This is a genomic window from Paenibacillus glycanilyticus (assembly GCF_030161375.1).
Taxonomy (GTDB): Bacteria; Bacillota; Bacilli; order Paenibacillales; family Paenibacillaceae; genus Pristimantibacillus; species Pristimantibacillus glycanilyticus_B.
This window is the reverse complement of sequence record NZ_BSSQ01000015.1, coordinates 1-57,671: the sequence shown is the minus strand read 5'-3', so window position 1 is coordinate 57,671 and position 57,671 is coordinate 1. Positions and strand designations below refer to the sequence as shown.

Below are 57,671 nucleotides of genomic sequence, written 5' to 3'. Positions count from 1 at the left end.
GCCTACAAGCTTGCGCGCCATATGCGGGGCAATAAGACCGATAAAAGCGATCGCGCCGCCTATCGCCACCGCGGCTCCGGCTAGCGATACGCTGAGTAGCAACAGGACAAGCCGGTGCTTTTGCACATTGGCCCCCGCGCTGCCGGCTACCTCGTCGCCTAATGCTTGAACATTAATGTGACGGGCCATCAGCCAGGTTGCCGGGAGCAATACGATCAGCCACGGAAGCAACGTATAAACATCCTTGTCCCAGGAAGAACCGTAAATGCTGCCAGTCATAAAGGTCATTGCGCGATTCGCCAGGAAATAAGGACTAGCGATAATAAACATATAGGAGATGGACTTAAACGCAGCCGATAAACCGGTGCCGATCAGGACCATGCGGAGCGGCGACGCTCCGTTTTTCCAGGATAAAGCATACAGGATAAACGTAACGGCAAAAGCGCCAAGGATGGCCGCAACGGGCATCCAGTGAATGGAGACATGGCCGTTTAAGAAAAAGAGAAACAAGACGGTGCCAAGCGATGCGCCTTCCGTTATTCCCGTTACGTCGGGAGAAGCCAGCGGATTTCGGATCAATCCTTGCAGCACGGCTCCGGCAGAAGCTAACGCCGCTCCAACGAGCAGGGCGATGACAATTCGCGGCAGGCGGAGCTTTAATACTATGACGTCATGCATGGCGCTGCCTTTGCCGATGATCGATTGGATAACATCCAGCGGCGCGATGAATTGACTGCCGATCCCGGTGCTTATAACGGCACCTGCCGCGCACAGCAGAAGCAAAGCAAATACGGTGACAATCGTTTTGGATTCCAAGAGATACGATAGTTTCAACTTTGGTTTGTTCAGTCTTATAGTCTTGTATTTGCTCATGAGGTTTGTCTTCCTTTTCTGGCAATATATACGAAGAAAGGCACGCCGATCACGGCCGTCATGACGCCAACCGGCACTTCCCTAGGCATGGCAATGTAGCGGGAGCCGATATCGGCGGTCACAAGCAAGACGCCGCCAAGCACGGCGCAATAAGGAATGATCCAACGGTAATCCGCGCCAACGAAATAACGGACGATATGCGGGATAATGATGCCGACAAACGCTATCGGACCAGCGACGGCTACGGAAGCCCCGGCCAGAAGAATTATGGCTGCCGATGCTAGCCACTTCACATAAGCAGTCCGTTGGCCCAAGGTCTGAGCGATATCGTCGCCCATGCCAAGGACGTTCAAATGGCGGGATAGCGCCATGGCCAGAACAAGACCTACCGCCATGTAGGGAATGACACTGCCTAGCATGTGCATATCTCGGCCGGCTACTGAACCGACAAGCCAGACCAGCACTTGGTCGAACATTTTGCCGCTGGAAAGCATAAATCCTTGAGTGAGCGACGCGAAAAAAGCGGCAATCGAAGCGCCGGCCAAGGTGATTTTTACGGGAGTCATGCCATCACGGCCCATGCTGCCAAGGGCAAACACGATGGCACCGCTAATGGCCGCGCCAAGCAAGGCAAGGAGGGTTAGCGGCTGCATGCCGCTAATGCCAAGCCAGCCGGATGCGACAACCACCATAAAGGAAGCGCCGGAGTTAACGCCAAACACGCTTGGCGAAGCAATGGGATTGCGGGTAATAACCTGCATAAGGGCGCCGGCAACCGCGAGGCTGGCACCGGCTGCCGCTGCGATTAACGCGCGCGGAACTCTTGCGGTTTGAATAATCAGATGCTCCTGGTTGGAAGGCTGATAATGGAAAATAGCATCCATAACGGCTGAAAACGGAATATTTGTAACGCCAAACGCAATGCTGCATAGGATGGCTGTTCCAAGGAGCAGAAGGGATAATATGAATCCTGTTAGTCTCATAGCTGTTAGTGACTCCTTTATCATGGATGACAACTTACAAACATTTAACTTATGTACTTAGTGAAGTTTAATAGAGGAGTACAAGCCTGTCAATGAATATGAGAATCGTTCTCAAATTTTTGTTGACTCTGTCGTCATTTTCTTTTATATTTGTTCGGGTGAGAAACATTATCATCGGGAGGCACTAATAGACATGATTAATCGTTTTAACGGAAAGAAATGGATTGGGCTTGTACTTTGTACGATCGTTATCGCGGTACTGGCAGCAGGCTGCGGATCGAACTCCAATAATAATGCTGGATCGGATAATAAAGCTGCAAATTCGGAGCAACCGGCATCGAATGAAACTCGGGTAGTGAAGCATGCCATGGGCGAGACCGAGATCAAGGGTACGCCGAAGCGGGTTGTTGTACTTACCAACGAAGGAACGGAAGCCGTATTGGCGCTTGGCGTGAAGCCGGTAGGCGCGGTGAAATCTTTTACGGGTAATCCTTGGTATGATCATATCGCGGCGGATATGGAAGGCGTAGAAGTGGTAGGCGAGGAAGGTCAGCCGAACCTGGAACTGATCGCTGGCTTGCAGCCGGACCTTATTCTTGCGAACAAAATGAGACATGAAGAAATCTATGAGCAACTGTCGGCGATTGCCCCAACCGTCGAGGCGGAAACGCTTCGCGGCGCTTGGAAAGATAACTTCAAGCTGTATGCGGAAGCGCTTGGCCAAACCGAAGAAGGCAACGCGTTAATCGCGGATTTCGATGCGCGCATTGAAGATTTCAAAGCGCAAGCGGGAGATAAATTGAAAGAAACCGTCTCGTTTGTTCGTTTCATGGGCGGCAAGACGCGGGTTTATCATACGGACACCTTCTCAGGCGTTATAGCTGGCCAGCTTGGCCTGGCACGAAATGAAATGACGCTGAATGCCAAAGAACAATTCGCTGACGAAATTACGAAGGAACGTCTGCCGGAAGCGGATGCCGACCGGATCTTCTACTTCACTTACGATACGGGTGACGGCAAAGGCTCCGCTCAAGAGCAGGAATGGACAAATGATCCAATCTGGAAAGGCCTGAGCGCAGTCAAAGCCGGCCATGCTTACCGCGTAGACGATGCAATCTGGAATACGGCAGGCGGCATTAAAGCAGCTAACCTGATGCTGGACCAATTGGCAGAGAATTATGGAATCAAGTTGACTAAATAATACACGCAAAAAGGCGCCGCTTGCTTAAAGCGGCGCCTTTTCTTTACGATCCAACTCCAAACATAAGAGCGAAGTAACCAAAGACCGTTGTCATAAGGCCCATAATGAAGGCCGGGAGCATCTTGTTGTCCCGGTACATCTGAATAAATCCGTATATCATGACGAGAGCCGCTGCAAGCATTAGGATACTATCCAGTCCGATGGATAACTTCAGCGTCAAATCCGGGCTGAAATGCCCGTTGTAGACCGTCGTGAACAACTCGGAAGGGGATACCGTCTGCAGCGTTTCCTTTACGTTGTGAGGAGGAGTCTGCTGGCCTAAAGCCCCCGTGACGATAAACAGCAGCAGTGCGATTACACTTTCACCCTTCAGCCAAGGCTTTGGATTAAAGCTGTTGCTCTGCTTCAGCATTTTCCGGTAACCAAACCCGTTCGTATATGCAAATAAGAGCAGCGGTGCGATAAGCAAATGCTTCAGAAGAAGCATTTGTCCGTACGGCAGCATCCACGAATTGACGTATTGCGGCGTCGTAAATGTCATGAGCAGGATGCCGGCGGTGAAGGTAATGAGCATGCAGCCAATCGCGAGCGGCGAGAACCAAGCCAGGAAGGCTTCCCAGTTGCGGCTGTCCGAAGCAAACCAGCTCACGACCATCAGTACGCCAATCCACACGGTTATCGCGAGGAAGTGGGCAGTATGGACAAGCCATCCTTTTGTCCCGTATAGCGAAGTTGCATGGCTGGCATATCCAAGCCAGAGAATCAAGAGCAACAGAATAAACAAGCTGACCTTCGGCATATGTTTGTCGTTCCGGAAGGAGGGCAAGCCAAGCAGAAAAGCGAGGCCAATGGATGCTACGGCTGACCAGACCCAAGCTTTGCCGTTGTTAAGGTCGAGCAGAATGCTTTTTACCATCTCGCCGTATGTAATATCCGTATCCTTCGCGAACAATACGGCAGAATCATGAATAGGCACATATTCTAAGAGCGGAATAGCTAGCGCGCAAACGAGCAGGAGCCAGGTCGGAACGCGGATCTCCGGACGCCGATGCTCCGGTACAATACGGAGAATAAACGTCCCGGTAAGAATAGCAAAGCAGAGATAGAGAAGGGCTTCGCTGACGTAACTCATTTGCGGCGCCTCCGGACAACTAGAACGATGCCGGCAATTACGATTACTCCGATGAGAACCCCAATTGCTGTTGTTACGCCATTGTTATTGCTTTTGCCGTCTTTAGCGTCGGTGTCGGTGTCCTCCGCCGAGGCTGCGGGAGCCGGCTCCTCGGTTTTCTCTTGATCCGCGGATGCCGCTGCATCAGGTGCCTCGGTTACTTCGGCGCTTGGCGACTCGGTTGCTTCAGGCGATGGGGAAGGCGTTACTTCCGCGACATTGACCGTAAAAGCATATTCACCGTCAACCGCATGGCCGTCGGCGCCGATGATCGTCCATTTAACCGTGTAAGCACCGTTGTTCAGAGGTTCGGTGACGGCACCGCTCATCGTCGAATCATGGACTTCAATATCTCCTGTAGCCATTTGCTTACCAGCCTCATCAAGCACCTTGAACTGGCTAAGCTTTTCGATATCCGTATTAAACGTCAAGGAAATTTCGGAAGGCGAGGTTGTAACGGTCTCATCCTTCGCAGGAGTAGAAACGGTAACCTTGGAATGGGCCATGGCCATGCCCGGTACAAGGAATAGTGCAACTAAACAAATGAATAGGATACGTTTCATAGGTCATTCACCCTCGTTATTGGATTAATTGATGTCATTATAACAGATCGGCCGAACAATTCGGCTTCGCCTTTATGAACAATATTCGAAGGCAATAAATCGGCATAATGCGAGGTTTAGTCGGAATAAACTGGAAATACCCAATCTTTACACAATGGAAAATTCCCTTCTCGAAGGAGGTGCACCTGCTGCTGTGCAGGGCGCACGGCTGCAGGGGACTGTATTGAGTGATCCGCTTCCGCATGTTTTTCAGCTGCTTGTTATTGTGTTGCTCGTATTTATGAACGGCTTGTTTGTTGCGGCGGAATTCGCGATGGTGAAGGTTCGGGGAACCCGGATCGAATCATTGGCCGCAGAAGGCCATCTGCGCGCAAAGCTTGCCTCTCACTTGACGAACAACCTGGATGCTTATTTATCTGCGTGCCAACTGGGGATTACGCTGGCTTCTCTTGGTCTTGGCTGGATCGGGGAGCCCGCAATCAAAGATTTGATCGAGCCTTGGTTTCTGGCGCTTGGATGGGGCAATCCGGTTATGATCCATTCCATTTCATTCATTATTGCGTTTCTCTTCATAACGATACTCCATATCGTCCTCGGTGAACTTGCCCCCAAAACGATAGCGATCCGCAAGGCAGAGACGGTTACGCTATTGACAGCCACGCCTCTAATTATGTTCCATAAACTGATGTATCCGTTTATTTGGGTGTTGAACGGCCTTGCGAACCAGCTTCTGAAGCGGTTTGGCATTGAGCCGGCTTCCGAGCAGCATTTAGCCCATACCGAGCAGGAGATCCGCATTCTCATGCAGGAAAGCCATAAGAGCGGGCTCATTAATAATACGGAGCTGACGCTGGTCGATAATATATTCGAGTTCGCCGAGACGAATGCCCGTGAAATTATGATTCCGCGGACGGAGATGGTGTGTCTCTATGTTCATCTGTCTCTCGAAGAGAACAAAGCGATTGCCTTAAATGAAATGCATACGAGATATCCCGTCTGCGATCATGACAAGGACAATATTATCGGCTTTGTTCATATCAAAGACCTGTTGAAGGATACTACGCATAGTTTGACGGATATTCGGCAGATTACGCGAGCTATCACGACGGTTCCGGATTCCATGCAAATCAGCAACCTGCTTATTCTCATGCAGAAGAAAAAAGCGCAGATCGCCATTCTAATCGATGAATACGGGGGGACCTCCGGTCTGGTTACGCTCGAGGATATTATGGAAGAGATCGTAGGCGAAATTCAAGACGAGTTTGACGAGGAACGGGCAGAGATCGAGAAGCGGGACGACAACAGTTATTCCATTAGCGGAATGATGCTGATTGAAGAAGTAAATAGTTATTTCGGCGTTGATATCGATTGCGATAATTATGATACGATAGGCGGTTGGATTTACTCGCAGATCGAGATTCCGCCAACAAAAGAGCAGCGAATCGAATATGGCGGGGAATATGCCTTTATCATAGAGGAGACGGATCACTTGCGCATTTCGCGCATTCGGGTACAGAAGCTGCATCAGCAGCCGGGGCCCAACAAAGCAAAAGATAGTTCCGGCCCGGAGAAGATGATTTCTGCGGAAGGACAGTCCTTCTGAAACGAAAAAGGGGTATCCCATTGTCAGGTACATGACAATGGGATACCCCTTTGCGTTTATTTGACCGCTATAGCTTCAAATGCGGCTTCATCGATTTTGTGGACGATATCAATGGTACCTCCGGCAAGGCAGACGTCACCGTCATACAAAACGACTGCCTGACCCGGCGTAATCGCCTTTTGCGGTTTATCGAATACGATTTCCGCAGAGCCGTCAGCCTGAAGCGTTACGCTTACGCCTTGATCCGGCTGGCGGTAGCGGAATTTCGCCGTGCAGCGGAAAGTGCCTTCCGGCTTCTCAGGCGCGATCCAGTTCATGCCGCTTGCGGTAAGACCCGTAGAGTACAAGCTAGGATGGGATTCTCCCTGCACAACGTACAATATGTTGCGTTCCAAATCTTTGTCGGCGACGAACCAAGGTTCGCCATTGCCGGAGCCGCCAATGCCAAGGCCTTGGCGCTGACCTAACGTATAGTACATGAGACCGTCATGGCGGCCCTTTACTTCGCCGGTCCGGATATCAACCATTTCGCCCGGGCGGGCAGGCAGATAGCCGCTCAAAAACTCCTTGAAGTTGCGCTCGCCGATAAAACATACGCCGGTGCTGTCTTTTTTCTTCGCGGTATATAGGCCGGCTTCTTCGGCTATGCGGCGAACTTCCGGTTTTGGCAAATGCCCGATCGGGAACATTGCTTTCTCGAGCTGCTTCTGGTTAAGCGCGCTTAAGAAGTAAGTCTGGTCCTTGTTGCCGTCAACGCCGCGAAGCAGCTTTGTTTCACCGTCTTCGGTACGTTCGACTCTCGCATAATGGCCGGTAGCCAGATAGTCGGCGCCAAGCTCATTCGCTTTCTTGAGGAAATCGCCAAACTTAATCTCGCGGTTGCACATCACATCCGGATTAGGCGTACGGCCGCGTTTGTACTCGTCAAGGAAATAAGTAAATACTTTATCGAAATACTGCTTCTCGAAGTTAACCGTATAATAAGGGATACCGATTTGATCGCAAACCCGGCGTACGTCTTCAGCGTCTTCTTCCGCCGTGCAATGACCGAACTCATCGGTGTCATCCCAGTTCTTCATGAATATGCCAACCACATCGTAGCCTTCCTGCTTCAGCAGCAGAGCCGTTACGGAGGAATCTACTCCGCCGGACATGCCGACAACGACGCGTGTTTCTTGTTTTGATTTAACCACCTGCATGCACCACCTTGTTTTTCGCGCATCTATTATAAAGGCTTAAGCCTGATGAACGGAGTTCATACTATTGTACCATAGACGAAAAACTTTTTCATGATTTGTCAATCCTTTTCTCGCATGTCTCTATAGGTTGTGTTAACATAGATATGATATGGGAATACCCGTAATTAATTCAACAATACGCTAACATACGTGCAATCGAATAGAAGAACTACTACTTAAGAGAGGTGCCCGAATATGAAAATTTCGACGAAAGGCCGTTACGGTCTCACTATTATGATGGAGCTTGCGGGTAAATTCGGCGAAGGTCCGATTTCACTAAAAAGCATTGCCGAGCGCAATCAGCTCTCCGAGCATTACTTGGAGCAATTGGTCGCACCGCTGCGCAATGCCGGACTGGTTAAAAGTATTCGCGGCGCATATGGCGGTTATATTTTGTCCAAGGAGCCGGAGACCATTACAGCCGGTGACGTGATTCGTATATTGGAAGGCCCGATTTCCCCGGTAGACTTCACGGAAGAGGATGATCCGGCCAAACGGGATTTGTGGCTTCGCATCCGCGACAGTATTGCTAGCGTGCTTGATTCAACAACTTTGGCTGACTTGGTGAACTACCAGGATGCCGGTGTTGCTGACAGCTATATGTTCTATATTTAATGAGGGATTCGTATGCAAAAGTATTATTTTGACCATGCAGCTACAACGCCCATGCATCCGGATGTAGCCGCAGCGATGCTAGAGGTTATGTCCGGTCCGGCGAGCAATCCGTCCAGCATGCATGCCTTCGGGCGCGCAGCCAAACAGAAGGTGAACCAAGCGCGCGATCTGATCGCCGCGGCGCTTGGATGCAAGCCATCCGAGCTCATCTTCACCTCCGGCGGCACCGAAAGCGATAATGCGGCTATTATCGGCGCGGCAGCGGCGATGAAGAAAAAGGGCAAAACCCATATCATTACGGCGAGCAGCGAGCATCACGCCGTCCTGCATACTTGCGAAGCTTTGGCTGAAGCGGGTTACGAGGTGACTTACCTTCCGGTTGACGAGACCGGCCGGGTATCCATCGTTGACGTAGCCGCGGCGATCAAGCCCGAGACGGGGCTTATCACGATTATGCACGGCAACAATGAAGTCGGTACGTTGCAACCGATTGAAGAGATTGGCGAGCTCGCCCATGCCCATGGCGCGTTGTTCCACGTTGACGCCGTTCAATCCTTTGGCACGGCACTGTACCGGTTGTCGGAACTGCCGGTTGATCTGATGAGCTTTTCCGCGCACAAGATAAACGGCCCGCAAGGCGTAGGCGCTTTGTATTTGGCAAACGGTACGCCATTTGAGCCGATAGCACACGGTGGTTCGCAGGAGCGAAAGCGGAGAGCAGGGACAGAAAATGTCGCCGGCATTGCCGGTTTCGCTAAAGCTGTTGACATTTGTGTGAACAACCGCGAGCACAAGCAACTTTTCCTGGACAAGCTTCGTACGGAATGGGTAGACAAGCTGAAGGCGGCATTATCCGGAACGGTTGAGATTGCCATTAACGGGAATGCGGAGCATCGTCTTCCGAACATCGTAAATATCAGCTTTATCGGGATTGATACGGAGACGATGCTAATGAACCTCGACATGGAAGGCATTGCCGCGGCTAGCGGTTCTGCCTGCACGTCGGGATCGCTCGAAAGATCGCATGTGCTGAAGGCGATGAACTTGCCTGAGGAACGTTTGAATTCAGCTGTACGATTCAGCTTTGGTTTGGGGAATACTGTGGAGGAACTGGAAGACGCTGCACGCGCAATAGCGACAATCGTGGAGCGGATCCGTACCAATCAGTAGGAGGCGCAAACCACGCCATGATCAAACTCCAGCAATTAATCGGTCTTCCCGTACTTGTTATTCATTCCGGCAAGCATGTCGGCAACGTTAAAGACGCTTGGTTTGATGAACATTGGCGGTTGATCGGTCTAATTGTAGAAGGCGCAAAGTGGTTTGCGTCATCGGTCAAAACCGTTGAGTGGGCAGAAGTGTTAACCTGTGGCGAAGATGCCGTATTTATATCGAAGGAATCCGCGGTCAAATCGGTCAAACCGGCACAGATCGGAAGATCCTTTGATACCGGCGTCGTCAAATTGAGGGAGCTGCCCGTCATTACGGTACAAGGATTACAGCTCGGACGTGTATCCGATGTTTATTTTTACCCGTTTCAGGGTACACAAATAGTAGGCTATGAGCTTACGGATGGTTTTATATCGGATCTGATGGAAGGGCGCAAATGGCTGAAAGCCCCGGAAGATCCGGATGCCGTGCTGCTCGGGGAAGACGCGATTATCGTTCCTGCTGTCAGTGAAGCGGAATTGGAGCCTGTCGCAGCTTCCAATTCGATAAATAGGGAGAAATGAAAGATGATGAGATGTCCCAATTGCAATTCAAAGGATATTGGTAAAATCGGTTCCCATCAGTTCTACTGCTGGGGCTGCTTCATAGAGCTGACAGTCAACGGCGAGAAGATGTCGGTCTATCAAGTAGAAGAGGACGGAACGCTTAGTTCGCTCGACGATTTATTCTTTGAAGAGGAAATGCCGCAAATTCAAATCAATTAGCGGCTTCATAGATCAGGTGACGACTTCAGGACGGCTAATAGCCGTCCTTTTTGCATTTCTAAGCATTTCTAAGTTTCACCAAATAAATAAGGCTTAGAAATCACCGGAATGAAACGCGCCTCGCCGCCAAGGACGGCAAAACCGTTTCACCTTGATTTCTCAAAAACAAGAGAAACAAATCAAATGCAAATCAAAATATACATTTTACGTTGCGATAATACCTAAGAAACAGATGGGGTATAGGCTGTTAAGAGTGGTGAGTTTCCAAACTAGCAACCAAATACAAGTAAAATCAAATAAAAACAATTTATTAATATGGATTTAATACTGATTTTACATTTGAGAGCTATGCTATAGAAGTCTTAAGCGAATCAATTATAAAAAAGGTGGAGGAGAAAGAAATCATGAAAAAGTGGATGGGGACAGCTTTTACAACCGTACTTATCATCTCGGCGTTAACAGCATGCGGCGGCAACGGAAACAATGCAAATGTTGAGCAAGGGGCTAACGGCAATAAAACAGCTGCCAAAGGAAATTCGGAGATTACCGTTTACACCGCGCTTGAAGATGACCAGATCCAAACCTACTTAGAATCCTACAAAGCTGCATATCCAAATGTAAAAGTAAACATTGTCCGCGATTCAACCGGCGTTATTACAGCCAAGCTGCTAGCGGAAAAAGATAATCCGGTTGCCGATGTGGTATGGGGCACGGCTGCAACCAGCCTGTTGGTCCTCGACCAGAACAATATGCTGGAAGGTTATTCGCCAAAGGGCATCGAGAACATCCAACCAGAATTCAAGGACACGCAACAACCTGCGCATTGGGTTGGCATTGATGCATGGGAGACGGCAATCGCGGTAAATACGGCAGAGCTCGAGAAAAAAGGGCTGGAAGTGCCTAAATCCTACGCCGATCTGATCAAGCCGGAATACAAAGGCATGATCGTCATGCCAAATCCAGCATCTTCCGGTACGGGATTTCTGACCGTTAATGGTCTTCAGCAGTTGATGGGCGACAGCGAAGCGTGGAGCTATTTAGACAAGCTGGACCAAAACATTGCGGTGTATACGGAATCCGGATCCAAACCGGCGAAGATGGCAGGAACAGGCGAATACCCGATCGGCATTTCCTTCGGTTACCGCGCGATTCAAGAGAAAAAAGGCGGAGCTCCAGTAGAAGTCGTTTTCCCTTCGGAAGGTTCCGGCTGGGATGTTGAAGCTAACGCCCTGATGAAGAAAGACAATATTAAGCCCGAAGCAAAAGAATTCCTCGATTGGGCGATTTCCGATGAACCAATGAAAAAATACAACGAAAACTATGCGATTCTTGCGATGAAGACCGATTCCGCTGTAGTTCCTGAAGGTTATACGAAGGATCCGATCAGTCAGCTCATCAAGTTGGATTTGAATAAAGCTGCGGAAACCCGCGACGCAACGCTGTCCGAGTGGACGAAACGCTACGAGGCAAAAAGCGAGAAGCAATAAAGAATAATCCGAAGGGGGAATCGGTTCTATGCCACAGAGCTATTTATCAATAGAAGGCATCCGCAAGACATTCGGGTCGTTCACAGCACTTGAGCCTATACACATCGAGATTCCAAAGAATGAATTCGTATGCCTGCTTGGCCCAAGCGGCTGCGGCAAGACGACCTTGCTTCGGATGATTGCAGGACTCGAATCGCCGGATGGCGGACGTTTGTTGGTGGAAGGCAAGGACATTACTTCCTTGCCTCCCGCTAAACGCAATATTGGATTTATGTTTCAATCGTATGCTTTGTTCCCGAATTTAACGGTTGCTCAGAATGTTGCCTACGGACTGAAGGAGAAAAAACTGTCCAGGCAGCAAGTACAAAGCAAGGTAGAGGAAGTACTGAGTATGGTTGATCTGCTCTCCTACGCAACGAAATACCCTGCACAGCTGTCGGGCGGACAGCAGCAGCGGGTAGCCTTATCGCGCGCCATCGCTTTATCGCCTGATTTTTTGCTGCTGGATGAACCATTGTCTGCGCTGGATGCCAAGGTGAGAGAAAAGCTTCGCCTCGAAATTCGCAGATTGCATGAGCAGCTTGGCATGACAACGATCATGGTCACTCATGATCAAGAAGAAGCTCTGACGATGGCAGATACCGTCGTTGTTATGAATAATGCCAAGGTTATTCAATCCGGCGCGCCGGAGGATATCTACGAAAGGCCAAACAGCCGGTTTGTAGCGGATTTCATTGGCGCGGTCAATTTCCTTGAAGGCATGAACGGCGGGGAAGCTTTGGCGATTAGACCAGAGCATGTAAGACTAGGACTCGGCCAAGAGACGGGGAGCTATGAAGCCGTCATTGAAAGTCTTGAATTCCGAGGTTCCTTTTATCGGGTAACGATGCAGGTCCAAGGGCCGCTAAGCCAATATTTCCAGAGCGGAATAATGGCGGACCTAAACCGTGCCGTCGTGAAGCAATATCAACTTGAAAAAAACCGCCGAGTTTTTATCCAATTGCCGGAAGAGCATTTGATTCGCTTCGGCCCCAATCGCCGGGAGCGACTTGAGGTGGTTGGATGAGAATCGCGAAATGGAATACAGCATTTACTCTCAAACGGAGAACGGGCAGCTGGTTCGAGCGTATAGCGATGCTGCTGATGCTTGCGGGATTATGCGTGATGATTCTGCTTCCTTTGTTCTCTCTGTTCAGCAAGGCGGTTACGGATAAGTACGGGCAGTACAACGGATTAAGCAATTTTATCGATTATTTCTCCACGCCGGCTTTGCTTCATTCCTTGCAGCATACGGTGTACGTATCGCTTCTGACCGCAATCTTGTCTGTCGTATTGGGCTTTTTGTTCGCTTACGCCCTGACCCGTACGAACGTTCCGGGCAAAATGTTTTTTAAAACGGTATCGCTCCTGATGCTATTCGCGCCAACGATGATGCTCGGGATCGGGTTAACCTACTTGTTCGGAAACCAAGGATTAATTACAACGGGATTTTTTGAAGCTTTGCCTTTCCATTGGGACATCGATCTCTACGGTCCAACCGGCATCGTAATGGCTGAAGTGATGTACACCTTTCCGCAAGCATGTCTCATTCTGGTTGTTTCCTTAAGTTTTGCGGATTTCAACTTGTACGAGGCCGCAAAAACGATGGGAGCCGGCAAGGGACGAATATTTTTCACGATCACGTTGCCGAATATGAAATATGGCTTGATATCCTCCTTCTTCGTCAGCTTTACGCTCGCCTTCACGGATTTTGGCGCACCCCAGGTTGTAGGCGGCAGCTACAACGTCCTGGCAACGGAAATCTATAAGCAGGTGATTGGCCAGCAAAATATGGGGATGGGAGCGACGGTGGGAATTATCCTGACTCTCCCCGCGATCCTGGCTTTTATCGTGGACAGATTCGTAACTCGCAAGCAGCATGCGATAAGTTCAAGAGCGGTTCCGTACCGGATTACGCCGAGCCGAAAGAGAGACGGATTGTTTCTAACCTTCTGCATTCTGGCTTCCGGTATGATCCTGCTGTTAATCGGGACGGTATTTGCGGCATCGGTCATTAAGATATGGCCGTACAATCTCTCATTCTCATTGAAGCATTATGATTTCAGCAAAGTGGCGGGAGGCAGCTTGCAGCCGTTCTGGACCAGCTTGCGAATGTCCGCTTGGACGGCTCTAATCGGAACCGCAGCAACCTTTGTTGGCGCGTATTTAATTGAAAAAACAAAGTCGTTTCCCGTCCTTCGGCAAGCAGGTTACTTCTTATCTATTTTACCGTTGGCTCTTCCGGGCATCGTTCTCGGATTGTCATATATCTTCTTCTTTAACAAAGCAAGCAATCCGATGCATGGCATTTACGGCACCATCTGGATTCTGGTAATGGCGAATATTGCGCACTTCTACTCCGTCTCCTTCGTTACGGCAACAAGCGCCTTGAAGAAGCTGGACAAGGAAATCGAAACCGCCTCCGACTCTTTGGGCGTACCAAGGTACAAAACGCTGCTGCGGGTAACGATTCCGTTATGTTTGCCTGCTGTGCTCGAGATGGCGATGTACTTGTTCATCAACTCGATGGTCACCGTCTCGGCCGTCATGTTCCTGTACGCGGCGGATCTTAAACTAGCCTCCGTCTCGATCGTGAATATGGAGGACGCGGGAGACGTAGCGCCAGCAGCGGCTATGTCAACTCTAATAGTCATAACGAATATCGGGGTACGGCTTCTCTATGAAGCGGTCACTCATCAAATCAAGAAAAAAACACAAGCTTGGCAAACAAGACAACAATAAGGAGAGATGAATCATGATTAAAGCAGTCATGCTGGATTGGGCAGGCACCATGGTCGATTTCGGCTGCTTCGCACCGCTTAACGTATTTGTAGAGGTATTTGCCCGCAAAGGGGTACAGGTTACGGTTGAGGAAGCAAGGCAGCCTATGGGCATGCTGAAGCGGGATCATATCGCGGCTATGTGCCAAATGGAGCGAATTGCCGGTCTGTGGCAAGGTCTTTATGGGAACAAGCCAAGCGAGGACGATATCGATGCGTTGTACGCGGATTTTGAGCCTCTTCTGTTCAGCACGTTGAAGGATTATGCGACACCGGTACCAGGCGCGGTTGAGCTTGCGGGCAGATTGCGCAGCCAGGGAATCGCCATTGGTTCAACGACCGGTTATACGAGAGCCATGATGGACGTGGTATGCAAAGGCGCGAAGGAGCAAGGATATGAACCGGACAGTCTCGTAACGCCTGATGAAGCTGCCGCCGGCAGACCATACCCTTGGATGATTTACCGGAATGCCGAGATGCTTGGCGTGTATCCGATGCACCAGATTGTCAAAGCCGGCGACACCGTTAGCGACATGCTCGAAGGCGTAAACGCAGGCTGCTGGACGGTTGGCGTAATCTTAGGGAGCAGCGAGCTGGGAATGACGGAAGAGGAAGTGGCCGCATGCGAGGAAACGGAGCTTACTGCCCGCAAAGAAGCCGTTGCGGCAAGGCTTCAAGCTGCAGGTGCTCATTACGTGATTGACCGAATTGGAGATTTGGATCAAGTCATCGCGCTACTTAACGATCGATTGGAGAAAGGGGAACGTCCATGACTAGACCATACTTGCTGTTGACTCCAGGACCACTCACGACTTCTACAACGGTAAAAGAAGCGATGCTTCGCGACTGGTGCACTTGGGATAAGGATTATAACGGGCTGGTACAAAGCATCCGTACCCGTCTTGTCCATTTGGCAACCTCTTCGCCTGAACCCTATACGGCTGTTCTGATGCAGGGTAGCGGTACGTTTAGCGTTGAGTCGGTCATAGGCACGGTTGTTCCTAGGGACGGCAAGCTGCTTGTACTGACCAATGGCGCATACGGCAACCGGATTGCTCAAATGGCTGCTGTATACGGCATTACGACCTCGGTCCTAGACTTCGGCGAGACGGATTGCGTTACCGCTGGCGCTGTCGAAGAACGGCTGCAGGAAGAACCGGATATCACGCATGTCGCCATGGTGCATTGCGAGACGACTACAGGCATGTTGAACCCGTTAGCGGATGTATCAAAAGTGGTGAAACGCTACAACAAAATTTGTATTGTTGATGCGATGAGCAGCTTCGGCGGCATTCCTATTGACGTATCGGAGCTTGGCATCGATTTTCTCATCAGCAGCGCGAACAAATGCATTCAAGGCGTGCCCGGCTTTGGATTTGTCATCGCAAGAACAGAAGCGCTCCTTGCTTGCGAGGGGCAGGCACGCTCCTTATCGCTTGATTTGTACGATCAATGGCAGGTGATGGAAAAGGGTGGCGGCAAATGGCGCTTTACTTCTCCGACACATGTAGTCCGGGCTTTCGACCAGGCGCTAGTTGAACTGGAGGTTGAAGGCGGCATTCAGGCTCGTTATGAACGTTACAAAGCCAATCAGCATCTTCTCGCCGAAGGGATGGAGCAGCTTGGATTTTGCGCCTTATTGCCGAAGGAACTGCATTCGCCCATCATTACGTCCTTCTATTATCCTTTGAGCGAGTCCTTCACTTTCGAAGCATTATACGAGAAATTGAAAGCAGCCGGCTTCGTGATTTATCCCGGCAAGATCAGCACGGCCGACACGTTCAGAATCGGGAACATCGGCGAAATCTACAAAGCCGATATCGTGAAGTTATTGCAAGTTATTAATGACGAGCTGTTTTGGTAAGGTGCTTTTTTTTACCTTATACATCCAACCAATTCCACAAACTAACAACATGATAAGCCTATGCTTTCGATGTAAGTTTTGTGGAGCCGTGTTTTGTTTCGCAAACTTACTCGCCACAAAACTTTTTAAGCCTATGCTTTCGATGTAAGTTTTGTGGAGCTGTGTTTTGTTTCACAAACTTACTCGCCACAAAACTTTTAGGAGGCCATATCTATGAAAATTTTCTGTTTGGGCGGTGCCGGCAATATTTGCAGAGAGGCTGTTCTTGATCTTGTGCATTACTCCGATTTCGAGAAAATTACGATTGGCGACTTCAATGTGGAGGAAGGCCACAAGGTTGTCGCTTGGCTGAACGATCCACGCGTGGACTTCGTGCAAGTAAATGTGAAGGATCATGAGGATACGGTAGCTAAGATGCGCGGTTACGACATCGTTATGGACGGCACCACGATTACTTTGAACGGACTTTCCACAGCCGCGATTGCGGAAGCGGGCTGCCATGGCGTGAATTTGAACGGCTTTGGCGAAGAAGACCGCTCCCATGAGGTATTTCTGCGAAACAACCGTACCTGCTTGCCGGGCTTTGGCATGACGCCGGGCTTGACCCAGATGATGGCGATGCATGCGGCGAACCAGCTTGACGAAGTGGATGAGGTTCGCGTGAGCCATGGCTCTTACCGTCCTATTGCGTTCTCCAAATCGATAACGGAAACGACGACCTACGAATACGATCCGGAGCTTCCTGGACGCGTCGTCTATGAGAATGGCGAATTTATCCAAGTACCGCCATTTGCCCGGCCTCGGGACATTGCCTTGCCGGAACCTTACGGAACGGCCGTGCAATACATTATTCCGCATGCGGAGACTAAAACGCTGGCCAAAGCTTTAGCTTCCAAAAACGTAAAGCTGATTGAAGTACGCGGAACTTGGCCGCAGACTAATATGGCACTGGTCAAGTCGCTGTATGACTATGGTTTCTTCCGCAATGACCCAATCACCGTGAATGGTGCCGAAGTAGGTATTATGGACTGTATTTCTCAATATCTGTATAATTCCAAAGAAGGCAAGGAGACGGAATTATACGGCTATGCCCTGCATGTTGAAGTAACCGGAATGAAAGACGGCAAACACAAGAAGTTTACGTTAACGCATACCCACCCGGCCTCGGACGGATCGGTGGACGGTTGGGAGAAGCTACGCGCCTATACCCGCAATGTTGGCATTCCGCTAGCAGTTGCAGCTGAGCTTATTGCCAAGGGTCATGTGAAACAAGCGGGAATCGTGACGCCGGAAGAAGCTTTCACGAATCCCGGTCTTGTTTTTGAAGAGCTCGCCAGAAGGAATTTGTTCGTACACGAGGAACAAGTAGAGTTAGCTATCATTTAGAGATGGGATGAAGGGGGACACCCGCTATGTCGCTGGTAGGAGAAGAGCGGAAGAGAGAGATCTTAGACATTATTAATGATGCGGGAAAAGTCCAAACGAATGATCTTGTGAAACGATTTGGCGTTTCATCGGAGACGATTCGGCGTTACCTGGAAGAGCTGGAGTCGGAAAACCGGCTGAAACGCGTATATGGCGGAGCGGTCAAAATGACGCTGGTCTTCGAGGAGCTTTCCCATCTGAAACGCGAAGTATTAAGGGTAGACGAGAAAAAAAGGATCGGCAGGGCGGCAGCTGCCTTAGTCGAGGACTTTGATGTCATCGTCATAGACGACGGTTCGACAACCCTGCAAATGATTCCTTATCTTCTCTACAAGAAAAATTTAACGATTATTACCAATTCTATTTCCGGCCTCAACATGATTCTGGATTATCAGAACAAAGAGATGTTCTCGGGCGACGTGTTTTTTATCGGAGGGAAAATCGACTCCAGACATTATCGGATTTCCGGTTCATTGGCGGAAAAGTTCATGGATAATTTCTACGTCAATAAAGCGTTCTTGTCCATTGACGGCATTTCGCTGGAGCAGGGGATAACCAACTTCGATGCGAATCGCGCCTTGCTCGTGCAAAAGATGATGCAAAAAAGCGAACAAAGCATCGTTCTGACCGACAGTACGAAATTTGGCGTAAACCGTATGTATAAAATTGCGGATCTGGGAACTGTCCATACGGTCGTTAGCGAAGAAGCGTCCCCTGAACACTGGGCAGAGATTCTAGAGAAACATCAGGTGAACTGGATCGTAGCCGAATAGACGCAAAACTAGGCATTCATGGATGAAATGGACCGCTTGTACATATACTGAAGCAGATTGCTTTGCGGTGATGATACAAGCGGGGGTGAAGACGGTGGAACGGTTGATGAAGAGCCGTCTGTTCGTATGGCTGGTTTATTTGATTTTGGGGCTGCTTGCTCTTTATCTTCTGCTGCTCGTCAAGCCGATTTTTGTCCATCTGTATGTCTTTCTGCGATCTATTCTAGCACCGTTTATTATCGCCATGATTGTATCTTATGTGCTTAATCCGGTCGTTACGCTGCTGCATGAGCGGAAGGTGCCGAGGACCGTTGCGGTTCTGCTCATCTATGCGGTGTTTTGCGCGACGCTTGCCGTCATTCTGGTCAACGTGATTCCGATGTTCAAAGAACAGATGGACCAGCTGAACCGCCATGTTCCCGATCTGACGTATCGCGCGGAAAGTTTGGTAACCGATCTGAACAATACTTCATTCCTGCCGGACAGCATACGGGAAGGAATGAACAAGTCGATTTATCAAATGGAGAAAAAACTGTCGGACACCGTAACCCATTTCATTAATAATATCGGTTCGGTAGTTAATGCGGTATTTATTGCGTTTATCATCCCGTTCCTGGCGTTTTATATCTTGAAGGATTTCGATCTGTTCGAGCGGACCGTAATCACGTACGTACCGAAGTCGCATCGCAAAAATACCGTGCGGCTACTGAAGGACATTGACGCTGCGCTTGGCAGCTATATAAGGGGACAATTTATCGTCTGCATTATCGTTGGCATTCTCGCTTATATCGGCTATCTGATCATCGGGCTTCCGTATCCGCTGCTGCTTGCGAGCATTGTTTCGATTACGAATATAATACCGTACCTGGGGCCTTTCTTCGGCGCAGCTCCGGCGATATTGGTAGCTTCCACCGTCTCGTTCAAAATGATGTTGTTTGTCGCGATCGTCAATATGGCCTGCCAGGTGCTGGAGGGCAATGTCGTATCGCCGCAAGTCGTTGGGCGCACGCTTCATATACATCCCTTGGCTATTATCTTCGCTCTTCTTGTCGGCGGAGAAATCGCGGGCATAGTCGGGATGATTCTAGCCGTACCGATCTTTGCCGCGCTGAAAGTGATCGTGCAGCATATCTTTTCGTATTACGTCAGGCGAAAGACCATTTGACAGACGCGAATTTGGCCGATATACTTTAGACAGTTGCAGCAACTATCAAATGTAAAGCGTTGATGGAAGGAAGTAAGCCATAGCCCGTCAATCAGAGAGAGAGCTTCTTCGCCTTATGGCGTCGGCTGTAAGAGCTCTTGGGACGAAGAATGGCCGAAAGCTACTTTCGGAGTGTGAACGAACTTCACCGGGAGGACCCGTTATCGTCCGTTTGAGGAGATTGCTATCATGACGCCTAAGGCGTTCCGGCAATAACCAGGGTGGTACCGCGATGAATTCGTCCCTGTCTTATGACAGGGGCTTTTTTATGTTTTAAAACCGGTTTAAAAACCATGTTTAAGACACTTTTTAAAAATCAGAGCTTTTGCACGGAGAGAAAATTCGAAGCTTTTGGAGCGGTAGCGTCCGCCTTTGTTTTTGAGTTTCAACCTTGTACATTTTGTTCAGGAAATTCAAAAACAACAGCGGCCAAAGGCTCGAAATTTCTCATAGTGCATACAGCTCGAAGTTAAACGGAGGCGTAAAACAATGAAAGCAAGTGAAATCAGGTCCAAATGGCTTTCCTTCTTCGAAAGCAAAGGACACCATATCGAACCAAGCGCATCCCTCGTCCCGCATAACGATCCGTCGTTGCTCTGGATCAATGCAGGCATGGCGCCGCTTAAACCTTATTTCGACGGACGCGTCATCCCTGACAATCCGCGCATTACCAATTCGCAGAAATGCATTCGCACCAACGACATCGAGAACGTAGGCAAAACACGCCGTCACCATACGTTTTTCGAAATGCTCGGCAACTTCTCCATCGGCGACTACTTCAAGGAAGAAGTCATCACTTGGGCATGGGAGTTCCTGACTGGCAAAGAATGGATTGGATTTGATCCTGACCGCCTCTCGGTTACGGTGTATCCGGAGGATGAAGAAGCGTACAAATTCTGGAACGAGAAAATCGGTCTTCCGGCTGAACGCATCTACAAGCTGGACGAGAACTTCTGGGATATCGGCGAAGGCCCTTGCGGACCTTGTACCGAAATTTTCTATGACCGCGGCGACAAATACGGCGATCTGAACGATCCGGAATGCTGGCCGGGCGGCGAGAACGAACGTTTCCTCGAAGTGTGGAACCTCGTATTCTCCCAGTTCAACCATAACAAGGACGGCAGCTATACGCCGCTTCCGAACAAAAACATCGATACGGGCGCGGGTCTCGAGCGTTTTGCTTCGATTCTGCAGGACGTGGATTCGAACTTCGATACCGACCTGTTTGTTCCAATCATTGAACGCACATGCGAAATCGCAGGCGTGAAATATCATGTGAACGCTGAACATGACGTTGCTCTGAAAGTGATCGCGGACCACATCCGTACGGTTGCTTTCGCGGTAGGCGACGGCGTTATGCCATCGAACGAAGGCCGCGGCTACATTATCCGCCGCTTGCTCCGCCGTGCCGTTCGTTACGGCAAAACAATCGGCATCGACCGTCCGTTCCTGCATGAACTGACTTCGGTTGTTGGCGAGATTATGGGCGTCTACTATCCGGAGGTTGTCGAGAAACGCGAGTTTATCGAGCGCGTCATCCGCACGGAAGAAGAACGTTTCCACGAAACATTGTCCGACGGTCTTGTGATGTTGTCCGAACTTGTTGAGACTGCGCGCAAATCCGGTACAACCGAAATCGGTGGCGAAGACGCATTCCGTCTCTACGACACGTACGGCTTCCCGTTTGACCTGACGGAAGATTTTGCGGCAGAGAACAACATGACCGTTGACCGCGAAGGATTTGACGCGGCGATGGAAGCGCAACGCGAACGCGCTCGTGCCGCACGCCAAGATACAGGCGGCATGAATGTGCAAGGCGGCCCGCTAGCCGACTTTACGGTTAAAAGTGAATTTGTTGGCTATAATGAACTGGTAACAGAAGCCCAAATTACCGCTATAGTCCATGAAGACTCGCTGGTAGATCTCGCAGGCGAAGGCAACCGCGTGCTTGTGCTGCTTGACCGTACTCCTTTCTATGCGGAAAGCGGCGGTCAAATCGGCGACAAAGGTACCCTTGTCGGCAACGGCTTTACGCTGCAGGTTGAAGATGTAACCAAAGCGCCGCATGGCCAAAGCGTGCATCATGCCATCGTTACATCCGGTACCGCGCGTGCAGGGGAGAAAGTAGAAGCTGTCGTGATTCGTTCGGTTCGCGAGGATGTCATCAAGAACCATACGGCAACCCACTTGCTTCACAAAGCACTGAAAGAAGTGCTCGGCGACCATGTCAATCAGGCAGGCTCGCTCGTACAGGCGGACCGTCTGCGTTTCGACTTCTCGCATTTCGGCAGCATCACGCCGGAAGAGTTAACGGAAATCGAGCGCAAAGTAAACGAGCAAATCTGGGTTGGAACTCCTGTTCATATTGAGAGCAAACCGATTGCGGAAGCAAAAGCCATGGGCGCTATGGCACTGTTCGGCGAGAAGTACGGCGACATCGTGCGCGTCGTGCAAGTTGGCACCTACAGCGTTGAGCTGTGCGGCGGTTGCCACGTGGCGAACACGTCCCAGATCGGCATGTTCAAGCTGGTAAGCGAGAGCGGCATCGGTTCAGGCGTACGCCGGATCGAAGCGGTCACAGGACGCCATGCATACAGCTACATGGAAGGCCAGCTTGATATTCTGAAGCAGGCATCGGCGCTTCTCAAATCGAATAACAACGATGTTCCGAAACGGATTGAAGCATTGTTCGCCCAAGCGAAAGAGCTTGGCCGCGAGAACGAATCGCTGCAAGCGAAGCTGAGCCGCATTGAAGCGGGCTCCCTTGAGCAAAACGCGAAAACCATTGGCGACGTTACGGTTCTTAGCGCGAAGGTCAGCGCTCCAACGATGGACGCTCTCCGCGGCATTGCCGACGAGCTGAAAGCGAAGCTGCCATCGGCTATTATCATCCTTGGCGCCGTACAAGAGGACAAAGTGAGCCTTGTTGCTGCGGTGTCGGCTGATCTGGTGAAGAAAGGCTTCCATGCCGGCAAAATCGTCAAAGAAGCGGCTGCGCATTGCGGCGGCAGCGGCGGCGGACGCCCGGATATGGCACAAGCCGGCGGCAAAGACGCTTCCAAGCTGGACGAAGCTTTGAAACTTGCCGAAGAACTGGTTCTTAACCAATCAAATGTGATATGATAGCAGTGTAAATGTAATAAACTAGTTAATAAATGCGGTTGGAAAGCGAGGTGCAGGCGATGAATTCCATGGACAACACGATGAAGTTTGATGTGAAGGCGGAAGGTGAATCTTCCTCACAAGACATTTTGCTTACGGTGCATGAGGCGCTTCTGGAGAAAGAGTATAATCCGATCAATCAGATTGTTGGGTATTTGCTGTCCGGAGATCCCGCCTACATTCCACGGCATAACAACGCCAGAAGCTTGATTCGCAAAAAAGAACGTGATGAACTCATTGAAGAGCTTGTCCGGTTTTATTTGAACAACAAGAAATAAGAGTAGGAGCCGGATATGAGGACAATGGGGTTGGATTACGGTGACCGCAACATCGGAGTTGCGGTCAGCGATGCGTTCGGCTGGACCGCGCAGGGACTGGAAACGGTTCATAAGCGCAGGGACGGCGGCGAGGTGGATCGGATTGCCGAGCTGGTGAAAGAGCATGAAGTAACAGAAATCGTCGTGGGACTTCCGAAGAACATGAACAATACGATTGGTCCCCGCGGCGAGATTAGTATGGCATTCGCAGAGCAGCTTCAGCAAACATTAAACTTGCCTGTTCACCTTTGGGATGAACGGCTGACAACGGTCTCCGCCGAGCGGACCCTGCTCGAGGCGGATGTTAGCCGGAAGAAGCGAAAGCTAGTAATAGACAAAATGGCGGCAACGCTTATTTTGCAAAATTATCTCGATTCTAAAACGAAAAGGTGAGGGTTGCGATGACAAAGGATGACCTGCAGTTCGAAGAACCGGAAATTATTTATATTCCGGATGAAGACGGCAACGAAGAAGAGTTCGAAGTCATCATGAAGTTTGAAGTGGATGGCTCTGATTCGAAATATATGATGGTAGTTCCTCTTGCAAGCGAGAATGACGAGGAAGATGAAGTATACGCTTTCCGTTATGAAGAAGAAGGCGACGACCTGAAGCTGTATACCATTGAAGACGAAGAAGAGTGGAACATGGTTGAAGAAACCTTCAACACGCTTCTCGGCGAGATGGAGGATAATTAATGTCCGATAAAGAGCGCATTGTTCCGGTACCGCAAGAGCGGCTTCGGGAAGCGTTCGGGGATGTAATCGAGCTGGTCTCCGAGCATGGCAGTCTCGACAAGTTCGAGATCAAAGCGGAGTTTCAGCTTGGCCCGTACGTTTATGCCGCTCTTCAGTCGCCTGTCATGAAGAAAGAGCAGGAGGTAGAGCTGTTCCGCGTCCTATTGACCGATAATGGCGAACCTCAGCTTGAAACGATTGAAGACGATGATGAGTGGGAGCTTGCAGCGGAAGCTTATGATGATCTGCTGTTCGCAAACGACGAAATGCCTTAATTGCATATGCAGTGAGAAAAGAGCGGCTTCCACCGCTCTTTTTCTCAGGTCTTTTAAGGAAAATTTTGTCTAAATTTGAATGAAAATGATGAAAAAAGATCAATTCATTTTAGGAGGAACTTCAGGTTGGCGCAATCAAGACAGCAGCATTCAAAATCAGGGCCTTCCGCAGGCCGAATTGCGATGTGGGTTGTATTATCGCTTCTGGCTCTTCTGATCATTGGAGCAGGGAGTGTCTTTTTGTACGTCTGGAACGGTTTAAAGCCAACGGCAGCGGGCGAGCCCGTCAGAATAGAGATTGCCAAAGGCGCATCTGCTTTTGAAGTGTCCGATACGTTGGAAGAGCACGGCATTATCAAGAACTCCTTTTTGTTCAAATATTATTTGAAAGCCAAAAAAGAAGGATCGCAATTCCAGGCGGGAGTATACGATCTGAACCCCGGCATGACGAACGACGCGATTATCGCCAAGCTTAACAGCGGAGACACCGTTGCGGAAGCAATGATCCGATTCACCATTCCGGAAGGGTATACCGTGCTTCAGATTGCTGACAAGCTGTCGGAGGAAAAGCTGGTGGACCGTGACAAGTTTCTAGCTCTTGTTGATTCTGCTCCGGGCTGGGAAGGCGCGGAAGCTGTCAAATCGATACCCGCTGACGATAAGTTGCACCACCGTCTGGAAGGATATTTATTCCCGGAAACCTATGAATTGAAGAAAGGGAGTACGGAAGAAGATATTCTGAAGCGGATGATGGCCGAGCTGGATACGAAGCTGAACACGTTGCCTGAAGGCTGGACGGATATTCTCGCCGAGCGGAAGTTGACGTTGCATCAGCTGCTTACGATTGCTTCTTTAATCGAGCGCGAGGTTGTTGCCGATGAAGAACGGCCAATTGTCGCAGGCGTGATTTATAACCGTCTTGCAGAGGGAATGCCTTTGCAAATCGATGCAACCGTTCAATACGCTCTTGATAAGCCGAAGGAACGCTTATTCGAGAAAGATTTGCAGATTGATAGCCCGTACAATACGTACAAAATCGACGGATTGCCGCCTGGGCCGATCGCAAGCCCAAGCCTTGCTTCAATCGAAGCGGCGTTAAATCCGCAGAAGAATGACTATTTCTACTATGTCACGAAGAAAGACGGTACGCAGACGCATTTGTTTGCAAAAACCTACAAAGAGCATCTGAAAAATATCGAAATCAGTAACGAAACGGCCGCGAAACAAGGCGAATAAAGACTAAGAGGGAGGACGGATGTCCTTCCTTTTTTATTGATTGGGAAAAAATAGTTGAAGAATCGACTAATCAATTGACAATTTCCGACCGATATAAAATAATAGGACTGTACCTACCAGAATAGGGTAATAGAACTAGACTGACCCATGTGACTAATTACATAACGATAAAGAGGCGGTGCCTTCCATGAAAAACACGGACAAACCTAAAAAAAGCAAAGAGAAACCGCAGAAATTGAAAGCGCAATCAAAGGCGCAGGCGGTTACCGCCCAATCAACGAAGCAAGTAACGCAAACCTTCACTTCCATTTTCTCGAATCCGTTCAAGTCCGTAGGCACGAAGTTATTCCTGATAATCTTCGTCAGCATCATTGCCTGCGTATTGGTTGTAGGTCAAATGGCCTACTCAAAAGCGAAAAACATCGTTGAAGATAAAGTATCGAGCGCCAGCTTTGAGACGATTGTCCAAGCATCGGCCAACCTAGATATCGTTCTGAAAACCTATGAGGACCTGACGATGCAGATTTTGCTCGATAAGGAATTCCATGCGCTTGTGACTAAGCTTGAGGACAGCACCGAAGCCTTTGATCTATTCGAAGCGGAAAAAGATATGGGCGACCGTTTGCAAAACGCGGTCATGAGCAACAAGACGATTATTGGCGCTTATTTATTGCCGTTAGACGACAAGCTCCCTATTATTACATACGGAGCGGCATCGATCGCTGTAGCCCCTGAACTGATGAAAGAAGGATGGTTCGAACAAACCAAAACCTCCAAAGGCGGCGTGAACTGGATTGAGACGCAACCGACGGGCTTTGGCACAACGGACAAAGTGGCATCCATCGGACTTAGCAGACTGATGAATAATACGACAACCAACGCTGCTTCTTACATGCTGTTGCTAGAACTGAACGTGGCGGATATCCGCGAGCAATATGAAGATGTTTCGCTAGGCGAAGGCAGCAAAATCTCTCTCGTAGACAGCAATAATAAATATATTGCGGCTCAAGATGAGAGTCTGATCGGCAAAGGCAATATCGTGAAGCTGAACATTGATCCGGAGGGGTCTCTGAAGGAGAAAGCGTCGGATGGCCAAGAAGTGTTGTCCGTATTCAAGACGCTTGATACCGTAGATTGGAAACTTGTCGGTACGATTCCGGTCGATCAACTCGTCAAAGATGCAGGCGTCATTAATAAAATGACTTGGATTATTGCCCTTGTTGCGATGTTTATCGCGATTGCAATCGGTATGTTGGTGATTCGCACGATTGCGATGCCGCTCATGCAAATCCGCAATTTGATGAACGAAGGAGAGCGCGGCAATCTGACCGTCCGCTCGAACATGAAGAAACGCCAGGATGAAATCGGTCAGCTTGGCGACAGCTTTAACAAGATGATGATTCAAATTACGGCGCTGGCCAAACAAACGACCCAATCGGCAGATGATGTGTTGTCAACCGCGGGTGAATTGACGGATGTTTCGAAGAAAACCGCTATTTCGGCAAGAGAAATATCCGTCGCGACGGAAGAGATTGCAAGCGGGGCATCAAGCCTAGCCGTTGAGGCGGAAAGAGGCAGCGACCTGACGGGCAATATCAATGTTCAAATGAAGACGGTTATGGAAGCTACCGGTCATATGGTGGAATCAGCAGGCGAAGTAGAGAAAGCCAGCCAGCAAGGCACGGCGTACATGAATCTTCTTATTCAGAAGACGGGGATGACGGAAGAAATGACCCGTTCGATGGTTGAGAAGGTAGACAGCTTGAAGATGAGCACGGGTTCTATTGTTAAGATTCTGGATGTGCTGAATAACTTGACGAAGCAGACGAATATTTTGTCTCTGAACGCTACGATTGAAGCTGCGCGTGCAGGTACAGCCGGCAAAGGGTTTATGGTGGTAGCCGACGAAATCCGGAAACTTGCGGATCAATCCCGTCAATCCATTGACGTGGTGGGACAGATTACGGCAACGATTATGACGCAAATCGAGGAGACCGTAACCGTGTTATCGGATGCATACCCGTTGTTCCAGGAGCAGATTGGCTCGGTAAAAGAGGCGAATCAAATTTTCCTGACGGTTCAAAATCAGATGGGACAATTCGTGCAAAAGCTAGACTCCGTTACGAACTCCATCAATATGCTGGATCAATCGCAGGTCGTATTGACGGAAGCGATGGGCAATGTAAGCGCCGTTGCCCAGCAATCCTCCGCAACTTCGGAAGAAGTGGCGTCCCTCAGCACGGAACAGCTTAGCATCAGCAACGGATTGGTTAATCTGTCCGAGAAGCTGGATGCGGTATCTCGCGGTCTGAAGGAATCGTTGTCTCGCTTCAAAATGGACTAATGATCCTAACGAACCGTTCAAACGGACGAAAGATCCGTTTGAACGGTTTTTTTGTGCTTCAGTAAGGTGATAATGTAGCTAGGATTGGAGGCTCCTTACATGAAGAGACGAATTGTTGTTATGGGCTTATTATTTCTATTATTAATGACCGGCGTTATCGCGAGATTGGCTTGGCTGCAGTTGACGCCCGGTTATGGACATAAGAATACCGCTGCTATGAGCCGAAGCAACTGGAAGCGGATGTCGGTTATGCAACGCGAGCGGAATCTCGTGCTTGATTCGGGCAGGGGGGATTTTGTAGACCGGTACAATAATCCGATCACGGGAGAGACCTATTATACGCTTGCTCTTTTCCCTGTGAACAAGAATTACGAAGATGCCGAGAAGGAGAGGGATTGGCATCAAGCCGTAAGGCAGCTAGCCAAGCTGTTGAGTGTAACCGAAGAGCAGCTGATCGGCTGGTGGGGAGAGCTGCGCGAGCCGTCCTTTTGGCATAAAGGGAAGGACAAGCTCCCCTATCGATTATCTGAGCGGCAACTTGGGGAACTGACCAAACTCCATTTGAACGGCGTCCGGGCATTGCCTTACCGGAACCGTTATTTAACGGCATTTGCCGCCAAGCAGGCGGTTGGGTATATCAGTCAACATCCGGAGCATTTGGAGCTTGCTTATGCGAAGGAATTGGAGTCGGGCAAACGGAAGAAAGATGAGCTGATTGGGGGCTCCGGGCTTGAAAAATCGTTGGATGATCTGCTGCACGGCGCCGGGGCCACCTCGGTTTCCTATTTCACGGACGGACAAGAAAGGCCTCTGCTAGGTTTGAATTACCGGGTGACGGGACCGGGTAATCCCTATTATCCGTTGCAGGTTCAGACAACGCTTGATTTGGAGCTTCAAAACAAGATTGAAGCTTACGTCGACAGCAAGCCGCTTCAGGAAGGAGCGGTTGTTGTCTTGGATGCCCATAACGGAGATATTCTGGCGATGATCTCCAGGCCGCAAATGAAGCCGCTGCAGCTCGATAACGAGAAGGAATGGGCCAATCATGCGATACAGGCTGCGGTTCCGGGTTCTATCTTTAAGCTGGTGACGGAAGCGGCTGCGCTGGAGGCGGGAGTCACCAATGAGAAGGAACGGTTCACCTGTAACGGGGAATACGGCAAATACGGTTTGTCCTGCTGGAAGGAAGGCGGACATGGCAACCTGACGCTGCAGGAAGGGCTAGCTCAATCTTGCAATATTGTATTCGCAACGATTGCCGAGCGGTTAAGCGCAGAACAGCTGCAACGTACGGCAACCGCTCTCGGAATTGGCAAGCCGGCCGGCTGGCATTCGGAACGGTCCTTTGGGCCGTTCCATCATCCGCTCCGGCTGCTTGGAGAGGAGGAAGCCGGGCGATTATTCCCGGCGTTGGCAAGTATTAAGACGGATGGGGGAGTCATGGCCCAATCCGCCATTGGGCAGCGCGATGTATTGATGACGCCGCTGCAGGCGGCGAATCTGGTAGTTACGCTGCTGAACCATGGGCGCGTAATGGAGCCGCGCCTCGTCCGCGAGATCCGCTATGCCAACGGCCAGCGGATGGTGTCGCTGCCCGCGAAGAGCGCTCCAGCGGATGGAGGCCGGATTCGTCCGGCCACCGCGCGCAAGCTGCTTCGCGGCATGGAGGCGGTCGTCGACCACGGAACGGGTCGGTCGATCCGCCATGGGCATTGGGCGGTAGCCGGCAAATCCGGCACCGCCGAAATAACAAAGGCCGGAGCGCCTCGCGTGAACCAATGGTTCACGGGATACGGTCCGGCTAAGAAGCCTCGCTATGCAGTTGCCGTACTGGCGGAGAATCGACCGCCGGGAAGCGGCAACCAAGCGACGGAGCTGTTTCGCGGCGTGATGGATATTCTCGCCTTATACGCCCGTTGACGGTTGATTGTGGTCGGATTCCTCGGCGGCGGCCGGAAACGGGTTTACGTCAAACTCGCCATGCGGCGTACGGATCCAGCGATGGAAGAAGCCTTGCTCATACAGCGCTTTGATCAGAATGATGATGATTGGCGACAGGATTACGCCGGCTACTCCAAACAAGTGCAGGGAGATAATCATGCAACTCAGCATCGTAAAGGCGGATACGCCAAGCGTGTCGCCCGTGATTTTGGGCTCGACGATATGACGCGTCACAACTACGACGACCAGTAGGACAGACAGCCAGACAGCAAGCGACGTTTGACCAACAAGGAACAAATAGATGATCCAAGGGATAAACAACGTGCTTACGCCAAGCAGTGGAAGCACGTCAAATATTCCGGCCGTGAGCGAGATCGCGAATGCATTTTCTACCCGTAACACAAGCAATGCGGCGAAAATAACGAGGAATGTGATGCTCATCATTTTGGCCTGGGCTTTTACGTAAGCTCCAATCCCTTTAAACACATTCTCGCGCAGGAAGAAGAAGGCTTTCTTGAACGTGTTTGGCGTCTTGTTGTTGGCTGTTATTTTCCAAACCTTAATTTCAATGCTTAGGAAGTACGCCAGGATGATCCCGATGACGAAATTGAATACAAATGTAGAGAAGGAAGAAATATATCCAAGGAGGCCGGTGAAAATAATGTTGGCCAGCTTCGGCAAATATTCCGTCGCTCCGTTAACGTATTCGGTAATTTTGTCGACCCATTCCGGAGGCAACGCTTGAAGCTTCTGCTGGAACAGACTCGAGTCATCCTGTACCTGTTCCTTGAACATTTCTTGATATTGCGGCAATTTCACCTTGATAAAGTCTGTTCCTTGGCTCGTAATGATATAGGCTAGTCCAGAAAAAATACCTAAAATGATGAGCGAGAACACAAGGACTGAAATACCGGACGCAATTGATTTTTTAATGCCGATTTTGTTCAGTTGTTTGGCGAGAGGCTCGATAAACAAATAGATCACAAAAGCGAAAAAGATCGGGGTTGCGATTTTGTACAAATAGCTGAAGGCGAACATAACCAGGTAGACCGTAAGAGCAATAAGCGCTATGTCGAATGCGGTACGCCAATATTTTTTGTAAAACGGAAGCATCCATTAAACTCCTCTCGTTTATGGGAATAAAATCCCTGTTGTGATTGTACTATAATTTTTAAAACGATGCCTATAATTAATGCTCATATGGTACAATTAAAGGTATCGTGTTTATAACTTTCATAAACGGTGGGGAATACAAAATGTTACAACTGCTGCTTTGGGCATTCTACTTCTTGTCCTTGTATGCTTTTATTCCTGCGCTAATAAGCCGTGTATTCGGGTTTCGAGTATTCAAGAGAGGCCGTGTCGCAAGCGAGATCGCACTTACCTTCGATGACGGTCCGGACCCCGAGTATACGCCGCAGCTATTGGATCTGCTTGCCCGTTATCAAGCGAAAGCTACATTTTTTGTTGTAGGCTCGCATGCGGAGAAACATCCTGAATTGCTGCGGAGAATGCAGGACGAAGGTCATGTTATTGGCATTCATAATTATGTTCATAAGACCAACTGGTTTATGAGGCCTAAGACGGTTAGAAATCAAATCGAACTTACCTCAGACGTTATACGGGAGGCAACCGGAATCCGTTCCGCTTTTTATCGGCCCCCTTGGGGAATCATTAATATGTTCGATATTGCCAAGCGGGACAGATTGCAAATTATTTTGTGGTCGGCGATTTTTGGCGATTGGAACGCAAAGCTTGGTGCCGAGCGTTTGAAGCAGAAAATGATGCAAAAAATGCGGCCCGGCGAAGTGTTGCTCCTTCATGATTGCGGCCGTACGCCAGGCGCGGATCCAACCGCACCGGCAAATATGCTGATTGCGCTCGAAGCGTATTTGGAAGAAGCGACAAAACGAGGTTTTCGTTTTGTCGGCATAGCGGAGATGATTAAATTGACAGAGAAAACGCCAAAACGGTCGATAGCCAAAAAGGCGATGGTTGGAGCATGGCTTCTATACGAAAAAGCATTTCATGTTGTGTTCCGTCTTAAACATGTCGAGGGGGAACATACTCCTTTCCATTACCGGGTCATTAAATACCACGGGAATTCGATCAAGCTTGCGGATAACGGGGATTTGAAAAGCGGAGACAAAATTGTAGAGCTGCATTTCGACAACAAGATGTTGTCTACGATTGCCTTGCAGTCATCATCGCCTTTAGCGACGGGAATCCGTCTGCTGCGCGAGATGGATCAAGCCCTGCCGGCATTGGCAAGAACGCTGGCGGATGATCCGGAGGTAGCTGGCGTGCGTGCCTTATACGGGGTGACGATGATTCACCGCGGTGCCGACCGGTTAGGGTTCCAGGTAGAGCCGCTGCCTGACGGATTGTTTGCCCGCTCAACGCGTATTTACTTAAAAGTTCTAACGAGCGTACTAACTCCAAAGCAGCGTAATGCGAGAGGAAAAGCAAAACGCGACTCGATTCTCCCGCATATGTTATTGATGCCGATTGAACAAATTCTCTCGTTCGCGGCAAACGGCGTTCACGTCTCTTCCAATAAGTCGTCCGCTAAGTTGCATCAGGAAGTAGCAGCTGCCAAATCAGCTCCTTCCCTAGAGACCCCGGATGCTGGCGAATTAGACAGCAATCCATCCATTGTATAGAGAAACAACGCCGATCGTCCATTTGGATGATCGGCGTTTTTTGTGTTTGTATTTTTGTTTGTGTTAAGGTTTGTGCTTTTTTCTTTACCAAGTGTGACTGTGGCCCACTAACAGTCACACACCACTCGCCTCTTCCCGTTTGCAGATGAAGTCTGCAGCGGGAAGGGGGCAGCTGGATTTTGGTCGTTATGCTCCAGTGGAGCAGAAGACTATCTCTGGAGAAGTGAAACGTTCGCCTTTGGTTACCGGATTCCAACTTTGCAAAAGTTGATTCGGAGGAGTCCGGAACCAACCGCGATCGGAAGAGATAGTCTTCTGCGGAACGCTGATTATCATAACATCCCACATAAAAAAGCAGCCCCCAAAGGAGCTGCTTCAATCTTCAATCCGCAAACTACATCTTCATTACCCCGCCCATACTAGCATTCGTAACGAGATGCGAGTAACGAGCCAAGTAGCCGCGTTTGATTTTTGGTTCGAAGCCAGGCCATGCGGCGCGGCGTTTTTCCATTTCTTCGTCGCTGATCATCAGGGTAATTCCACGGTTGTTCATATCCAGCTCGATGATGTCGCCGTCTTGAACGAAGGCGATTGGGCCGCCTTCAGCCGCTTCCGGAGATACGTGACCGATACTGATCCCGCGGGATGCGCCCGAGAAACGTCCGTCAGTGATGAGGCCGACTTTTGTGCCAAGTCCCATACCAACGATTTGCGAAGTTGGAGCAAGCATCTCTGGCATACCAGGACCGCCTTTAGGACCTTCGTAGCGGATAACGACAACATGGCCCTCTTTTACTTTGCCGCTCGAGATGCCTGCAAGAGCATCATCTTGGGAATCGAAGCAAATAGCAGGTCCTTTATGGTAGCCGCCAACCACTTTGTCGATAGCGCCGACTTTAACGATAGAGCCGCCTGGAGCCAGGTTGCCGAACAATACAGCCAGACCGCCGCGTTCGCTATGCGGGTTGTCGATAGTACGGAGCACATCCGTATCCAGGATTTCGCAGCCTTCAACATTCTCGCGAAGCGTTTTACCGGTAACCGTTATACGCGAGCCATCCATTGCGCCATCTTTTTTGAGAAGCTCATTAATAACGGCACTTACGCCGCCTGCAACATGAACATCTTCGATGTGGTAATCGGATGCCGGAGCGATTTTCGCAAGATGCGGAACGCGTTCTGCGATTTCATTGATACGTTCGATTGGGTATTCGATACCAGCTTCATGCGCAATAGCAAGCGTATGAAGAACGGTATTTGTTGAACCGCCCAAAGCCATATCAAGAGCAAATGCATTGTCGATTGTTTCTTTTGTCACGATATCGCGTGGTTTGATGCCAAGTTCGATCAGTTTCATCAGCTGGCGAGCCGATTCTTTAACGAACTCTTTGCGCTCAGGCGATACGGCAAGGATTGTACCGTTACCTGGCATTGCAAGGCCAAGACCTTCTGCCAGACAGTTCATCGAGTTTGCCGTAAACATACCGGAGCAAGATCCGCAAGTCGGACAACCGAATTGTTCCAACTCAGTAAGACCTACTTCATCAATTGTGCCAGCGATATACTGGCCTACGCCTTCAAATACGCTAGTCAGGGAGATTGCACGGCCGTCGGATGTTCTGCCGGCTTTCATTGGTCCGCCGCTTACGAGCATGGTTGGGATGTTAACACGAAGGGCACCCATCATCATGCCAGGCGTAATTTTGTCGCAGTTAGGAATGCAGACCATACCGTCGAACCAGTGTGCGTTAACTACTGTTTCTATGGAGTCCGCAATGATCTCGCGGCTAGCAAGGGAGTAACGCATCCCGATGTGACCCATCGCGATCCCGTCGTCTACGCCAATTGTGTTGAACTCGAACGGCACGCCGCCTGCTTCGCGGATTGCTTCTTTAACCAGCTTGCCGAACTCCTGCAAATGGACATGACCTGGAATAATATCGATATAAGAGTTGCAAACCGCGATAAACGGTTTACCGAAATCTTCTTCCTTAACACCTGCTGCCCGCAGAAGACTGCGGTGAGGTGCACGGTCAAATCCTTTTTTAATCATGTCGGATCTCATTTTCTTAGGCGCCATGCTAGTCCCTCCCATGTAATGTCATACCTTTGAGTTTAACATATCGGACAACTGTTGGCTATACGGCTAGGAGGCGGTAACTCCTGCAAAATGCTTGAAAAACAGCGCAAAAAAGGCGTATTATGGGTAACTGACCGCATTTTTCGACAAATTTCTGTTACCGTCTTTTTATTTGTGGCAAAATGAGTACTGCGGTTGATGAAGGAGGAAAGACATCATGTATAAATTGCTGCTCGTCGACGATGAACCGGAAGTTACGGAAGGTCTGATGATGGAGATCGATTGGCAAAGCTGCGGCTTTTCCGAAGTGAAGACGGCCGGTAACGGCAAAGAAGCGATGGAACTTGTAGAAAAAATGGAGCCCGATGTGCTCATTACCGATATTAGCATGCCCTTTATGAACGGCCTCGAGCTGTCCGATTGGGTGAAAAAAATGTATCCGATCACCCGCGTCGTTATATTGACCGGACATGACGAATTCGAATATGCCAAACAGGCGATCAATCTGCAGGTAGAAAACTACTTGCTGAAGCCTTTCTCGGGAAGCCAATTGACGGAGACGGTTCTTCAGGTGAAGCGGCGCATGGATGAAGAAAGAGAAATGCGAAATAACGTGGAGCTGCTGAGGGAGCATTACCGGATGACGTTGCCCATCGTAAGAGAAAAGTTTTTGTCTTCCTTAATAACGCGGCATCAGTCGCTTGCGACTATTCGCGAGAAAGCGGAGAAATACGGTATGGAGTTAGGCGGAGAAGGATACGTCGTTTCCGTCATTTCCGTTCTTCATTCGGACAAGCCGGAGGAGGAGTTGGATGCTCTCCATACCGTATCTTCTATTAAGGACCTTGACCTGAAGTTGTTCTCGATCAGCAACATTGCGAGCGAAATATGGACCAGGCATAAGCTTGGGAAGGTGTTTATCCACCAAGACCAGGTTGTTTTGTTTACGGTAAGCCCCGACGGCCAAGTAGACGATGTAATGGAAGCTACCCAAGACGCCCTTAAGGAAATTTTGCAAAGCATAGACAAGTTTCTGAAGCTGCCGGTCATGATTGGGGTAGGGACGTTTACGCATGATATCCGAAGCTTGAAATATTCGTACGAAGCGGCGGAAGTGGCGCTCGATTACCGGAGAATTCTTGGCATCAATCAAATTATTTGCATTGACGATATGGAAGACCGGGTGCAGGAAAAGCTCGTCTTCGACGAGTGGAAGGAGCAGGACCTGGTTCGCTCCATTAAAGTGGGGACTGAGCAAGAACTTACGCAAGTTATTGATGAGCTGTTCGAGGATATCGCCCGCGTGCAAGCGCCGGTTCATGACTTCGAGCATTATTTGCTGGAGATGGTGACGGCTATTATCAAGCTGTCGAAGATGATCGACGACGGAAGCGGTCCAATCTTCGCAAGCGGAATATTGGATCAATTCCAGAAGCTAAATACGTTGCACGAGACCAAAGCGTGGTTCGCCGATCTATGCGGGAAAGTGCGGAGCCGGATTGCGAGCCGGAGGCAACATTCGTACAAGCATATTGTAGAGGAAGCTATTCAATATACGAAAAGCTCTTTTGGAGACCGGGAGATGTCAATCGCTCTTGTGTGCGCGCATCTTCATATCAGCACGGGTTATTTCAGCAGCTTGTTCAAGAAGGAAGTCAAGATGACGTACGGCGCTTATCTGCTGCAACTCCGCATGGAAGCTGCGAAGGAGTATTTGCGCACATCCGAGCTGAAGACGTTCGAAATCGCGGAGAAGGTTGGTTTCGCCGATCCGAATTATTTCAGTTTGTGTTTTAAGAAGTACGCTGGCGTATCGGCGAAGGAATACCGCAGTGGCTTAACGGAGACGTCCAAATGATGCGAGGCAGAAGCATTCAATATATATTGTCCGTCTCTTTAATTGTGTTCTCGGTTGTCATCATCATTGTTGTAAGTACGGTGTTATACAGCCGGTTTGCCACAACGGCCGAGGAAAACGCATTCCGCAATTCCCAGCAAATCGTCGATCAAGTCAGCTATAGCCTGGAGAACAACGTGCAGGCGACATCGGATCTGTTCAACATGATGTACCATACTATAACGCAAAGCGGCGATGTAGATTCCGAAATGCTTAAGCGCCAGCTGGCGACTATGATGTCGACCCGCGCGGATACGGTATCGCTGGCATTATTTGATGATAAAGGTCAACTTGTTACGGATTTGCCCGATGTAGCAATGAAGAAAGCACTCGACGTCACCTCCGAAAGCTGGTTCCAAAGCGCGCTGGATACCCCGAACCATTTGTCCATATCGCTGCCCCATGTGCAGAACCTGTACACGGAGCAGTTCAGATGGGTCGTTTCTCTAAGCAAAAGCATTACGATCATTCATAACGGCAAGCCGATACAAGGGGTATTGCTTCTAGACGTCAACTTCAACACGATTGATGAATTATCCGACCGGGTAAGTCTTGGCGAGAAGGGTTATGTCTATATCCTGGACGAGTCTGCCGGCAACATCGTGTATCACCCGCAATTGCAGCTTATTTACGCGGGACTTAAGGAAGAGAATGTCGAACTGGCCCTCAAACATACTTATGGGAGCTTCATTGATAAAACCTCGGACGATACCAAGATCATCAGCGTGCAAACGATAGGCAATGTAGGCTGGAAGGTCGTAGGGGTGTCCTATCGGAATGAAGCGATGACCTCCATCTCGGAGCTGAACAGATCCATGTTCCAGCTCCTTCTTGCGTTGATTCTAATTGTGGTGCTGCTCTCGAGCATCGTGTCCCGCCGTATTTCGAGACCGATCAAGCAGCTGGAGTTGTCCATGAAGAACGTGGAGAATGGCAATTTTGAACAGACGGTTATAAGTGAAGGTCCTTTGGAAGTCAGGCATTTGGCTGATCGCTTCAATATGATGATCACAACGATTAAGAAGCTCATGCGGCAAATTGTTACGGAGCAGGAGAGCAAACGGACGTACGAGCTTGAGGCATTGCAAGCGCAAATCAACCCGCATTTTCTGTACAATACGCTGAACTCGGTAGTCCGGATGGTTGGCATGAATAAAAACGAAGAAGTGACCACGATGATTACTTCGTTGTCCAAGCTATTCAGAATCAGCCTAGGCAAAGGGAAAAGCGTCATCGCTATCGCGGATGAGCTCGAGCATGCCCGCAACTATTTGGTTATTCAACAAATGAGGTTTAAAAATAAATTCGATTTCTCAATTGAAGCCGATGAGGAGGTTCTGAACTTTGCCACGCTCAAGCTGATCGTGCAGCCGCTTATTGAGAATGCGCTTGTCCATGGCATAGAGCCTTCCGTAGACAAAGGGCGCATAACGGTAAAGGCTAGACTGGACGGCGATGAAGTGGTGATTGTAGTAGGGGACAACGGACTTGGCATGTCCGAAGAACGGCTGGCGCAAGTCACGGCTGGTCAAATTACGAGCTCCAAAGGTTCAGGCGTTGGCGTGATGAACGTACAGGAGAGGATCCGCCTGTTCTACGGTCAATCTTATGGCCTGCATTTCGAAAGCGAGCTTGAAGAAGGGACAACCGTAACGATACGGTTCCCGGCACTAGGAATGGACCAGGCGGAAGGGAGAGAGCAGGAAGCATGAACAGGAGACAAAGGATCATTATAAGCATTATGCTTGCTGTCGCTTCCCTTGTATTGCTGATCTCAGCTTTTAATCCCGGGTTTCTGGAGAGGAAACAGAAGCCGTCGGATATTACGATTCAAGTGATTTTGCGATCCAACGAAGGCGACTATTGGCAAAATGTCATGATGGGAACGCAAGCGGCCGTAAGAGAATTCGGTATCACGATGTATACGACTACGCCGTATGACGAAGCGGATGCGGACGGGCAACTGAAGGCGGCTATGCTGTCGCTTGAGACCAATCCCGACGCAATCGTGCTTGCGGCAAGCGGCGACGAGACGTTTGCTCCTTTTTTGAAGGAGGCTGCGGAACGTCATATTCCCGTCATTGCGATCGACAGCTTATTGACCTCCGGAACAATAAAGTCTTATATCGGCATGGATAATTACGCGGCTGGCCAGCAAGCACTTGAAGAGCTGGCTGGCCAGCTGGAAGGGAAAGGCGATATCGCTATTGTCAAACATTCGACTGGCGGCATTAATGGCGAACTCAGAGAGCAAGGCATTGTGGATGCGTTGGTCCAATATCCCGGCATCCGTTTGGTTGACCGGATTTCATGCGAAGGCGATCATAACAGCTGCAAGGAAGCGGTAGCAGAGGAATTGCGGAAGCGGCAGCTGAATGGAATCGTCGCTTTAAATACGGAAGCTTCCATTGGAGCGGCTATGCAATTAAAGGATGAGCAAGCGGCAGACCGGGTGAAGCTGATCGGCTTTGACAGCTCGCAAGAGCTGCTCGAGATGCTGCAGGACAATCAGTTGCAGAAACTGATCGTGCAAAACCCGTTTAGCATGGGTTATCTGGGGATCAAATATGCGATGGAAGCAGCGCTTGGGCACAAAGTCCCTGCTCGTGTCGAAATTAATCGGAAGTTGATCGACAGAAATAACATGTTTTGGAAGGATAATCAGAAATTGCTATTCCCCGTCGTTCAGTAATAAGAAATTGATGAGAATATTAATAAAAAAGATGAGAATATTAGATTCGAATCCATTTCAAATTTCGACATAATAAGGATGCAGCAAGCAAGCGATAACAGCAAGCTCGCATTACTTAATTCACTCGGGGGGTATTACAGAGATGAAAAAATGGACAGTGGCTCTCGTTGCAGGAGCAGTACTACTTACAGCAGCAGGTTGCGGAAACAATAATAACGGCGGTTCCGGCGGCGGAAGCCTTCCGAAAACAGGCGTTGCGATCTACAAATTCGACGACACGTTTATGAGCGGCGTGCGGAACTCGATTACGAAAGCGGCTGAAGGCAACGTTAAGGTTGATATCGTTGACAGCCAAAACTCCCAACCGACGCAAAACGATAAAGTTGACTTGTTTATTACGAAAAAAGTAAAAGCTATGGCGATTAACCCGGTTGACCGTACGGCAGCTGGCGTTATCATCGACAAAGCGCAAAAAGCCGACATTCCGGTTGTATTCATCAACCGCGAGCCACTGGCTGACGACCTTGCGAAATGGGACAAAGCGTTCTTCGTAGGCGCGAAAGCAGAAGAATCCGGCACAATGGAAGGCGAGATCGTAGCAGACTACTGGAAATCGCATCCTGAAGCGGACAAAAACGGCGACGGCGTACTGCAATACGTAATGCTGAAAGGCGAGCCTGGTCACCAAGACGCTGAGCTTCGCACGAAGTTCTCCATTCAAGCAATCGAAGACGCTGGCATCAAAGTTCAAAAGCTGGCTGAAGATACGGCAATGTGGGACCGCGTTAAAGGTCAAGAAAAAATGGCAGCCTTCCTTGGTTCCCATGGCGACAAGATCGAAGCAGTACTTGCAAACAACGATGACATGGCACTCGGCGCGATCGAAGCTCTGAAAGCTGCCGGCTACTTCAAAGGCGACAAGAAAATGCCGGTTGTAGGCGTTGACGCAACTGACCCTGCTATGCAAGCTCTGAAAGACGGCACGATGCTTGGTACCGTTCTGAACGATGCGGACAACCAAGGTAAAGCTACGGTTATGCTGATGAAAGTTCTTGCTGCAGGCGAGACTCCTACAAAAGAAAACACTGGTTATGACATCACGGACGGCAAGTACGTTTGGATTCCTTACCAAAAGGTGACTCAAGAGTCGGCTAAGTAAGTTTGTTTTAAAGCAATAAAAACGCAACAGACAAAATAAAAAATAATGATACGAAAACAGGGAGCGACATTCGCACTTCCGTCGCCCCCTGTTTTTTTGTACCTTGCTTCTTGGATGGGAGCCGGATTAAAGGAGGCTATATTAATGGCAGAGCAGCATCCTTATTTGCTTGAGATGAACAATATTACGAAGACTTTCCCTGGCGTTAAAGCACTTGATAACGTAACGTTGAAAGTTCGGCCGGGTACGGTTCATGCCTTGATGGGCGAGAACGGTGCAGGCAAATCGACACTGATGAAATGCTTGTTTGGTATTTATCACCCGGATGCGGGCGAGGTTTTTCTTGATGGACAGAAAGCGGATATTAAAAGTTCGAAAGACGCCCTTACAAGCGGCGTATCGATGATTCACCAGGAGCTTCATCCGGTGCCTCAGCGCAGCGTAATGGAGAACATTTGGCTTGGCAGATTTCCGATGACCGGCATCAAGCCGTTTCGGTTTATTGACCATAAAAAGATGTACAAAGACACTGTCGCATTGTTTGAAGATTTGAACATGGACATTGATCCGAACCAACTGGTCGGCGAATTGTCGGTGTCCAAAATTCAATCGCTTGAGATTGCGAAAGCCGTGTCGTTCAATTCGAGAGTTATCGTAATGGACGAGCCGACTTCCTCCCTGACGGGCAACGAAGTTGAGCAATTGTTCGCGATTATTAATAAGCTGCGTGCACGCGGCGTAGCCATTATCTATATTTCGCACAAAATGGAAGAGATTCTACGTATCTCCGACGACGTAACCATCATGCGCGATGGCAAATACATCGGCACTTGGGAATCCAAAGACCTGACGATCGACATGATCATTCAGCGTATGGTTGGCCGCGATTTGTCCGATCGTTTCCCTGAACGTACAAACGTGCCCGGAGACGTGATGATGAAGGTAGAAGGCTTAACTTCCATCAATCCTAAATCCTTTAAAGACGTTTCCTTCGAACTTCGCAAAGGCGAGATTCTAGGCGTAGGCGGCCTTGTTGGCGCGCAGCGCACGGAATTGATCGAAGCCCTGTTTGGTCTTCGTTCGGTGAAATCCGGTGCCATCTATAAAGACGGCAAGCAAGTAACGATTAAATCCCCGATTGACGCGAAGAAGCAAAAAATCGCGCTTTTGACAGAGGAACGGCGTGTTACGGGTATTTTCCCGGTACTTAACATTACGGAAAACACGGCAATCGCAAATCTTGGCTTGTACAAAGGACCGTTTGGTCTCTTGAACGAATCGAAGATGCGCGTCGAAGCGAAAAAAGGCGTTGAGAAGTTCAGAACGAAGACGCCTTCGGTTAATCAGCTGATCCGCAACCTGTCGGGCGGTAACCAGCAGAAGGTGCTTCTTGCGCGCTGGCTGCTGACGGATCCGGATATTCTGCTGCTGGACGAGCCGACTCGCGGTATCGACATCGGCGCAAAATATGAGATTTACCAGATCATTATCGATCTTGCGAAGCAAGGAAAAAGCATCATTATGATTTCGTCTGAAATGCCGGAGCTTATTGGAATGTCGGACCGGATTATGGTGATGTCCGAGGGACGCGCAACCGGTATTCTCGATGGCAAAGATGCGACAGAACAAAGCATTATGAGACTGGCCGCACAGACGGGCTAGTGATGAGGATTTGAAGGAGGATTAACACCCATGGAAGCTACAAAAGGTTCAAGAGCAAGAAGTATGTTCTCACAAAACGCGATCTGGATCGTTCTGATCTTGCTTATCGCTGCTATTACAGTAATGGATACGAACTTCCTGTCCGTTACAACATTCCGTGATATGCTGATTCAATCGTCGACGCGTCTTATCATCGCGCTTGGCGCGGCGTTTATTCTGATTACTGCCGGTACCGACTTGTCGGCCGGCCGCGTAGTTGGTCTGACGGCGGTTGTATCCGCGTCGATGCTGCAAAGCTCGGATTACGCGAATAAGTTTTTCCCCGATCTGCCGCATCTCCCATTGATTCTTCCGATCGCCATTGCGATCGTTGTAGGTCTCATTGTGGGCTTGATCAACGGTATTATCGTCTCCAGGTTTAACGTTCCGCCGTTTATCGCAACGCTTGGTACAATGGTTGCCGTATACGGTGCCAACTCCCTGTACTTCGATATGCCCCCTAACCAATCGCAGCCAATCGGCGGTCTTCGCAAAGACTTCTCCGAGCTCGGTATCGGTTCCATCGGCAGCGGTGAGTGGTCTCTGCCTTACATCGTATTGATCGCAATCTTCGTTGCGTTCATCGTATGGGTTGTATTCAACAAAACAACGCTTGGCAAAAACATGTACGCGATCGGCGGCAACATTCAAGCTGCTCACGTATCCGGTATTAATGTAGCGAAATGCCTAATGTGGATCTATGGTATCGCTGGCGCTTTGTACGGTCTGGCTGGCGTTCTCGAAGCAGCTCGTACGGGCGGCGCGACAAACAACTATGGCAACATGTACGAGCTTGATGCGATCGCAGCCTGCGTAGTCGGCGGCGTATCGACAACAGGCGGCGTGGGCCGCGTAAAAGGCGTAGTTGCAGGCGTATTGATCTTTACCGTAATCAACTACGGTCTTACTTACATCGGCGTCAGCCCTTACTGGCAGCTGATTATCAAAGGTGCAATTATCGTCGTTGCGGTAGCATTCGACATCCGTAAATATGTAGCGAAGAAATAGTCTTTGCTGCTTAAGAAACGATACCCGCAGAGGTACGCTTGAAATAGCGTGCTCCTGCGGGTATTTTTCTTTTTAGACAAATTACGTCATTTGACGACATTTTATCTAACATCGAATAGATTGATTAAATCGGATTTGTTGAGAGTCACAACAAAATCAATTATTTTGTGTCATATTACCTAACATAAATTCATTTACTTCAGACAAACGGCTGTCTATAATGAAACTAATACACTTTGGGAGAGGTGGCCCGCATGCAATTAACGGAACGCGAGAAAGAGAAACTAATGATCACGATAGCAGCGGATTTGGCTAGAAGGCGGATGAAGCGCGGAGTAAAGCTGAACTATCCGGAAAGCGTGGCGCTTATCACTTCCGAGATTATGGAAGGCGCAAGAGACGGCATGTCGGTTGCGCAATTGATGGAATACGGCACAAAGGTGCTGACGCGCCAGGACGTAATGGGCGGAATTCCGGAGATGATTCACGAAGTCCAGGTGGAGGCGACTTTTCCGGATGGCACAAAGCTCGTTACGATCCACCATCCCATCTCCAGCTAGGCGATAGATTGCTGCTAAGGAGGAACGCGGTATGATTCCAGGAGAATACCGGATTACCCCGGGCTCCATCGTATTAAATGCCGGACGCCGGACGGTGAAAGCGGTTGTCGTGAACACGGGCGACCGTCCCGTTCAGGTTGGCTCTCATTTTCATTTTTTCGAAGTAAACCGGGCATTATCGTTTGACCGCGAAGCGGCTTTTGGCATGAGGTTGCATATTCCGGCAGGAACGGCCGTAAGGTTCGAGCCCGGGGAGGAGAAGCCCGTTACGCTCGTTGAGCTTGGAGGCGCCAAGCTGTCATACGGATTAAACGGATTATCGCAAGGAAAGGCGGAAGCGGGCGCGATGCCGGAAGAAGTCCGCAATCGGCTCCTTTCATGGAAAGGGGAAGGCGAATGAGCGTCATCGACAGACATAGTTACGCGGCGATGTTTGGACCTACGACGGGAGATGCGGTTAGGCTGGCGGATACCGAGCTATGGGCCGAGATCGAGAAGGACTTTACCGTTTATGGCGATGAATGCAAGTTTGGCGGCGGCAAAGTCATCCGTGACGGGATGGGACAATCCAGCGGTGCCCTGCGCGATGAAGGGGTTCTCGACACTCTGATAACAAATGCCGTCATTATTGATCATTGGGGAATCGTGAAAGCGGATATCGGGATTAAAGACGGCTTTATTGTAGGGATCGGCAAAGCCGGCAATCCGGATATTATGGACGGCGTAACGCCTGGCATGGTGGCCGGTGCGAGTACCGAGGTCATTGCCGGCGAAGGGAAGATCATTACGACCGGAGGCGTTGATGCCCATATCCATTTCATATGTCCGCAGCAGATCGAGACGGCTCTTTCTTCCGGCGTCACAACGATGATTGGAGGCGGTACCGGGCCTGCAACCGGAACCAATGCTACGACGGTAACGCCAGGTGTCTGGCATATGAGCCGGATGCTGGAGGCAGCCGAGCATTTTCCGATGAATCTCGGTTTTACGGGCAAGGGCAATGCTTCCTTTATGGAACCTCTGATTGAACAGATTGAAGCGGGAGCAATTGGACTGAAGCTTCACGAAGACTGGGGGACAACGCCCGCTGCCATTGATGCTTGCCTGCGAGCCGCGGACCAGCATGACATTCAAGTTGCGATTCACACGGATACGCTGAATGAAGCCGGTTTTGTGGAAGATACGCTGAAGGCAATCGGTGGGCGGACCATACATACTTACCATACGGAAGGTGCCGGAGGCGGTCATGCGCCGGATATTATTGTGGCAGCGGGCGAGATTAATGTACTTCCTTCCTCCACCAATCCAACCCGGCCTTTTACCGTCAATACGATTGAAGAGCATCTTGATATGCTTATGGTATGTCATCATTTGGACAGCCGAATTCCGGAGGATGTTGCCTTTGCGGATTCCCGGATTCGTCCCGAGACGATAGCGGCGGAAGATATTTTGCACGATATGGGCGTCTTTAGCATGATCAGCTCCGATTCCCAGGCGATGGGCAGAGTTGGGGAAGTTATCATCCGTACGTGGCAGACCGCTGACAAAATGAAACGGGAACGCGGGCCGCTCTCCCCGGATACGGTAAGCGATAATTTCCGCATTAAACGTTATGTGGCGAAATATACCATCAATCCTGCTATCACCCATGGCATCTCCCATCTGGTAGGTTCTGTGGAGGTTGGCAAGTTCGCCGATCTGGCAGTCTGGCAGCCCATGTTTTTTGGCGTGAAGCCTGACATGGTGCTGAAAGGCGGCAGCATTGCCTACGCTCAGATGGGGGATCCGAACGCTTCGATCCCAACTCCGCAACCCGTATTTGGACGTCCGATGTTTGCCTCCTTTGGCAAAGCGGTATATAAAAGTTCAATTACGTTTGTATCGCAGGCGGCGTTTGACAAGGGGATTGACCAACAGCTTGGACTCCAGAAGCGGGTGGAACCGGTGAAAGGCTGCCGATCGGTAACGAAAAAAGATATGATCCACAACGATGCGACGCCGGTTATCGAAGTAGATCCGGAGACTTACAAAGTTACCGTCGACGGAGAACACGTCACCTGCGAACCGGCTGAGACGCTTCCGATGGCGCAGCGTTACTTTTTGTTCTAGGAAGGAGCGGTTTCCTGATGGGGTATTCCGCGGCTTGGCTGGCGATGCAGCAGTTATTGGATTCCGCTCTGCCGATCGGCGGCTTCTCCCATTCCTTTGGTCTTGAGACGATGGTGCAGGAAGGGCGGATCCGGGATAGCAGACAGCTGTATGAATATGCTTCGGCTATGCTCATGCAAAGCTGGGCGACCTCGGATGCGATGATTATTCGAGCCGTATACCGGGATGCTCCGCTGAAAGAATGGGGAAGATTGTTTGCGATTGAGCGGCTTGTCCATGTGCAGCGCATTGCCGTAGAGACAAGAGCGGGAGTCGAGAAGATGGGACGACGCCTGTTGCAGCTCGCGACGGCTATTCATCCTGAGCTTGATTGGACGCTATTAAATGAAGCGTTGCGTCTGGGGCAGTGCCGGGCTACCCATCCGCTCGTTCACGGATTTATTTGTTGGCAATTGGGCGTCTCGGAGGAACAGGCTGTCCAAGGTTACTTCTATACCTGTATTGTGACTTGCGTGAACAGTGCATTAAGGCTGATGTCCATTGGACAAACGGAAGGGCAGTCGCTTATCGCAAGGCTGTCGCTGCTCACGGACGCAGCGACTGGTTTGGCCATGTCCATGGAACCGGAAGAAGCCTACTCCAATATGCCGATGGCGGAGCTGGCGATGATCCGGCATGAGCAGCTATATTCTCGATTATTTATGTCTTAACCAACGTTAAACCAAATGGGGAGGAACAAATATGTGCCAAGGACAAGGACATACGCATAAAGAGTGGGAAAAGCCGGTGATCGACGCGACGCGTCCCATCCGAATTGGAATTGGAGGACCGGTAGGTTCGGGCAAAACAGCCCTGGTAGAGCGTTTGTCGCGGGAGCTCAAGGATAAATATAGTCTGGCCGTTATTACTAACGACATCTACACGAAGGAAGATGCCCGGATCTTGTTTAACACGGGTGTGCTTCCGGAAGACCGGATCCTTGGGGTGGAGACTGGCGGTTGCCCGCATACGGCGATCCGGGAAGATGCGTCGATGAACTTCGAAGCGATTGAGGAGCTGCAGCGCCGCTTCGAGAAGCTGGATCTGATCTTTATTGAGAGCGGCGGCGATAATCTGGCTGCGGCCTTTAGTCCGGAGCTGGTGGATCTCTTTATCTATATCATTGACGTGGCTCAAGGAGAGAAGATCCCGCGCAAAGGCGGTCCCGGTATCATGCGCTCGGATTTGCTCGTCATTAACAAGATCGACCTTGCGCCTTATGTAGGAGCAAGTCTGGAAGTTATGGATGCGGATTCGAAGCGGATGCGCGGCGATCGTCCATTTGTTTTCTCCAACATGTTTGGGGGCGAAGGGGTAGCTGAAATTGTCGGCTGGCTAGAGCATGAATTTGCGCATGCGAGGGGCGAAGCGCATACTCATATTGTGCAGCTTGGTTCGATGCCGCATAAGCACTAGAATGACGACAAACTCAACCGAAAAGCGCGCGGTGCGGACATCTGTACTGCGCGCTTCCTTTCTTTATGCCGACGGTGCAACCAGGCTAACCGATAAGTATCACACCTCGCCCATCAAAATCGCAAAAAGCTTCCCGCTAAAAGATCAGCTCGCCGTCATCGTCATGGATGCCTCTCCCGGGCTCCTGGAAGGAGACTGTTATGAGCTGGACTGGCAGGCGAGGGAGTTCTCGCATGCCTATATTACAAACCAGTCTTATATGAAAGTTCATCCCAGCTCGACGAGCGAAGAGGCAATGGGATCCTCGATCAGCCAGACTTTCCGGTTAGGTGATAATGCGATCATTGAGCACATGCCTGAACCGGTTATGCTCTATAAAGACGCCAAGCTTCATAGCACAACCAGTGTCCATCTCGGACCAGGCTCAGTATGGATGCAGGCGGAAGTAATATGCCCGGGACGTACGCTTCGCAACGAACAGTTTCAATATGCTGAACTTCGCAGCAGCCTGTCCGTCTACTATGGGGATGAGCTGATTTTTGCCCAGCGGCAGCGGGTTGTGCCCGGCCAACATCAGCTTGCGGCTCCCGGATGCTGGGGAGAAATGACGCATATGGCGAGCTTTTGCTTGTTCACCGATCAATTAACGTCTTCCCAGATCGGGTTGATCAAACAGCTTGTCGACGATTTGCCTGCCACCGGTGATCATCAGGTTGTAGTTGGCATCTCCGAAACCGAGCGTTATGGACTGGTAGCGGTCGCGGCCTCCACCGCGGCATGGCCGCTTCAGGAGGCCATGCGTTATTTGTGGAATCATGCAAGAAATATCGTGCTTCGTAAAGAATCTGTATATTTCATGTATTCTTGAACACTGGACTTGGCTGTACGTTCAAAAAACGGTATATTTATAGATATGAATGTATTAGCGAGGGTGAATAGATGGACCTGGATCAGGATAAGCTTCAGAAACTAAGAGAGCTGGATGACGTTTTCCGTAAACTCCGCAGATTGATCAATGCGGAATACAACCGCTTTAATGCTCACGGCCTTGGCATGACGGAAGGCAAGATGGTCATTATTCTCGCCGAGCATGGACCGCAGAAGGCTTCGGCCATGGCGGAGTGGCTTCGTATTACAAGCGGTGCGGTGACGGGTATATCCGACCGGCTGATAGACCTTGGCTACGTGGAACGTTCGCGAAGCGAATTTGATCGTCGGATCGTGATGCTTAGCGTAACCGACGAAGGCCGCAAGCTGGTTGATTTTATTATGGAAATGCGCGAACGCATTATGTTTAAGTTATATGATGGCTTTGAGATTGACGATATTGAGAAGGCAACCGATATTTTTATCCGGATGTCCGATAATCTCGATCAGAAGAACGAAACGCCAGAAGAATCTTAATAGCGAAAGATCTGCCCTTACTGGGGCAGATCTTTTTTTTTGTCGGATTATGAACCTGTTGAGCAGTAATGACGGACGCCGATCTTCCAGAGCAGCAAACAGGGGATGATAAACACGATTCCTGCCAGAGGCGAGAGCATATACAAGATTTCATGACCGTCTGTGCGCCCCAATATATAGAGTAAAGGCAAATAATTGACGCATCCAAGCGGGATGATGTAGGTGAAGAAGACCGCAACCCATTTCTCATAGATCGATAACGGGTATTTCGCCATTTCGCGTCCGCCGTCGGTGAAGACATTGGCTACCTCCAGCCCTTGAATGGTCCAGAAGCTAAACGAGGCAGTGGCGATAAATATTCCGGCGAAAATGAGCGTGCCGCATACAATCATTAGAATGAGGGTCAGTAACTTAGGTGCCGTAAGCGTAAGCGGAAGTTTATTTAAAGACCATAGTAAGATGATCAAGCTCTGAAGCATACGACCGAGCCTTGCGAATTCGAAGCGGGAGCCAAGCACCTGCAACACCGTGCTTCTCGGGCGTACGAGCAGACGGTCGAAATCGCCGCTTGCCACTAACGTGGAGAACATGTCGAACCCGCGGGCGAATGTTTCGGCTAGCGCAAAGCTAAGGCCAACTATTGCGTAACATAACGCGGCTTCGTAGAAACTCCAGCCTTTTACCTGGCCGAATTGCGCGAACATGAAATAAAGTCCGGCGAATACGGTTAGCGGGGTGAGGGCCTGCCCAATGGCCAAGAGCCAGAAAGATAGCCGGTATTGCGTCTGGGATTTGAATAATATCGCTACATATTTCAGATAGAGATACATTGGTCGTTAACCTCCTTGTACAACAACTTGCCGAAGTGCGCGCTTGATACACCACCGGCCTACTATAATAAGGACAGCAAGCCATAGGAGTTGAATGATCATTCCTTGCAAGGCTTCTGCCGGCGGGATTTGCCCGGAATAGACGCGAAAAGGGAAATCGGCCGTCCAGCGGAATGGCAATACGTAAGTGAAATGCTGGAGCCACGCCGACATTAGAGGGATTGGAATGATCATCCCTGACAGGAATTCTCCGGTGACGGCTATAACCAAAGTCGACCCGACGGGAGACATCGTCCAGAAGACGGAAATATAAATAAACATGGAGATGGCTACATTTAGAGCGAGCCCGATTAACAGCGTCAGGACAAACGGTATAAAGCTGCTTGCCGAAGGAGGCAAGGACAAGTTATACGGGATCGGCAGCAAGAAGGCAATGAGAAGAATCGGCAGGCAGCGGAGAATCGCGCTTGATAACCGCTGCGCAAGAAGTTTGGCATACCAGAAGGAGTAAATGCCGCATGGCCTGCAAAGTTCATAGGCAATGTTGCCGCTCGTAATAAGCTGGAAAATCTCGTTGTCCCTGAACCAGAGCATAACGAAGGAGAGGAAGATTTGCTGCAGCCATATGTACGTAGCCAGTTGGCTTAAGGTCATTTGCGGCTCGGCGGTGCTATGCTGGTAGAAAGCGACGTACACCATGATGAATATAAGGCCAAAAAATAATTGGGTGGCTAGACCGGCCAGCGCGGCAGCCCGATATTGAAGGCCGCTTAGGAATCGCAACTTCCAAACGGAAATATAGGCATTCATATCTGATGCTCCTTATAAAGCTCCAGAATAAGCTCTTCCATAGGCGTCGTTTCGATGCCGATATCCAGAAGCTCGATCTGCTCCGATAATTTGGCGATGATGCTGGCGACAGGGACCGTGTCGATATCGACGCTGTAAACGGCGCGTTCCGGAGACCAGGACAAGCAGTTGGTTCCTTCGATCTCGATCGGCTTGGCATGCTCGCGGTAGTCGAGGGTGATAATCCGATTTGATCCAAACCGGCTGCGCAGATGGGCTAGCGATCCGTCATACAGGAGAGTTCCTTTGCCAATCATCAGAATCCGGTCGGCCAACGCTTCAATATCGTTCATATCGTGCGTTGTTAGAATAACGGTGACGCCGCGTTCCTTATTGATCGTCTTAATAAACTGGCGGACGGCGATTTTGCTGCTTGCATCAAGTCCAATCGTTGGTTCGTCAAGGAATAGAATCTTTGGGTTATGCAGGAGAGACGCGGCGATCTCGCATCGCATGCGTTGGCCGAGGCTTAGTTGCCGTACAGGCGTTTGAAGGATGTCGCCCAGAGCAAGTGATTCAGTAAGCAAAGCTAGGTTTTCCCGGTATACTACGGGTGGGATGTTGTAAATATCGCGCAGCAGCCCAAACGAATCAATGACGGGGACATCCCACCACAACTGAGTCCGTTGACCAAATACCACGCCGATATTCCGGACGTATTCCGTACGGTCCTGCCATGGCGTGTAGCCGAGTATCCGGCAGGATCCGCTATCCGGCACGAGAATGCCGCTCATCACTTTTATCGTCGTTGATTTGCCTGCTCCGTTTGGTCCGATATAACCGACGATCTCGCCGGGGGAAATATCGAATGAGATATTGTGAAGCGCCTCCACAATAGTATGCTCGCGCGCGAACAAAGCTTTGACCGCTTGCCCGATTCCGGCAGTCCGCCGTGCGACCTTAAAGGATTTATTGATGCCATGCAGCTTAATCATTGAGTTAAGCCTCCTTACCGTTGATTTATAGTGCAGGAAAAAAATATACCGGTATTCGCCAAAAAAGTATAGACTTATAATAAAATCCAAGTTATAATACTATTATAGAGATCGAGGATATCTATGAATTGGCCAAAATAGTTTTTAATCTTTTTTAGGGAAGATACACTTTCTTCTTATTTATTAGAATTGTAATGAGTTATTAAATCGTACATAACGCCTTGCATGTTGCCTTGAGCAAATGCAGGGCTTTTTTATTGCCTTTAGATAATGAAAGAGACCGTACAGATCAGATCTGCACGGTCTCTTTCTCATTTGAACTATTTGTTTGGAATCTATAACGATTCGCCATTCAAGTAATTGAAGAATGGTTTGTCGACCCAGATCGGATAAGACTGGATGTTAAGTCCGGTGCCGAGCTTTTTGAATCCTTCTGCAATAGCTGCAGACGGTTCGTTCAGCGAGAAGGATTGCGCGTAGAAATGTCCGTCTCCCGTAATTTTGTTATTCGTAATCTGGATATAGTCATTTAGTGCAGTCAAGGAATAATAAAGCGGTTGCCACCAGGAGCTTGCGATGAGTCCGGTCTGGTCTTCGCTGTTCTTCTTCGCATATTGCAAAATAACCGGCTGGAAGCGGGATTTGTCAGCCGCGCTCGCAAACTCGAATTTCAAATCGTATTCCTTTGCGTAAGCAATATAATTGCCGTTATCAATTTGGACGACTTTATAGTTGTCCGTTTGAACCGGCTCGCCCCATTCCTTCAAATAAATAAAGGCGGATGTCTTTGGCTCGAGCTGGACTTTGGCGCGGATCCCTTCGCTCCGGAGCAGGCCAATGAGTTGAACGGCATGCTTCAAATTGTCATGGCCGTAAGTGAGGGACAACGACTCGACGAAGTTGGCGTCAAACCGGTTATCTTTCAGATTATAGCCGGTGACCAGATTTTGCTTCAGAGCAGTATCAACGACGGTTTGGAGCTCCGGAGCTTGAATAAGATCGGAGGTGTTGTAAGCATCGGCGAGCTTGCCGTAAATATCGGCATCGGACGTATAACCGATATAATGCTTGTACTCTCCTTTAATAGAAAGAATTTGTACGAGAAGAGCTTCAGCCAGATCCGGCGAGGCGGATTTTCCTTTGATTTCCTTGTAGTAAGAAGTCGGGATAAGCCCGGTGTCAACGGCGGTTGCCAGCTCTTGCGCAGCAGATAAGTTCAGGCCAGTTGAAGAGTAGCCGATTTGTTTCAGCGCGGCTGTTGTTTTGCCTTGCGGGTATGTATGGGCAAGCTCGGTTAACCCGGCAGCCTTCACGGCAATATACAATGCGCCGGATGCTTGAAGCGGCTTGTCGGCGTCGACTTTTAATGAAGTAATAATTCCGTGCTCATATAATGCGGCCGCGGAAGAATAATAAGGACTGGAAACATTTAGATCGCTAAATGCCGGTTTGGCATCGCTTGCCTGAAGATTCAATACTTTAGCGACTTGCTGAAGGAATTGACCTTTGGTAACGGTTCCGTTCTCGAAGGTTATGCCGTACTTTTCTTGCAAGAACAGTTCATATTCTGCCGAAGCGGACTGCTGGACCGACGTAGTTTGAGCGGGTACTGCTCCTGCGGCGGACAATGGCAATGCGGCAGAGAATAGAAGGGATACGGCGAGAGTTCCGGAAAGGAACCATTTGGAACGCAATTTCATCATTAATACCTCCATTAGTTAGGAATAAAAATTATTACTATTAATCCACTCGGAATTGTATGGAAATATTATCATTGTTACAAAATGGTGTCAATAGTTTAACGACACAAGCCATGTTTTATAAGCTATAGTAGAATAGAAGAAGTTAAGCTTATGCATGTGATGCAAGATTTTAGGAGGCAAGGGACGACATGAATACGAGCAAGAAAGCAGAACGTTTGAAAAAAGCCCCTGCGCTTAAGGCGAATGTAGCCCCAGAACTGGCGCATCGGGTGCCGCCTGGACAAACAACAACGGACCGTTTTCCGATCCTGCATGAAGGGGAAGTGCCGGAGTACGATATGGCGCAATGGACCTTGCGCGTTTTTGGCGAGGTAGATGAGGAATTGAGTTTTACATATGAGCAGCTTATGTCTCTTCCTCAGATTAAACAGAAGAACGACATCCATTGCGTTACCCGCTGGTCGAAGCTCGATACCGAGTGGGAAGGCGTACGTTTCACGGATTTATTGAAGTTGATAAACGTAAACTCTGATGCTAAATATGTAATGATTCACGCCGATCAAGACTATGAGACGAATCTGCCGCTTGAAGATCTGCTGCATGATAATATCTTGCTTGCGCATAGCTTCGACGGTGAACCGTTAAATGCCAAACATGGCTGGCCGCTTCGTTTGCTGGTCCCGCATCTGTATTTCTGGAAGAGCGCGAAGTGGATTAGAGGCATTGAATTTATGAGAGAAGACCGTCCGGGCTTCTGGGAAAGAAACGGCTTCCATAATTATGCCGATCCGTTCCGCGAGCAACGTTTCTCCGGCGAGGATCTTGGTCTTCCGGAAGACGAGTGGCATCATAAAGATTTCGATTAAGGGTGGCATATAGCCGGATAACTAGAGATATGGTATAGTACGTAAGGTACATTCGAATAAATGCTGAAGCGTAAGGCTTCAGGAGAGGTTCGCGAACTCCCTCTATAAAAAACTAAGAACTGGAATCTATTCTGATTCCATTTTTTTCGTTTTGAGACAGATGTACAGGGTGTTGTTCGAAGGGTCTCTCCTCATCTATGGGAGGAGAAGAGAAATGAAAAAAGGAAAAGCAGTTGTCGTATTCAGCGGCGGTCAAGACAGCACGACTTGTCTGTTCTGGGCACTGAATCGATATGAAGAGGTGGAAGCGGTCACTTTCAACTACGGGCAGCGCCATGCGCTCGAGCTGGAATGCGCTTCGCAGATCGCCGCCGATCTTGGCGTGCGGCATCATGTGCTTGATATGTCGCTGCTGGGCCAGCTGGCGCCTAACGCGCTGACACGGTCCGATATTGAGATCGAAGAGCAAGAAGGCGGCCTTCCGACTACTTTTGTAGACGGACGAAACTTATTGTTCCTGTCCTTTGCGGGAGTGCTAGCCAAGCAGATCGGAGCAAGAACGATTGTAACCGGCGTGTGCGAAACGGATTTCAGCGGTTATCCGGATTGCCGGGATATCTTTATCAAATCGCTTAATGTAACGCTTAATCTGTCGATGGATTATCCTTTTGTTATCGAAACGCCTCTTATGTGGCTGGACAAAGCCGAGACATGGGAGCTGGCTGACCAGCTTGGCGCTTTTGATTACGTGCGGACCAAGACGCTAACTTGCTATAACGGAGTGATTGCGGACGGCTGCGGACAATGCCCGGCCTGCAAGCTGCGGAGCCAGGGGCTGAACCGGTATTTGGCGACCAAAGAAGGGGGCCATGCGGAATGATTCAGCAAATTTATCCAAGCGTCCAGCATCCTTTTCAATATGAATTAAACAAAGATATGCAGTTTGCGGCGGCGCATTCCATTCCTTCCGAGGAAGCGGGCCATTGCGCGCGCGTGCATGGGCATACGTATTTTGCCAACGTGACGATTGCAGGCGATGAGCTGGATACGTCAGGTTTTCTAGTGAATTTTGCAGCGGTGAAGAAGCTGATTCATAACCGTTTTGACCATACGTATTTGAATGATCACGTAGATGTGTTTGACAATAACGACCCGAACCGTTTCCCCACAACAGAGGTTGTCGCCCGCACGATTTACGAGATTGTACAATCATTTCTGGATGAAACTCCTAATAAGGCGACCTGCGTTCAGGTCTTCTTAAGGGAAACGCCAACCAGCTATTGCATTTACCGCCCGAAGAAGGTCGCTCGCAATGGCTGAGAAACGTATTCCGGTCATGGAGATTTTTGGACCAACCGTACAAGGCGAAGGAATGGTCATTGGGCAGAAAACGATGTTCGTCCGTACGGCTGGTTGTGATTACTCCTGCTCGTGGTGCGACTCCGCCTTCACTTGGGACGGAACGGGGAAAGACGATATACGGATGCTGACCGCCGAAGAGGTTGTGGCTGAGCTTCGGGAGCTTGGCGGTCATGCTTTTTCTCATGTCACCTTATCGGGCGGCAATCCGGCACTGCTGAAAAATGCGGATGAGCTTATTAACGTTCTTCATAGCGACGGAATTCGCGTTGCCGTGGAGACGCAAGGCAGCCGCTGGCAGGATTGGCTTCTCGATATAGATGAGCTGACTTTGTCGCCTAAGCCGCCAAGCTCCGGTATGACGACCAATTGGGAAGTGCTTGATGAGATTGTGGCTAAGCTAGCCGGCGGCCATAATCCGTTTAGCTTGAAGGTTGTTGTGTTTGACGAGCAGGATTTGGCTTATGCGGCCGAGGTGCATAATCGTTATGCGGATGTGCCGTTTTTTGTGCAGACCGGTAATGACGATTTGATTGAGGGAAACAACGGGAAATTGGCAGCGAAGCTGATTGAACGTTATGAATGGTTAATTGATCAAGTGATGACGCGTATTGATATGAATAATGTAAGAGTTCTGCCGCAGCTGCATGCCCTTGTATGGGGCAATAAACGCGGGGTTTAAACCGGAAGGAGAGACTAGCAAGATGTCTGGAAGAAAAGAAGAGGAATTGCAAGGAATTAGCCTGCTTGGCAATCAAGGTACACGTTACCCGATGGAATATTCGCCTGCCGTACTCGAATCATTTGATAATAAACACCCTTACCGGGATTATTTCGTCAAGTTTAATTGTCCGGAGTTTACGAGTCTGTGCCCCATGACAGGCCAGCCGGATTTTGCAACGATCTACATTTCCTACATCCCGGATGTGAAAATGGTAGAGAGCAAGTCGCTCAAGCTCTATCTGTTCAGCTTCCGCAACCATGGCGATTTCCATGAGGACTGCATGAACATCATCATGAATGATCTAATCGAGCTGATGCAGCCTCGCTACATCGAAGTATGGGGCAAGTTCACGCCGCGCGGCGGCATCTCGATCGATCCGTATTGCAACTACGGCAAGCCGGGTACGAAATTCGAGCAAATGGCCGAGCAACGGCTGTTTAATCACGATATGTATCCGGAGAAAGTGGACAATCGATAGTCGGGATGGGAAAATCTCAAGAATGGAGCGTTTGGAGAGGGGATAGGTATCTCATGAGGAAATGTATCTCCTTTCGGCCGCGGTTGCCAATGTGAAATTTTTAATTTACTCGTTGCAGACGAGATTTCACATGTGGCAAAGGCGGACGCTCCGCTCCTACAGGAGATACATCTCCTCTATCGATACATTCCCCTCATAAGTAAGCCCACCTCTATCGATTTTTTGAGGTGGGCGGCAGAAGGACTACGAGTCATATCGTGGTCCTTTTTTTGCTTTACCCACCGTTAACCTGGTGTAGGAATCGCTAAAGCGGATTGTAAGGAATTATTCCTCTTCTTCGTCAAGCAAGACAATATCCAGAATCGTGGTTTGACCGTCAACGATAGTAGGCATCCGTAGGGCGGTTTGTTTGCCGGGGAAGGAGAATTCGGCGGTTGGCAACCCAGCTGCAATATTGGTAAAAGCATATTGACCGTTGCTGTTGCTGATGATTTGACGAACCAGCTCGCGGTTCGTTGTTACAATCTCGGCGAGAGCCATGTCCAGCGGGTTGCCGGATGTGTCTCTTATCGTTCCGCGCAGCGTTCCGAATTCAACGCTAAGCGTAAGATCCGCTCTTGAGGAAGCAGTCGCGTTAGTTGTCAGAGATCGCGCCGCTGAACCATAAGAGGGGGCGGAAGCCGTAACCGTATAAGTGCCGGGTACTACGGGATCGGTTATATAATTGCCGTTGAGATCCGTAACGGCCGTTTGCAAGAATACTTTTGTAGAAGCATCGAGAACATGGACAACACTGCCCGGAATAGGCGCCGTATCGATATTGCTGGTGACGGTTCCGCTAATCGGAAAAGATTGACCCGTGGAGGCGATCGTTACATTTGCGGTTTGCGTCTGGCCGATTTGCTCCGGTATGAGGGTTGTCGAAGTGCCGGCCCCTGCGTGGCTGGCGACAATCGTTTGTTCCCCGGATGGAAGGCTTGGTACGATATATTCCCCGTTGCTGTCGGTAATTCCGTTCCCTCCAATAACTCCATTGGAATCAACAATGGTAACAGAAGTGTTCGGCAGCGGCTGTTTGCCTGGTGTCGTTACCGTGCCGCCTACGGCCGTTTTTATCTGGATTAGGGCAGGGTCAGCTCCTTAATTAGCTGCTGCGTTTTTTTGCGCCGGTTTCAGTTTTTCTAATAGAGGAACTACCGTTATGTAACTGTAGCAAGAAAAAGTTTTAAAAAAAGCTTGCATTGCTCTTTGAATCCATGGTATATTCTTATTCCGGCCGCGAGAGACAAGCGGTTGGGACGACAAGCTGAATAGCATTGATTGATAGAAATTGAAATTGATGAAAAATAAAGCTTGACACTGAAAACGACGACGTGATATGATATACCGCGTTGTTGAAAAAAATTGTTCTTTGAAAACTGAACAACGAGCGAAACT

Annotated in this window: 54 protein-coding genes and 1 riboswitch (1 of these 55 running past the window's edge); of the genes, 41 read left to right on the top strand and 13 right to left on the bottom strand. The window is 49.6% G+C overall.

What is annotated here, in order from left to right; genetic code table 11:
- Positions 1-873, bottom strand: partial view of a FecCD family ABC transporter permease gene (locus tag QQK89_RS19140; protein ID WP_284240258.1) — the 5' portion only. 177 nt of this gene lie to the left of the window's left edge; only the first 873 of its 1,050 coding nucleotides appear in the window; it begins with the start codon at positions 871-873; its stop codon lies off the left edge, out of view.
- Entirely contained in the window at positions 870-1,856 is a 987-nt protein-coding gene (locus tag QQK89_RS19135) for a FecCD family ABC transporter permease (protein ID WP_284240257.1), read from the bottom strand. The genes QQK89_RS19140 and QQK89_RS19135 overlap by 4 nt, the downstream gene beginning before the upstream one ends.
- Positions 1,857-2,049: 193 nt before the next feature.
- On the opposite strand from QQK89_RS19135, the gene QQK89_RS19130 reads away from it, so the two are divergent.
- The gene (locus QQK89_RS19130; protein WP_284240256.1) at positions 2,050-3,057 is read left to right on the top strand and encodes an ABC transporter substrate-binding protein; all 1,008 of its coding nucleotides are present in this window, start codon (positions 2,050-2,052) and stop codon (positions 3,055-3,057) included.
- A gap of 43 nt (positions 3,058-3,100) precedes the next feature.
- On the opposite strand, the gene QQK89_RS19125 is transcribed toward QQK89_RS19130, so the two are convergent.
- Together QQK89_RS19125 and QQK89_RS19120 are read right to left on the bottom strand one after the other, a co-directional pair.
- Positions 3,101-4,189: a copper resistance D family protein gene (locus QQK89_RS19125; protein ID WP_284240255.1), complete on the bottom strand. Its 1,089-nt coding sequence runs from the start codon at positions 4,187-4,189 to the stop codon at positions 3,101-3,103.
- Positions 4,186-4,791, bottom strand: coding sequence for a copper resistance CopC family protein (locus QQK89_RS19120; RefSeq protein WP_284240254.1), 606 nt, complete (start codon positions 4,789-4,791; stop codon positions 4,186-4,188). Before QQK89_RS19120 ends, QQK89_RS19125 begins: the two co-directional genes overlap by 4 nt.
- Before the next feature lie 223 nt (positions 4,792-5,014).
- On the opposite strand from QQK89_RS19120, the gene QQK89_RS19115 reads away from it, so the two are divergent.
- Positions 5,015-6,394, top strand: a complete 1,380-nt coding sequence (locus QQK89_RS19115; RefSeq protein WP_434481730.1) for a hemolysin family protein — start codon at positions 5,015-5,017, stop codon at positions 6,392-6,394.
- A gap of 56 nt (positions 6,395-6,450) precedes the next feature.
- Here QQK89_RS19115 and mnmA read toward each other — a convergent pair whose 3' ends face one another.
- Positions 6,451-7,593, bottom strand: coding sequence for a tRNA 2-thiouridine(34) synthase MnmA (mnmA, locus tag QQK89_RS19110; RefSeq protein WP_284240252.1), 1,143 nt, complete (start codon positions 7,591-7,593; stop codon positions 6,451-6,453).
- Between the two features lie 234 nt (positions 7,594-7,827).
- Here mnmA and cymR point away from each other — a divergent pair, with 234 nt between their 5' ends.
- The 20 genes from cymR (at position 7,828) to QQK89_RS19010 (ending at position 29,741) form a co-directional block, all read left to right on the top strand.
- Positions 7,828-8,247, top strand: coding sequence for a cysteine metabolism transcriptional regulator CymR (cymR, locus tag QQK89_RS19105; protein WP_132307212.1), 420 nt, complete (start codon positions 7,828-7,830; stop codon positions 8,245-8,247).
- Positions 8,248-8,259: 12 nt separating this feature from the next.
- Positions 8,260-9,417, top strand: a complete 1,158-nt coding sequence (locus QQK89_RS19100) for a cysteine desulfurase family protein (RefSeq protein WP_284240251.1) — start codon at positions 8,260-8,262, stop codon at positions 9,415-9,417.
- Positions 9,418-9,434: 17 nt separating this feature from the next.
- Positions 9,435-9,980, top strand: coding sequence for a PRC-barrel domain-containing protein (locus tag QQK89_RS19095; RefSeq protein ID WP_284240250.1), 546 nt, complete (start codon positions 9,435-9,437; stop codon positions 9,978-9,980).
- 3 nt (positions 9,981-9,983) lie between these two features.
- Entirely contained in the window at positions 9,984-10,181 is a 198-nt protein-coding gene (locus QQK89_RS19090) for a hypothetical protein (RefSeq protein WP_015845916.1), read from the top strand.
- A gap of 404 nt (positions 10,182-10,585) precedes the next feature.
- Positions 10,586-11,668 (top strand): putative 2-aminoethylphosphonate ABC transporter substrate-binding protein, encoded by a 1,083-nt coding sequence (locus tag QQK89_RS19085; RefSeq protein WP_284240249.1) that lies wholly within the window; start codon positions 10,586-10,588, stop codon positions 11,666-11,668.
- Between the two features lie 28 nt (positions 11,669-11,696).
- Positions 11,697-12,734, top strand: a complete 1,038-nt coding sequence (locus QQK89_RS19080) for an ABC transporter ATP-binding protein (protein WP_284240248.1) — start codon at positions 11,697-11,699, stop codon at positions 12,732-12,734.
- Positions 12,731-14,449 (top strand): putative 2-aminoethylphosphonate ABC transporter permease subunit, encoded by a 1,719-nt coding sequence (locus QQK89_RS19075; protein ID WP_284240247.1) that lies wholly within the window; start codon positions 12,731-12,733, stop codon positions 14,447-14,449. The genes QQK89_RS19080 and QQK89_RS19075 overlap by 4 nt, the downstream gene beginning before the upstream one ends.
- A 13-nt stretch (positions 14,450-14,462) precedes the next feature.
- Positions 14,463-15,260 carry a phosphonoacetaldehyde hydrolase gene (gene phnX / locus QQK89_RS19070; RefSeq protein WP_284240246.1) on the top strand — a complete coding sequence of 266 codons (798 nt, stop codon included), beginning with the start codon at positions 14,463-14,465 and terminating at the stop codon, positions 15,258-15,260.
- Complete coding sequence (phnW, locus tag QQK89_RS19065; RefSeq protein WP_284240245.1) at positions 15,257-16,351, top strand: 2-aminoethylphosphonate--pyruvate transaminase; 1,095 nt, start codon at positions 15,257-15,259, stop codon at positions 16,349-16,351. The genes phnX and phnW overlap by 4 nt, the downstream gene beginning before the upstream one ends.
- A gap of 213 nt (positions 16,352-16,564) precedes the next feature.
- Positions 16,565-17,737 carry a saccharopine dehydrogenase family protein gene (locus QQK89_RS19060; protein ID WP_284240244.1) on the top strand — a complete coding sequence of 391 codons (1,173 nt, stop codon included), beginning with the start codon at positions 16,565-16,567 and terminating at the stop codon, positions 17,735-17,737.
- A 26-nt stretch (positions 17,738-17,763) separates the two neighbouring features.
- Positions 17,764-18,549, top strand: a complete 786-nt coding sequence (locus tag QQK89_RS19055; protein WP_284240243.1) for a DeoR/GlpR family DNA-binding transcription regulator — start codon at positions 17,764-17,766, stop codon at positions 18,547-18,549.
- Positions 18,550-18,643: 94 nt separating this feature from the next.
- The gene (locus tag QQK89_RS19050) at positions 18,644-19,714 is read left to right on the top strand and encodes an AI-2E family transporter (RefSeq protein WP_284240452.1); all 1,071 of its coding nucleotides are present in this window, start codon (positions 18,644-18,646) and stop codon (positions 19,712-19,714) included.
- A 528-nt stretch (positions 19,715-20,242) separates the two neighbouring features.
- A complete protein-coding gene (gene alaS, locus QQK89_RS19045; RefSeq protein WP_284240242.1) occupies positions 20,243-22,876 on the top strand; it encodes an alanine--tRNA ligase in 2,634 nt (877 codons plus the stop codon).
- A gap of 59 nt (positions 22,877-22,935) precedes the next feature.
- Positions 22,936-23,193 carry an IreB family regulatory phosphoprotein gene (locus QQK89_RS19040; RefSeq protein WP_091186345.1) on the top strand — a complete coding sequence of 86 codons (258 nt, stop codon included), beginning with the start codon at positions 22,936-22,938 and terminating at the stop codon, positions 23,191-23,193.
- Between the two features lie 15 nt (positions 23,194-23,208).
- Entirely contained in the window at positions 23,209-23,625 is a 417-nt protein-coding gene (gene ruvX, locus QQK89_RS19035) for a Holliday junction resolvase RuvX (protein WP_284240241.1), read from the top strand.
- 8 nt (positions 23,626-23,633) lie between these two features.
- Positions 23,634-23,927, top strand: a complete 294-nt coding sequence (locus QQK89_RS19030; protein ID WP_167280116.1) for a DUF1292 domain-containing protein — start codon at positions 23,634-23,636, stop codon at positions 23,925-23,927.
- A complete protein-coding gene (locus QQK89_RS19025) occupies positions 23,927-24,241 on the top strand; it encodes a DUF1292 domain-containing protein (RefSeq protein ID WP_284240240.1) in 315 nt (104 codons plus the stop codon). The genes QQK89_RS19030 and QQK89_RS19025 overlap by 1 nt, the downstream gene beginning before the upstream one ends.
- Positions 24,242-24,424: 183 nt before the next feature.
- Positions 24,425-25,477, top strand: a complete 1,053-nt coding sequence (gene mltG / locus QQK89_RS19020; RefSeq protein WP_284240451.1) for an endolytic transglycosylase MltG — start codon at positions 24,425-24,427, stop codon at positions 25,475-25,477.
- A 187-nt stretch (positions 25,478-25,664) separates the two neighbouring features.
- Positions 25,665-27,821 (top strand): methyl-accepting chemotaxis protein, encoded by a 2,157-nt coding sequence (locus QQK89_RS19015; protein WP_284240239.1) that lies wholly within the window; start codon positions 25,665-25,667, stop codon positions 27,819-27,821.
- Between the two features lie 99 nt (positions 27,822-27,920).
- Positions 27,921-29,741 carry a peptidoglycan D,D-transpeptidase FtsI family protein gene (locus QQK89_RS19010; protein WP_284240237.1) on the top strand — a complete coding sequence of 607 codons (1,821 nt, stop codon included), beginning with the start codon at positions 27,921-27,923 and terminating at the stop codon, positions 29,739-29,741.
- On the opposite strand, the gene QQK89_RS19005 is transcribed toward QQK89_RS19010, so the two are convergent.
- The gene (locus tag QQK89_RS19005; protein WP_284240236.1) at positions 29,727-30,875 is read right to left on the bottom strand and encodes an AI-2E family transporter; all 1,149 of its coding nucleotides are present in this window, start codon (positions 30,873-30,875) and stop codon (positions 29,727-29,729) included. The genes QQK89_RS19010 and QQK89_RS19005 overlap by 15 nt on opposite strands.
- A gap of 143 nt (positions 30,876-31,018) precedes the next feature.
- Here QQK89_RS19005 and QQK89_RS19000 point away from each other — a divergent pair, with 143 nt between their 5' ends.
- Entirely contained in the window at positions 31,019-32,425 is a 1,407-nt protein-coding gene (locus QQK89_RS19000; protein ID WP_284240235.1) for a YkoP family protein, read from the top strand.
- 394 nt (positions 32,426-32,819) lie between these two features.
- Here QQK89_RS19000 and ilvD read toward each other — a convergent pair whose 3' ends face one another.
- A complete protein-coding gene (ilvD, locus tag QQK89_RS18995) occupies positions 32,820-34,505 on the bottom strand; it encodes a dihydroxy-acid dehydratase (protein ID WP_284240234.1) in 1,686 nt (561 codons plus the stop codon).
- 217 nt (positions 34,506-34,722) lie between these two features.
- Here ilvD and QQK89_RS18990 point away from each other — a divergent pair, with 217 nt between their 5' ends.
- The 13 genes from QQK89_RS18990 to QQK89_RS18930 all read left to right on the top strand — a co-directional run bounded on the left by QQK89_RS18990 (position 34,723) and on the right by QQK89_RS18930 (position 48,490).
- Entirely contained in the window at positions 34,723-36,363 is a 1,641-nt protein-coding gene (locus QQK89_RS18990; protein WP_284240233.1) for a response regulator, read from the top strand.
- A complete protein-coding gene (locus QQK89_RS18985; protein ID WP_284240232.1) occupies positions 36,360-38,114 on the top strand; it encodes a cache domain-containing sensor histidine kinase in 1,755 nt (584 codons plus the stop codon). The genes QQK89_RS18990 and QQK89_RS18985 overlap by 4 nt, the downstream gene beginning before the upstream one ends.
- Positions 38,111-39,094 carry a substrate-binding domain-containing protein gene (locus tag QQK89_RS18980; RefSeq protein WP_284240231.1) on the top strand — a complete coding sequence of 328 codons (984 nt, stop codon included), beginning with the start codon at positions 38,111-38,113 and terminating at the stop codon, positions 39,092-39,094. Before QQK89_RS18985 ends, QQK89_RS18980 begins: the two co-directional genes overlap by 4 nt.
- 142 nt (positions 39,095-39,236) lie before the next feature.
- Entirely contained in the window at positions 39,237-40,253 is a 1,017-nt protein-coding gene (locus QQK89_RS18975; RefSeq protein ID WP_284240230.1) for a galactose ABC transporter substrate-binding protein, read from the top strand.
- A gap of 144 nt (positions 40,254-40,397) precedes the next feature.
- Positions 40,398-41,915 carry a sugar ABC transporter ATP-binding protein gene (locus QQK89_RS18970; RefSeq protein WP_284240229.1) on the top strand — a complete coding sequence of 506 codons (1,518 nt, stop codon included), beginning with the start codon at positions 40,398-40,400 and terminating at the stop codon, positions 41,913-41,915.
- Between the two features lie 30 nt (positions 41,916-41,945).
- Complete coding sequence (gene mglC / locus QQK89_RS18965; protein ID WP_284240228.1) at positions 41,946-42,962, top strand: galactose/methyl galactoside ABC transporter permease MglC; 1,017 nt, start codon at positions 41,946-41,948, stop codon at positions 42,960-42,962.
- A gap of 254 nt (positions 42,963-43,216) precedes the next feature.
- Complete coding sequence (locus tag QQK89_RS18960) at positions 43,217-43,522, top strand: urease subunit gamma (RefSeq protein WP_284240227.1); 306 nt, start codon at positions 43,217-43,219, stop codon at positions 43,520-43,522.
- 31 nt (positions 43,523-43,553) lie between these two features.
- Positions 43,554-43,922: an urease subunit beta gene (locus QQK89_RS18955; protein WP_284240226.1), complete on the top strand. Its 369-nt coding sequence runs from the start codon at positions 43,554-43,556 to the stop codon at positions 43,920-43,922.
- Positions 43,919-45,631 (top strand): urease subunit alpha, encoded by a 1,713-nt coding sequence (gene ureC, locus QQK89_RS18950; protein WP_284240225.1) that lies wholly within the window; start codon positions 43,919-43,921, stop codon positions 45,629-45,631. The genes QQK89_RS18955 and ureC overlap by 4 nt, the downstream gene beginning before the upstream one ends.
- Before the next feature lie 17 nt (positions 45,632-45,648).
- Positions 45,649-46,341, top strand: a complete 693-nt coding sequence (locus QQK89_RS18945; RefSeq protein WP_284240224.1) for an urease accessory protein UreF — start codon at positions 45,649-45,651, stop codon at positions 46,339-46,341.
- Between the two features lie 31 nt (positions 46,342-46,372).
- Positions 46,373-47,086: an urease accessory protein UreG gene (gene ureG / locus QQK89_RS18940; protein WP_284240223.1), complete on the top strand. Its 714-nt coding sequence runs from the start codon at positions 46,373-46,375 to the stop codon at positions 47,084-47,086.
- A 1-nt stretch (position 47,087) separates the two neighbouring features.
- Positions 47,088-47,954, top strand: a complete 867-nt coding sequence (locus QQK89_RS18935) for an urease accessory protein UreD (protein ID WP_284240222.1) — start codon at positions 47,088-47,090, stop codon at positions 47,952-47,954.
- A 71-nt stretch (positions 47,955-48,025) separates the two neighbouring features.
- A complete protein-coding gene (locus tag QQK89_RS18930; RefSeq protein ID WP_284240221.1) occupies positions 48,026-48,490 on the top strand; it encodes a MarR family winged helix-turn-helix transcriptional regulator in 465 nt (154 codons plus the stop codon).
- 47 nt (positions 48,491-48,537) lie between these two features.
- On the opposite strand, the gene QQK89_RS18925 is transcribed toward QQK89_RS18930, so the two are convergent.
- From QQK89_RS18925 to QQK89_RS18910, 4 genes are all read right to left on the bottom strand, one after another.
- Positions 48,538-49,320, bottom strand: a complete 783-nt coding sequence (locus tag QQK89_RS18925) for an ABC transporter permease (protein WP_284240220.1) — start codon at positions 49,318-49,320, stop codon at positions 48,538-48,540.
- Between the two features lie 6 nt (positions 49,321-49,326).
- A complete protein-coding gene (locus QQK89_RS18920; protein ID WP_284240219.1) occupies positions 49,327-50,130 on the bottom strand; it encodes an ABC transporter permease in 804 nt (267 codons plus the stop codon).
- Positions 50,127-51,104 (bottom strand): ABC transporter ATP-binding protein, encoded by a 978-nt coding sequence (locus QQK89_RS18915; RefSeq protein WP_284240218.1) that lies wholly within the window; start codon positions 51,102-51,104, stop codon positions 50,127-50,129. The genes QQK89_RS18920 and QQK89_RS18915 overlap by 4 nt, the downstream gene beginning before the upstream one ends.
- Positions 51,105-51,439: 335 nt before the next feature.
- Positions 51,440-52,804 (bottom strand): hypothetical protein, encoded by a 1,365-nt coding sequence (locus QQK89_RS18910; protein ID WP_434481728.1) that lies wholly within the window; start codon positions 52,802-52,804, stop codon positions 51,440-51,442.
- A 191-nt stretch (positions 52,805-52,995) separates the two neighbouring features.
- Between QQK89_RS18910 and QQK89_RS18905 the strand changes: the two genes are divergently transcribed.
- From QQK89_RS18905 to queF, 5 genes are all read left to right on the top strand, one after another.
- Entirely contained in the window at positions 52,996-53,673 is a 678-nt protein-coding gene (locus QQK89_RS18905; RefSeq protein ID WP_284240216.1) for a sulfite oxidase-like oxidoreductase, read from the top strand.
- A gap of 78 nt (positions 53,674-53,751) precedes the next feature.
- Positions 53,752-53,795: riboswitch (PreQ1 riboswitch) on the top strand.
- Between the two features lie 92 nt (positions 53,796-53,887).
- Positions 53,888-54,553, top strand: a complete 666-nt coding sequence (gene queC, locus QQK89_RS18900; protein WP_284240215.1) for a 7-cyano-7-deazaguanine synthase QueC — start codon at positions 53,888-53,890, stop codon at positions 54,551-54,553.
- Positions 54,550-54,993, top strand: coding sequence for a 6-carboxytetrahydropterin synthase QueD (queD, locus tag QQK89_RS18895; protein ID WP_284240214.1), 444 nt, complete (start codon positions 54,550-54,552; stop codon positions 54,991-54,993). Before queC ends, queD begins: the two co-directional genes overlap by 4 nt.
- Positions 54,986-55,714, top strand: coding sequence for a 7-carboxy-7-deazaguanine synthase QueE (queE, locus tag QQK89_RS18890; protein ID WP_284240213.1), 729 nt, complete (start codon positions 54,986-54,988; stop codon positions 55,712-55,714). The genes queD and queE overlap by 8 nt, the downstream gene beginning before the upstream one ends.
- 22 nt (positions 55,715-55,736) lie before the next feature.
- Positions 55,737-56,234, top strand: coding sequence for a preQ(1) synthase (gene queF / locus QQK89_RS18885; protein WP_284240212.1), 498 nt, complete (start codon positions 55,737-55,739; stop codon positions 56,232-56,234).
- A gap of 324 nt (positions 56,235-56,558) precedes the next feature.
- On the opposite strand, the gene QQK89_RS18880 is transcribed toward queF, so the two are convergent.
- Both QQK89_RS18880 and QQK89_RS18875 read right to left on the bottom strand, forming a co-directional pair.
- Positions 56,559-57,350, bottom strand: a complete 792-nt coding sequence (locus QQK89_RS18880; RefSeq protein WP_349816736.1) for a carboxypeptidase-like regulatory domain-containing protein — start codon at positions 57,348-57,350, stop codon at positions 56,559-56,561.
- 24 nt (positions 57,351-57,374) lie between these two features.
- Positions 57,375-57,671: hypothetical protein (locus QQK89_RS18875; RefSeq protein ID WP_284240211.1), on the bottom strand; the 297-nt coding region annotated here is incomplete at its 5' end.

What these genes read in the sequence shown, in the direction of transcription:
- QQK89_RS18970 (WP_284240229.1), top strand. Translation starts at nt 40,398, where the DNA reads ATGGCAGAGCAGCATCCTTATTTGCTTGAGATGAACAATATTACGAAG.
- mnmA (WP_284240252.1), bottom strand. Translation starts at nt 7,593, where the DNA reads ATGCAGGTGGTTAAATCAAAACAAGAAACACGCGTCGTTGTCGGCATG.
- QQK89_RS18985 (WP_284240232.1), top strand. Translation starts at nt 36,360, where the DNA reads ATGATGCGAGGCAGAAGCATTCAATATATATTGTCCGTCTCTTTAATT.
- QQK89_RS19135 (WP_284240257.1), bottom strand. Translation starts at nt 1,856, where the DNA reads ATGAGACTAACAGGATTCATATTATCCCTTCTGCTCCTTGGAACAGCC.
- ureG (WP_284240223.1), top strand. Translation starts at nt 46,373, where the DNA reads ATGTGCCAAGGACAAGGACATACGCATAAAGAGTGGGAAAAGCCGGTG.
- QQK89_RS19030 (WP_167280116.1), top strand. Translation starts at nt 23,634, where the DNA reads ATGACAAAGGATGACCTGCAGTTCGAAGAACCGGAAATTATTTATATT.
- QQK89_RS18955 (WP_284240226.1), top strand. Translation starts at nt 43,554, where the DNA reads ATGATTCCAGGAGAATACCGGATTACCCCGGGCTCCATCGTATTAAAT.
- alaS (WP_284240242.1), top strand. Translation starts at nt 20,243, where the DNA reads ATGAAAGCAAGTGAAATCAGGTCCAAATGGCTTTCCTTCTTCGAAAGC.
- QQK89_RS18945 (WP_284240224.1), top strand. Translation starts at nt 45,649, where the DNA reads ATGGGGTATTCCGCGGCTTGGCTGGCGATGCAGCAGTTATTGGATTCC.
- QQK89_RS19075 (WP_284240247.1), top strand. Translation starts at nt 12,731, where the DNA reads ATGAGAATCGCGAAATGGAATACAGCATTTACTCTCAAACGGAGAACG.
- QQK89_RS18930 (WP_284240221.1), top strand. Translation starts at nt 48,026, where the DNA reads ATGGACCTGGATCAGGATAAGCTTCAGAAACTAAGAGAGCTGGATGAC.
- QQK89_RS18920 (WP_284240219.1), bottom strand. Translation starts at nt 50,130, where the DNA reads ATGAATGCCTATATTTCCGTTTGGAAGTTGCGATTCCTAAGCGGCCTT.
- mglC (WP_284240228.1), top strand. Translation starts at nt 41,946, where the DNA reads ATGGAAGCTACAAAAGGTTCAAGAGCAAGAAGTATGTTCTCACAAAAC.
- queC (WP_284240215.1), top strand. Translation starts at nt 53,888, where the DNA reads ATGAAAAAAGGAAAAGCAGTTGTCGTATTCAGCGGCGGTCAAGACAGC.
- QQK89_RS19080 (WP_284240248.1), top strand. Translation starts at nt 11,697, where the DNA reads ATGCCACAGAGCTATTTATCAATAGAAGGCATCCGCAAGACATTCGGG.
- QQK89_RS19060 (WP_284240244.1), top strand. Translation starts at nt 16,565, where the DNA reads ATGAAAATTTTCTGTTTGGGCGGTGCCGGCAATATTTGCAGAGAGGCT.
- QQK89_RS18935 (WP_284240222.1), top strand. Translation starts at nt 47,088, where the DNA reads ATGACGACAAACTCAACCGAAAAGCGCGCGGTGCGGACATCTGTACTG.
- QQK89_RS19095 (WP_284240250.1), top strand. Translation starts at nt 9,435, where the DNA reads ATGATCAAACTCCAGCAATTAATCGGTCTTCCCGTACTTGTTATTCAT.
- cymR (WP_132307212.1), top strand. Translation starts at nt 7,828, where the DNA reads ATGAAAATTTCGACGAAAGGCCGTTACGGTCTCACTATTATGATGGAG.
- queF (WP_284240212.1), top strand. Translation starts at nt 55,737, where the DNA reads ATGTCTGGAAGAAAAGAAGAGGAATTGCAAGGAATTAGCCTGCTTGGC.
- mltG (WP_284240451.1), top strand. Translation starts at nt 24,425, where the DNA reads ATGTGGGTTGTATTATCGCTTCTGGCTCTTCTGATCATTGGAGCAGGG.
- QQK89_RS19055 (WP_284240243.1), top strand. Translation starts at nt 17,764, where the DNA reads ATGTCGCTGGTAGGAGAAGAGCGGAAGAGAGAGATCTTAGACATTATT.
- QQK89_RS18990 (WP_284240233.1), top strand. Translation starts at nt 34,723, where the DNA reads ATGTATAAATTGCTGCTCGTCGACGATGAACCGGAAGTTACGGAAGGT.
- queD (WP_284240214.1), top strand. Translation starts at nt 54,550, where the DNA reads ATGATTCAGCAAATTTATCCAAGCGTCCAGCATCCTTTTCAATATGAA.
- QQK89_RS18905 (WP_284240216.1), top strand. Translation starts at nt 52,996, where the DNA reads ATGAATACGAGCAAGAAAGCAGAACGTTTGAAAAAAGCCCCTGCGCTT.
- QQK89_RS19025 (WP_284240240.1), top strand. Translation starts at nt 23,927, where the DNA reads ATGTCCGATAAAGAGCGCATTGTTCCGGTACCGCAAGAGCGGCTTCGG.
- QQK89_RS19085 (WP_284240249.1), top strand. Translation starts at nt 10,586, where the DNA reads ATGAAAAAGTGGATGGGGACAGCTTTTACAACCGTACTTATCATCTCG.
- ureC (WP_284240225.1), top strand. Translation starts at nt 43,919, where the DNA reads ATGAGCGTCATCGACAGACATAGTTACGCGGCGATGTTTGGACCTACG.
- phnW (WP_284240245.1), top strand. Translation starts at nt 15,257, where the DNA reads ATGACTAGACCATACTTGCTGTTGACTCCAGGACCACTCACGACTTCT.
- QQK89_RS18960 (WP_284240227.1), top strand. Translation starts at nt 43,217, where the DNA reads ATGCAATTAACGGAACGCGAGAAAGAGAAACTAATGATCACGATAGCA.
- QQK89_RS19000 (WP_284240235.1), top strand. Translation starts at nt 31,019, where the DNA reads ATGTTACAACTGCTGCTTTGGGCATTCTACTTCTTGTCCTTGTATGCT.
- phnX (WP_284240246.1), top strand. Translation starts at nt 14,463, where the DNA reads ATGATTAAAGCAGTCATGCTGGATTGGGCAGGCACCATGGTCGATTTC.
- QQK89_RS19125 (WP_284240255.1), bottom strand. Translation starts at nt 4,189, where the DNA reads ATGAGTTACGTCAGCGAAGCCCTTCTCTATCTCTGCTTTGCTATTCTT.
- QQK89_RS18915 (WP_284240218.1), bottom strand. Translation starts at nt 51,104, where the DNA reads ATGATTAAGCTGCATGGCATCAATAAATCCTTTAAGGTCGCACGGCGG.
- QQK89_RS18925 (WP_284240220.1), bottom strand. Translation starts at nt 49,320, where the DNA reads ATGTATCTCTATCTGAAATATGTAGCGATATTATTCAAATCCCAGACG.
- queE (WP_284240213.1), top strand. Translation starts at nt 54,986, where the DNA reads ATGGCTGAGAAACGTATTCCGGTCATGGAGATTTTTGGACCAACCGTA.
- QQK89_RS19120 (WP_284240254.1), bottom strand. Translation starts at nt 4,791, where the DNA reads ATGAAACGTATCCTATTCATTTGTTTAGTTGCACTATTCCTTGTACCG.
- QQK89_RS18910 (WP_434481728.1), bottom strand. Translation starts at nt 52,804, where the DNA reads ATGAAATTGCGTTCCAAATGGTTCCTTTCCGGAACTCTCGCCGTATCC.
- QQK89_RS19015 (WP_284240239.1), top strand. Translation starts at nt 25,665, where the DNA reads ATGAAAAACACGGACAAACCTAAAAAAAGCAAAGAGAAACCGCAGAAA.
- QQK89_RS19100 (WP_284240251.1), top strand. Translation starts at nt 8,260, where the DNA reads ATGCAAAAGTATTATTTTGACCATGCAGCTACAACGCCCATGCATCCG.
- QQK89_RS19130 (WP_284240256.1), top strand. Translation starts at nt 2,050, where the DNA reads ATGATTAATCGTTTTAACGGAAAGAAATGGATTGGGCTTGTACTTTGT.
- ruvX (WP_284240241.1), top strand. Translation starts at nt 23,209, where the DNA reads ATGAGGACAATGGGGTTGGATTACGGTGACCGCAACATCGGAGTTGCG.
- QQK89_RS19040 (WP_091186345.1), top strand. Translation starts at nt 22,936, where the DNA reads ATGAATTCCATGGACAACACGATGAAGTTTGATGTGAAGGCGGAAGGT.
- ilvD (WP_284240234.1), bottom strand. Translation starts at nt 34,505, where the DNA reads ATGGCGCCTAAGAAAATGAGATCCGACATGATTAAAAAAGGATTTGAC.
- QQK89_RS19010 (WP_284240237.1), top strand. Translation starts at nt 27,921, where the DNA reads ATGAAGAGACGAATTGTTGTTATGGGCTTATTATTTCTATTATTAATG.
- QQK89_RS19090 (WP_015845916.1), top strand. Translation starts at nt 9,984, where the DNA reads ATGATGAGATGTCCCAATTGCAATTCAAAGGATATTGGTAAAATCGGT.
- QQK89_RS18975 (WP_284240230.1), top strand. Translation starts at nt 39,237, where the DNA reads ATGAAAAAATGGACAGTGGCTCTCGTTGCAGGAGCAGTACTACTTACA.
- QQK89_RS19005 (WP_284240236.1), bottom strand. Translation starts at nt 30,875, where the DNA reads ATGCTTCCGTTTTACAAAAAATATTGGCGTACCGCATTCGACATAGCG.
- QQK89_RS18980 (WP_284240231.1), top strand. Translation starts at nt 38,111, where the DNA reads ATGAACAGGAGACAAAGGATCATTATAAGCATTATGCTTGCTGTCGCT.